At 44.9% G+C, this 57,671-nt stretch carries 54 protein-coding genes (1 of these 54 only partly in view); 11 read left to right on the top strand and 43 right to left on the bottom strand.

Annotated features, from left to right (window positions below):
* Positions 1–307 precede the first annotated feature (307 nt).
* Positions 308–2,302 (top strand): sodium-translocating pyrophosphatase, encoded by a 1,995-nt coding sequence (locus ACHUFQ_RS05300; protein WP_394173656.1) that lies wholly within the window; start codon positions 308–310, stop codon positions 2,300–2,302.
* A 228-nt stretch (positions 2,303–2,530) separates the two neighbouring features.
* Here the strand turns inward: ACHUFQ_RS05300 and ACHUFQ_RS05295 are convergent, their stop codons facing one another.
* The 18 genes from ACHUFQ_RS05295 to ACHUFQ_RS05210 form a co-directional block, all read right to left on the bottom strand.
* The gene (locus ACHUFQ_RS05295; RefSeq protein ID WP_455342385.1) at positions 2,531–3,271 is read right to left on the bottom strand and encodes a phosphoadenylyl-sulfate reductase; all 741 of its coding nucleotides are present in this window, start codon (positions 3,269–3,271) and stop codon (positions 2,531–2,533) included.
* Positions 3,272–3,276: 5 nt separating this feature from the next.
* Complete coding sequence (cysI, locus tag ACHUFQ_RS05290; RefSeq protein WP_394173653.1) at positions 3,277–4,998, bottom strand: assimilatory sulfite reductase (NADPH) hemoprotein subunit; 1,722 nt, start codon at positions 4,996–4,998, stop codon at positions 3,277–3,279.
* On the bottom strand, positions 4,998–6,806 hold the full coding sequence (locus ACHUFQ_RS05285; protein ID WP_394173651.1) for an assimilatory sulfite reductase (NADPH) flavoprotein subunit: 1,809 nt from the start codon (positions 6,804–6,806) through the stop codon (positions 4,998–5,000). Before ACHUFQ_RS05285 ends, cysI begins: the two co-directional genes overlap by 1 nt.
* A gap of 447 nt (positions 6,807–7,253) precedes the next feature.
* Positions 7,254–8,414: an IS30 family transposase gene (locus ACHUFQ_RS05280; RefSeq protein WP_394173650.1), complete on the bottom strand. Its 1,161-nt coding sequence runs from the start codon at positions 8,412–8,414 to the stop codon at positions 7,254–7,256.
* Positions 8,415–8,497: 83 nt separating this feature from the next.
* A complete protein-coding gene (locus ACHUFQ_RS05275; RefSeq protein WP_394173648.1) occupies positions 8,498–8,905 on the bottom strand; it encodes a hypothetical protein in 408 nt (135 codons plus the stop codon).
* A 50-nt stretch (positions 8,906–8,955) separates the two neighbouring features.
* Complete coding sequence (locus ACHUFQ_RS05270; protein WP_394173647.1) at positions 8,956–9,531, bottom strand: hypothetical protein; 576 nt, start codon at positions 9,529–9,531, stop codon at positions 8,956–8,958.
* Between the two features lie 101 nt (positions 9,532–9,632).
* Positions 9,633–10,010 carry a hypothetical protein gene (locus tag ACHUFQ_RS05265; RefSeq protein WP_394173646.1) on the bottom strand — a complete coding sequence of 126 codons (378 nt, stop codon included), beginning with the start codon at positions 10,008–10,010 and terminating at the stop codon, positions 9,633–9,635.
* Positions 10,011–10,577: 567 nt separating this feature from the next.
* Entirely contained in the window at positions 10,578–12,314 is a 1,737-nt protein-coding gene (locus ACHUFQ_RS05260; RefSeq protein ID WP_394173644.1) for a Na(+)/H(+) antiporter subunit D, read from the bottom strand.
* On the bottom strand, positions 12,304–12,558 hold the full coding sequence (locus ACHUFQ_RS05255) for a hypothetical protein (protein WP_394173643.1): 255 nt from the start codon (positions 12,556–12,558) through the stop codon (positions 12,304–12,306). The genes ACHUFQ_RS05260 and ACHUFQ_RS05255 overlap by 11 nt, the downstream gene beginning before the upstream one ends.
* Entirely contained in the window at positions 12,559–14,073 is a 1,515-nt protein-coding gene (locus ACHUFQ_RS05250; protein WP_394173641.1) for a proton-conducting transporter transmembrane domain-containing protein, read from the bottom strand. It abuts the gene before it with no gap.
* Complete coding sequence (locus ACHUFQ_RS05245) at positions 14,070–15,623, bottom strand: monovalent cation/H+ antiporter subunit D family protein (RefSeq protein WP_394173639.1); 1,554 nt, start codon at positions 15,621–15,623, stop codon at positions 14,070–14,072. Before ACHUFQ_RS05245 ends, ACHUFQ_RS05250 begins: the two co-directional genes overlap by 4 nt.
* On the bottom strand, positions 15,623–15,979 hold the full coding sequence (locus tag ACHUFQ_RS05240; RefSeq protein WP_138320338.1) for a cation:proton antiporter subunit C: 357 nt from the start codon (positions 15,977–15,979) through the stop codon (positions 15,623–15,625). The genes ACHUFQ_RS05245 and ACHUFQ_RS05240 overlap by 1 nt, the downstream gene beginning before the upstream one ends.
* Positions 15,976–16,953, bottom strand: coding sequence for a DUF4040 domain-containing protein (locus ACHUFQ_RS05235; protein ID WP_394173637.1), 978 nt, complete (start codon positions 16,951–16,953; stop codon positions 15,976–15,978). The genes ACHUFQ_RS05240 and ACHUFQ_RS05235 overlap by 4 nt, the downstream gene beginning before the upstream one ends.
* A complete protein-coding gene (gene mnhG / locus ACHUFQ_RS05230) occupies positions 16,953–17,279 on the bottom strand; it encodes a monovalent cation/H(+) antiporter subunit G (RefSeq protein WP_394173635.1) in 327 nt (108 codons plus the stop codon). The genes ACHUFQ_RS05235 and mnhG overlap by 1 nt, the downstream gene beginning before the upstream one ends.
* On the bottom strand, positions 17,276–17,566 hold the full coding sequence (locus tag ACHUFQ_RS05225) for a monovalent cation/H+ antiporter complex subunit F (protein WP_138320335.1): 291 nt from the start codon (positions 17,564–17,566) through the stop codon (positions 17,276–17,278). The genes mnhG and ACHUFQ_RS05225 overlap by 4 nt, the downstream gene beginning before the upstream one ends.
* Positions 17,566–18,060 (bottom strand): Na+/H+ antiporter subunit E, encoded by a 495-nt coding sequence (locus tag ACHUFQ_RS05220; protein ID WP_394173633.1) that lies wholly within the window; start codon positions 18,058–18,060, stop codon positions 17,566–17,568. Before ACHUFQ_RS05220 ends, ACHUFQ_RS05225 begins: the two co-directional genes overlap by 1 nt.
* A 227-nt stretch (positions 18,061–18,287) precedes the next feature.
* Positions 18,288–19,151, bottom strand: a complete 864-nt coding sequence (locus ACHUFQ_RS05215) for a universal stress protein (RefSeq protein WP_394173632.1) — start codon at positions 19,149–19,151, stop codon at positions 18,288–18,290.
* Positions 19,152–19,712: 561 nt separating this feature from the next.
* Positions 19,713–19,853 (bottom strand): hypothetical protein, encoded by a 141-nt coding sequence (locus ACHUFQ_RS05210; RefSeq protein ID WP_394173630.1) that lies wholly within the window; start codon positions 19,851–19,853, stop codon positions 19,713–19,715.
* Between the two features lie 218 nt (positions 19,854–20,071).
* On the opposite strand from ACHUFQ_RS05210, the gene efpL reads away from it, so the two are divergent.
* On the top strand, positions 20,072–20,644 hold the full coding sequence (gene efpL, locus ACHUFQ_RS05205) for an elongation factor P-like protein EfpL (protein ID WP_394173628.1): 573 nt from the start codon (positions 20,072–20,074) through the stop codon (positions 20,642–20,644).
* 360 nt (positions 20,645–21,004) lie between these two features.
* Positions 21,005–22,039 carry a glycoside hydrolase family 5 protein gene (locus ACHUFQ_RS05200; protein ID WP_394173626.1) on the top strand — a complete coding sequence of 345 codons (1,035 nt, stop codon included), beginning with the start codon at positions 21,005–21,007 and terminating at the stop codon, positions 22,037–22,039.
* A gap of 214 nt (positions 22,040–22,253) precedes the next feature.
* Here ACHUFQ_RS05200 and ACHUFQ_RS05195 read toward each other — a convergent pair whose 3' ends face one another.
* The 9 genes from ACHUFQ_RS05195 to dusA form a co-directional block, all read right to left on the bottom strand.
* Positions 22,254–24,836: a glycoside hydrolase family 3 C-terminal domain-containing protein gene (locus tag ACHUFQ_RS05195; RefSeq protein WP_394173624.1), complete on the bottom strand. Its 2,583-nt coding sequence runs from the start codon at positions 24,834–24,836 to the stop codon at positions 22,254–22,256.
* Between the two features lie 21 nt (positions 24,837–24,857).
* Entirely contained in the window at positions 24,858–26,705 is a 1,848-nt protein-coding gene (locus tag ACHUFQ_RS05190; RefSeq protein WP_394173622.1) for a sodium:solute symporter family protein, read from the bottom strand.
* A 316-nt stretch (positions 26,706–27,021) separates the two neighbouring features.
* On the bottom strand, positions 27,022–28,014 hold the full coding sequence (locus ACHUFQ_RS05185; protein WP_394173621.1) for a DUF2333 family protein: 993 nt from the start codon (positions 28,012–28,014) through the stop codon (positions 27,022–27,024).
* 23 nt (positions 28,015–28,037) lie between these two features.
* Complete coding sequence (locus ACHUFQ_RS05180; protein ID WP_394173619.1) at positions 28,038–28,475, bottom strand: copper chaperone PCu(A)C; 438 nt, start codon at positions 28,473–28,475, stop codon at positions 28,038–28,040.
* Between the two features lie 130 nt (positions 28,476–28,605).
* Positions 28,606–28,938, bottom strand: coding sequence for a hypothetical protein (locus tag ACHUFQ_RS05175; protein ID WP_394173617.1), 333 nt, complete (start codon positions 28,936–28,938; stop codon positions 28,606–28,608).
* An 80-nt stretch (positions 28,939–29,018) separates the two neighbouring features.
* Positions 29,019–29,231, bottom strand: coding sequence for a PspC domain-containing protein (locus ACHUFQ_RS05170; RefSeq protein WP_138320325.1), 213 nt, complete (start codon positions 29,229–29,231; stop codon positions 29,019–29,021).
* A gap of 212 nt (positions 29,232–29,443) precedes the next feature.
* A complete protein-coding gene (gene pspA, locus ACHUFQ_RS05165) occupies positions 29,444–30,106 on the bottom strand; it encodes a phage shock protein PspA (protein WP_394173615.1) in 663 nt (220 codons plus the stop codon).
* Positions 30,107–30,108: 2 nt separating this feature from the next.
* Positions 30,109–30,429, bottom strand: a complete 321-nt coding sequence (locus ACHUFQ_RS05160) for a hypothetical protein (protein ID WP_394173613.1) — start codon at positions 30,427–30,429, stop codon at positions 30,109–30,111.
* A 1,301-nt stretch (positions 30,430–31,730) separates the two neighbouring features.
* Positions 31,731–32,720, bottom strand: a complete 990-nt coding sequence (gene dusA, locus ACHUFQ_RS05155) for a tRNA dihydrouridine(20/20a) synthase DusA (protein WP_394173611.1) — start codon at positions 32,718–32,720, stop codon at positions 31,731–31,733.
* A 334-nt stretch (positions 32,721–33,054) separates the two neighbouring features.
* Between dusA and ACHUFQ_RS05150 the strand changes: the two genes are divergently transcribed.
* Positions 33,055–33,216 carry a hypothetical protein gene (locus tag ACHUFQ_RS05150; RefSeq protein WP_394173610.1) on the top strand — a complete coding sequence of 54 codons (162 nt, stop codon included), beginning with the start codon at positions 33,055–33,057 and terminating at the stop codon, positions 33,214–33,216.
* 122 nt (positions 33,217–33,338) lie between these two features.
* On the opposite strand, the gene arsH is transcribed toward ACHUFQ_RS05150, so the two are convergent.
* From arsH to ACHUFQ_RS05125, 5 genes are all read right to left on the bottom strand, one after another.
* A complete protein-coding gene (gene arsH, locus ACHUFQ_RS05145; RefSeq protein ID WP_394173608.1) occupies positions 33,339–34,118 on the bottom strand; it encodes an arsenical resistance protein ArsH in 780 nt (259 codons plus the stop codon).
* Positions 34,119–34,272: 154 nt separating this feature from the next.
* A complete protein-coding gene (locus ACHUFQ_RS05140) occupies positions 34,273–35,019 on the bottom strand; it encodes a hypothetical protein (RefSeq protein ID WP_394173606.1) in 747 nt (248 codons plus the stop codon).
* Between the two features lie 46 nt (positions 35,020–35,065).
* Entirely contained in the window at positions 35,066–36,547 is a 1,482-nt protein-coding gene (locus tag ACHUFQ_RS05135) for a DUF7133 domain-containing protein (protein WP_394173604.1), read from the bottom strand.
* Positions 36,548–36,616: 69 nt separating this feature from the next.
* On the bottom strand, positions 36,617–38,032 hold the full coding sequence (locus tag ACHUFQ_RS05130) for a c-type cytochrome (protein ID WP_394173602.1): 1,416 nt from the start codon (positions 38,030–38,032) through the stop codon (positions 36,617–36,619).
* Positions 38,033–38,131: 99 nt separating this feature from the next.
* Complete coding sequence (locus tag ACHUFQ_RS05125; RefSeq protein WP_394173600.1) at positions 38,132–39,406, bottom strand: MFS transporter; 1,275 nt, start codon at positions 39,404–39,406, stop codon at positions 38,132–38,134.
* A gap of 276 nt (positions 39,407–39,682) precedes the next feature.
* Here ACHUFQ_RS05125 and ACHUFQ_RS05120 point away from each other — a divergent pair, with 276 nt between their 5' ends.
* A complete protein-coding gene (locus tag ACHUFQ_RS05120) occupies positions 39,683–40,636 on the top strand; it encodes a zinc transporter ZntB (protein WP_394173598.1) in 954 nt (317 codons plus the stop codon).
* Between the two features lie 64 nt (positions 40,637–40,700).
* On the opposite strand, the gene ACHUFQ_RS05115 is transcribed toward ACHUFQ_RS05120, so the two are convergent.
* Positions 40,701–41,543, bottom strand: coding sequence for a LysR family transcriptional regulator (locus ACHUFQ_RS05115; RefSeq protein ID WP_394173596.1), 843 nt, complete (start codon positions 41,541–41,543; stop codon positions 40,701–40,703).
* A gap of 131 nt (positions 41,544–41,674) precedes the next feature.
* On the opposite strand from ACHUFQ_RS05115, the gene rimK reads away from it, so the two are divergent.
* From rimK to ACHUFQ_RS05095, 4 genes are read left to right on the top strand one after another with little or no spacing between them, the layout of a single operon-like run.
* Positions 41,675–42,580 carry a 30S ribosomal protein S6--L-glutamate ligase gene (gene rimK / locus ACHUFQ_RS05110; protein ID WP_394173595.1) on the top strand — a complete coding sequence of 302 codons (906 nt, stop codon included), beginning with the start codon at positions 41,675–41,677 and terminating at the stop codon, positions 42,578–42,580.
* A complete protein-coding gene (locus ACHUFQ_RS05105) occupies positions 42,581–43,615 on the top strand; it encodes a succinylglutamate desuccinylase/aspartoacylase family protein (protein ID WP_394173594.1) in 1,035 nt (344 codons plus the stop codon).
* On the top strand, positions 43,615–44,049 hold the full coding sequence (locus tag ACHUFQ_RS05100; protein WP_394173592.1) for an ATP-dependent zinc protease family protein: 435 nt from the start codon (positions 43,615–43,617) through the stop codon (positions 44,047–44,049). Before ACHUFQ_RS05105 ends, ACHUFQ_RS05100 begins: the two co-directional genes overlap by 1 nt.
* Positions 44,050–44,065: 16 nt before the next feature.
* Entirely contained in the window at positions 44,066–44,935 is an 870-nt protein-coding gene (locus tag ACHUFQ_RS05095) for a mechanosensitive ion channel family protein (protein WP_394173590.1), read from the top strand.
* A gap of 62 nt (positions 44,936–44,997) precedes the next feature.
* On the opposite strand, the gene ACHUFQ_RS05090 is transcribed toward ACHUFQ_RS05095, so the two are convergent.
* The 6 genes from ACHUFQ_RS05090 to ACHUFQ_RS05065 form a co-directional block, all read right to left on the bottom strand.
* Positions 44,998–45,891: a sugar phosphate isomerase/epimerase family protein gene (locus ACHUFQ_RS05090; RefSeq protein WP_394173588.1), complete on the bottom strand. Its 894-nt coding sequence runs from the start codon at positions 45,889–45,891 to the stop codon at positions 44,998–45,000.
* Positions 45,892–45,901: 10 nt separating this feature from the next.
* Complete coding sequence (locus ACHUFQ_RS05085) at positions 45,902–47,635, bottom strand: GMC oxidoreductase (RefSeq protein ID WP_394173587.1); 1,734 nt, start codon at positions 47,633–47,635, stop codon at positions 45,902–45,904.
* Positions 47,636–47,701: 66 nt separating this feature from the next.
* Positions 47,702–48,295: a gluconate 2-dehydrogenase subunit 3 family protein gene (locus tag ACHUFQ_RS05080; RefSeq protein WP_394173585.1), complete on the bottom strand. Its 594-nt coding sequence runs from the start codon at positions 48,293–48,295 to the stop codon at positions 47,702–47,704.
* Between the two features lie 11 nt (positions 48,296–48,306).
* Entirely contained in the window at positions 48,307–49,533 is a 1,227-nt protein-coding gene (locus ACHUFQ_RS05075) for an MFS transporter (protein WP_394173669.1), read from the bottom strand.
* Positions 49,534–49,573: 40 nt separating this feature from the next.
* Positions 49,574–50,626, bottom strand: a complete 1,053-nt coding sequence (locus ACHUFQ_RS05070) for a sugar phosphate isomerase/epimerase family protein (protein ID WP_394173668.1) — start codon at positions 50,624–50,626, stop codon at positions 49,574–49,576.
* 28 nt (positions 50,627–50,654) lie between these two features.
* Positions 50,655–51,845: a Gfo/Idh/MocA family protein gene (locus ACHUFQ_RS05065; protein ID WP_394173583.1), complete on the bottom strand. Its 1,191-nt coding sequence runs from the start codon at positions 51,843–51,845 to the stop codon at positions 50,655–50,657.
* 229 nt (positions 51,846–52,074) lie between these two features.
* Between ACHUFQ_RS05065 and ACHUFQ_RS05060 the strand changes: the two genes are divergently transcribed.
* Positions 52,075–52,791: an AraC family transcriptional regulator gene (locus tag ACHUFQ_RS05060; protein ID WP_394173582.1), complete on the top strand. Its 717-nt coding sequence runs from the start codon at positions 52,075–52,077 to the stop codon at positions 52,789–52,791.
* Between the two features lie 98 nt (positions 52,792–52,889).
* On the opposite strand, the gene ACHUFQ_RS05055 is transcribed toward ACHUFQ_RS05060, so the two are convergent.
* On the bottom strand, positions 52,890–54,188 hold the full coding sequence (locus tag ACHUFQ_RS05055; protein WP_394173580.1) for an amidohydrolase family protein: 1,299 nt from the start codon (positions 54,186–54,188) through the stop codon (positions 52,890–52,892).
* Positions 54,189–54,424: 236 nt separating this feature from the next.
* Here ACHUFQ_RS05055 and zur point away from each other — a divergent pair, with 236 nt between their 5' ends.
* Positions 54,425–54,859 carry a zinc uptake transcriptional repressor Zur gene (gene zur, locus ACHUFQ_RS05050; protein ID WP_394173578.1) on the top strand — a complete coding sequence of 145 codons (435 nt, stop codon included), beginning with the start codon at positions 54,425–54,427 and terminating at the stop codon, positions 54,857–54,859.
* Between the two features lie 30 nt (positions 54,860–54,889).
* Here the strand turns inward: zur and ACHUFQ_RS05045 are convergent, their stop codons facing one another.
* From ACHUFQ_RS05045 to dnaB, 3 genes are all read right to left on the bottom strand, one after another.
* Positions 54,890–55,102, bottom strand: a complete 213-nt coding sequence (locus ACHUFQ_RS05045) for a DUF2375 family protein (RefSeq protein ID WP_394173576.1) — start codon at positions 55,100–55,102, stop codon at positions 54,890–54,892.
* A gap of 103 nt (positions 55,103–55,205) precedes the next feature.
* Positions 55,206–56,297 (bottom strand): alanine racemase, encoded by a 1,092-nt coding sequence (alr, locus tag ACHUFQ_RS05040; protein WP_394173574.1) that lies wholly within the window; start codon positions 56,295–56,297, stop codon positions 55,206–55,208.
* 21 nt (positions 56,298–56,318) lie between these two features.
* Positions 56,319–57,671, bottom strand: partial view of a replicative DNA helicase gene (dnaB, locus tag ACHUFQ_RS05035; protein ID WP_394173572.1) — the 3' portion only. The gene runs 60 nt beyond the window's last position; 1,353 of the gene's 1,413 nt are visible here — the last part of the coding sequence; the start codon falls outside the window, past its right edge — the gene reads right to left on this strand; the stop codon is at positions 56,319–56,321.

Raw genomic sequence — 57,671 nt, 5'->3', positions numbered from 1 at the left:
AGAAAACAAGCAATATTTTCAGGAAATTTTGTTTAAAACTCTCAACAATGGCGAAGATTGACTACACTTTTTGCTGAACTAAGAGTAATGTAATAATTGATCGTCCGCGATCAAGGTAGTTAAAACCGAGGTTTGCAGTCTTTGTATTGCCCTGCATTTTGGGGATACATCCAAGGTTAGCTGTTTACTATCGGGGTTCCACCGACTGTCCATGTTGTCTTATCGGTAACTCAATAGAGATCTAAATACCAACTAATATAAGAATAGGTTACAACAAACCTGTGATAACAAGAACAATGGGGATTCTATGGATAATCTACTTTATCTACCACCTGTCCTGGGCCTGGTCGGCCTGATATTCGCGTTTATTCTCTACACCATAATCAAGTCCTACAAACCTGGCGGCGAAAAATTAGAGAAAATCGCCAATCAAATTCATCTTGGCGCCATGGTTTTTATGCATCGAGAATATAAGATGCTTGCGATATTTTCCTTGGTGCTTATTGTACTTCTTTATTTTTTCGTTAGTCCAAATACAGCGTTGGCCTTTTTTGTGGGTGCGATTTCATCGGCTTTGGCCGGGTATATCGGAATGTTTACAGCCACCAAAGCCAATGTCAGAACCACCAATGCCGCTCATGAACAGGGCGCAGGTCCGGCACTAACTGTCGCTTTTTTTGGCGGCTCCGTAATGGGACTTTGCGTTGCCTCACTAGGTTTAATTGGTCTGGGAACCCTGTATTGGTATTTTGGTGGTGATCCAGAAACCACTCACTATATTCACGGTTTTGGCATGGGCGCTTCCACTGTTGCGTTATTCTCTCGTGTTGGAGGCGGCATATTTACAAAAAGTGCGGACGTTGGTGCGGATTTAGTCGGCAAGATTGAAGCGGGTATTCCAGAAGATGATCCGAGAAATCCGGGGGTAATTGCCGACAATGTTGGTGATAATGTCGGCGATGTTGCTGGCATGGGTTCAGATATTTTCGAATCTTACTGTGGTTCGATGATTGCATCTATAGCTATTGCCTCAACCATGGCCGTCGACTTACTCGGTGATCGCAATGCATTAATGGCATTGCCGTTAATGCTGGCATCTCTTGGCCTGGTCTGCTCCATTGTTGGAATTATAATTGTCAAAATCATGTCGGGGAGCAAAGCCGAACTGGCGCTGCGAGCCGGTACAATTTCCGCTGCGCTCATCTTCATCGCTGCATCGTATTTTATGGTTGCATGGTTCGGGATCAATTCCGCTGTGTGGGGAGCTGTATTGATTGGGGCTATCGGCGGTATCATTATCGGCCTGGTCACGGAATTTTACACCTCGAGCTCGCCCGTTAGAAAAATTGCCCGGGCCGGAGAAACTGGTCCAGCAACGGTAATGATCACCGGCCTTTCTGTTGGTATGGAATCCGTTGTGGTGCCGATCCTCACTATTTGCGCCATTATTTTTACATCGACTCATCTGGCAGGACTTTATGGTGTAGGTATCGCCGCCGTTGGTATGCTGGCCACAGTGGGGATCACCATGGCGATAGATGCTTATGGGCCTGTTGCCGATAATGCCGGTGGCATTGCGGAAATGGCAGGACTTGGTGAAGAAACCCGAAAAATTACCGATTCATTGGACGAATTAGGCAATACTACTGCGGCCATTGGTAAAGGTTTTGCGATAGGCGCAGCAGCTCTGGCTGCACTTGCCATTATTGCCGCTTACGTCGAAACAATGGGACAAAAGCTTGGCGATTTCAGCCTGCACTTAGGCGATCCACAAGTGTTAATTGGCTTGTTTATTGGCGGTATGGTGCCATTTTTTATCGCCTCAATTACCATGACCGCTGTGGGTGATGCTGCATTTACGATGATTCATGAGATTCGTCGTCAATTCAAAGAGATTGATGGTTTACTGGAAGGCAAAGCGGAGCCTGATACCGCCCGTTGCGTTGATATTGCAACGACTGCCGCCCTGAAGAAAATGATCCTTCCTGGCATCGTGGCAGTAGCCGTTCCGGTAATCGTCGGATTTGGATTAAGCCCACAAGCCTTAGGCGGCACATTAGGCGGTGCTTTATTAGGCTGTGTTCTTATGGCGTTGATGATGGCGAATGCCGGTGGTGCCTGGGATAACGCGAAGAAGTACGTTGAAAAAGGTAATTTAGGCGGTAAAGGTTCAGAGACCCATGCAGCAACCGTAGTCGGTGACACCGTTGGTGACCCGTTTAAAGATACCTCTGGTCCGTCAATGAATATCCTGATTAATGTTATGGCAATTGTATCTCTGGTAATCGCCCCAGTTTTATAGCCTTAGCGGGATCGTTTATTCTTTAAAAAGGGAGCTTAACAGCTCCTTTTTTGTTTTAGTCACCTCCACGTCTTGTATATCAGCAATTGCTAACAACCGATTCCTAGCACATAGCCGCCGTTCAACCGGTGACCACAGATTCCCTGTTTTGGCAGAGAATGACGAAAAATTGAGGTGCTTATCCTGAAACCCGCGACCTGTATATACTCGCGGGCGCTTCAGCTCCCGCTAGATCCCATCGCCATCGGTATGCAAACCACATTCGCGTTGCATGCCGTTAAAGCGAGTGTCCTGCTCGTCCATTTGCTCAGACAAAGGTAAGCTTGAATGTCTGTCACCAACAGAGACATAGCCTTGCTCCCAAAGTGGATGGTAAGGCAAGTTGTTGGTGGTCAGATATTCATGAATCTGTTTATTGCTCCAGTCTATGATGGGATGCACTTTAAAGCGACCGCGGATCACCTGTAACACAGACAAGCTCTTACGATGATCGGTTTGACTGCGACGTACCCCGGAAAACCAGGTATTCACATTCAGTTGTTCAAGGCCGCGCTCTAATGGTTCCACTTTATTGCGCTGGTTATAGTCTTTTAGGGCTTCATCATCCTGCTGCCATTGTTCGCCATAGCGAGCGCGCTGCCAGGCTGGAGAAATATCAGCTCGAACAACATGCAAGTTCAAATTAAACCGCTGGGTTAATTCATCAATAAAGCGATACGTTTCATCAAACAGATAGCCCGTATCGGTAAGGATGACCGGAATGTTCGGTTGAATTTGTGTCATCATATGCAACATGACCGCAGACTGAATGCCAAAGCTTGAGGTCAGAGCAAAGTGAGTGGGCAGGTTTTCTAATGCCCACGCAACTCTCTCAACAGCCGACTTTTGTTCGAGTTGCTGATTCCATTGCAGCAACAAAGAGTCCGGTAAAGAAGCAGGAAAGCGATTATTTACAGCGAGATTCGTCATTATCATTACCCATAAAAATCAGTCGCACTGACTTTCACTTCTTTCACTATCCCTTCACGAATAACAAAGTCACCAAATGCTTCTTCAGCATTACGCTTGGCAACCCATAATCCAATTAGTTCATCAATGAGACCGAGGATTTCCGTTGAGCTAATATTGTCTTTGTACAACTTAGGTACGCGGGTACCAGCAATATTGCCGCCCAAATACAGGTTATATTTATCCGGCCCACGACCAACCAGGCCAATTTCCGCCAGCATGGCGCGGCCACAACCGTTAGGGCACCCGGTAACACGGAAAATAATGTGCTCATCGGCAATACCGTGTTTGGCGAGCAAACCTTCAATCTTAGTCACATAACCGGGGAGAAAACGCTCTGCTTCTGCCATCGCCAGCGGACAGGTTGGAAACGCCACACAAGCCATGGAATTTTTACGTTGATTACTCACCGTAGCATCCATTAAGCCGTGAGTTACGGCGATGTCTTCAATGCGCGCTTTATCTGCTTCATCAACACCGGCGACAATCAAGTTCTGGTTGGCGGTCATGCGAAAATCACCGTTATGGATCTCAGCGATTTTGCGCACACCGGTTTTTAGCGGTGCCAGCTCGTTATCTTTGATTCGACCATTTTCAATAAACAAGGTTAAATGATGCTTGTTATCTACACCTTCAACCCAGCCGATACGATCACCTCGTTCGGTAAATTCATAAGGCTTTGATGCCGCGAATTTAATACCAGCGCGGTTTTCCACTTCATCTTTGAAACGGTCACTACCTACACGATCAAGGGTGTATTTGGTTTTCGCGTTTTTACGATTAACCCGATTCCCCCAATCACGCTGTGTGGTTACAACCGCGGCAGCTACGTCCAGCGTTTTCTCTAGCGGAATAAAACCGAAATCATCGGCGCGACGAGGATATGTAGACTCATCACCGAAGGTCATCGCCAGACCGCCACCGACCAGAACGTTAAATCCGATAAGCTTGTCACCATCGCCAATAGCAACAAAGTTCAGGTCGTTAGCGTGCACATCCACATCATTTTGCGGCGGGATCACAACCGTGGTTTTAAACTTACGCGGCAGATAGGTTTTGCCTAAAATAGGTTCTACATCATCGCCAGTCTGCTCAACTTTTTCACCATCCAGCCAGATTTCTGCATAGGCTTTGGTTTTAGGCAGTAAATGCTCGCTAATCTTTATCGCCCATTGATAAGCTTCTTGATGCAATTTAGACTCAACCGGATTTGAGGTACAAAGTACATTTCGATTCACATCGCCAGCGGTAGCAATAGAGTCGATACCGATTTTGTTCAGCGTCTGGTGCATCAATTTAATTTTCGGCTTTAACACCCCGTGAAACTGAAACGTCTGACGAGTAGTTAAGCGGATACTACCGTAACTGGTGTGATCGTCGGCAAAAGTATCGATAGCTAACCACTGCTCAGGGGTAATCACACCACCTGGCATACGAGCACGCAGCATCACATTATGCAGTGGTTCTAATTTTTGCTTGGTACGCTCAGCACGAATATCACGGTCGTCTTGCTGGTACATGCCGTGAAAACGTATTAACTGAAAGTTATCAGACGTAAAACCACCGGTGATTTCATCGGTTAGATCGTTGGCTATGGTACCGCGCAGATGATTACTCTCGGTTTTTATCCGTTCGTTTTCAGCCAAGGTACCCTGGACAATAACGTCTTCTGGAATATTGCCTTTCATTAATAAACGTCCTTTTGATAGCGTTTTTCAATTCGCATTTGTTTCAAATAGTCTTCTGCTTGCTGTTCGCTTTTGCTACCTTGTTCGGCAATGATCTCAACCAATGCCTGGTGAACATCTTTCGCCATACGTGACATATCACCACAAATATATAAATGTGCGCCTCGCTCTAGCCACTGATACACTGCTTGTGCATTTTGCTTTAGCTTGTGCTGAACGTAGACTTTTTGTTCCTGATCACGTGAAAAAGCGACATCTAGACGACTCAGCTCACCGGATTTCAAATAAGCCTGCCATTCGGTTTGATAAAGAAAGTCCTGAGTAAAGGTTTGATCACCGAAGAATAACCAGCTTTTACCATCGGCATCGCGCGCACTGCGCTCCTGTACAAAAGCACGGAAGGGTGCGACTCCCGTACCCGGACCAATCATAATGACATCGGTGCTGTCATTTTCGGGTAAACGAAAGTTATTGTTGTGCTCAATAAACACGTCAATTTCATCATCCGCCTGCAATTGCTCAATCAAATATGAAGAAGCTGTACCCGCACGTAACTCGCCGTCGATGTCAAATTGCATCAGTCCCACGGTTAAGTGCACTTCTTCATCCACCTCTTGCTGCGAGGATGCAATTGAATATAGACGAGGCGTCAACGCCGGAAGTAATTCTACCAAGGCTTGTGCTGATACACTGCCAGGGTAAAGCTTCACAACATCAATAAACTGCTTTTGATTGATAAGTACACGGGCTTTGTTGCCATCGGCTAGCAACTGCGCAAGCTCGTCACTATTCGATACCTGTTGCCAACGAATTAGCGTAGCTTTGGCTAGAGGGCCAATTTCACGCTTGCTGGAAAGTGCTTCTGCCAATGACAGCTCTACACCATCAATGGCAACGGGTTCATCATGCGATAGGGATAGAGTTTCGATAAGCGCAGCTACTGCCGCTTTTGAATTCTTCGGCCAGATCCCAAGGGCATCACCCGGTTGATATTGAATGCCACTTTCACCTAAATCAATTTCCAGGTGTTGTACCACCTTGTTAGAATCGCGACCGGTAATTTTCTGATTTTCAAGAATAACCGCAGTGTATGGGCTTTCCTTGGTATAAGGGCTAGCGTGTATTGAGCTTGCTGCTTCATTACCGGCAACCGGAAGTTGCACAACCTGAGCGGTATTGGCGGCAAATAGCTCTTTTACTTTTTCAAGCTGAGCGGTTTGCCAGACATCAGAGTCAGATTGATAATCTACATCACAATCAACACGTTCAGATAATCGACTAGCGCCTAGCTTTTCCAGATACTGGTCAAAGTCTTTACCTGTCTGACAATAAAATTCATAGCTTGAATCGCCAAGTGCCAGTACAGAATACTGCAAGCTTTCGAGCTTAGGCGCTCGTTTGGAAGATAAGAAGTCATGTAAAGCCATGGCATCATCAGGTGGCTCACCCTCACCATTGGTACTGGTGATGATCAATAAATGGGTTTCATTCTTGATATTTTTTGGCTTGTAATCGCCCATGTTAACCAGTGTGGCGGCAATCCCCAACGACTCGGCATTTTGCAGCACCTTTTCAGCAACCCCTTTGGCGTTACCGGTTTGTGAACCATATAAAATGGTAAGACGCGACTGAGCTTGAGCGGCAGCAGCCGGAAGCGCAGCGCCCCCCTCGCCTTCACTTTTGGCAGCCAGATAACCACTGGCCCACGCCAGTTGCAATGGCGAATATTGATGGATAACCTGCTGTAACTGCTTGAGCTGATCGGCACTCAAACTGGCAGCGTTATCATTGTTTGCTTTAACCAACATGTATTGCCCATAAATAGAGATGGAAGAATAATGGCTAAAGGATAAACATTGCTCAGTAAAACTTAAAAGAATAGATAACCATTTTTTATTCCAAAAAGGCATACTTACTGGCTGCTAAAGAAATTTTGTGTCAAAATCAGTCGATTTCAGGAATATTACATGGTTTTAGGAATTTCTCGCCTAAATTTACCCCGTAACAGTCTCCCCATAATGAAGAGGTGCGATTCGCGCTTCTTTAAAAAAAGATAGAAGTTTTTAAAAAAGACAGAAGCTTTTTTAATCAACACGAGGTCTTCCGTGCTTTAAGTAAGTAATCCCTCACCAAGCAAATTACTATCTGTCTGAATTTAAAATGGCACAGCAATCGTTTGTCGGTTACTAAATTGAATTAATACGACTGAGGAAGGATTTCAGAGTGGGCTCGAATGACCGTTTTGTGCTGTGAGTTCAACCGATGGACGCAACACACTCATTAAATCGTTCAGCAGGTGTTTCATATTCTAGCGTCTTTCTCGGTCTTTCATTAAGTTGTCTTGCGACCTGATTCAATCGTAACTGAGAATGTACGCTCAAGTCAGTACCTTTTGGGAAATATTGTCGCAACAATCTGTTGGTGTTCTCATTCGAACCACGTTGCCATGGACACTTAGGGTCGCAGAAATAGACCTGTATATCGGTCGCTAGCGTGAATTGTTTATGGTTTGATAGCTCCGCACCTCTATCCCAGGTAAGTGATTTATAAAGCTCTGTGGGTAGCTTTTTCGATTGTTTGATTAGTGCTTTTATTACGGTTTTGGTCTTATTGTTAGGCACTTTGGCCAGCATGACATACCGTGTTTTGCGCTCTACTAGCGTGACGATATAACTGTTGTTTGAACCTTGTATTAAGTCACCCTCCCAGTGCCCAGGGACGGCTCTATCTTCGACCGAAGCAGGTCTTTCGCTGATAGGCACAGCATCGATGATTTTGCCTAGCCCTCTGCCTTTATTGGTTGCTTGGCGAGAGCGGCGAACAGCTCGTTTAGTTCGCAGGTGCTTTTGAAGCTCCTTTTTCAGCGCCCCTCGGGTTTGAACATAAAGCGTTTTGTATATCGTTTCATGCGACACTTGGAAGCCCTCATTATTCGGGTGTTTCCGCTTAAGCCAACCAGCAATTTGCTGTGGTGACCACGCAGCTTTCATTTTTTGAGCAATGATTAAACATAATGCTTTGTTACCCGCGAGCTTACAAGGTTTTGGACGTTTTGCGTTTTCCCAGGCGGCGTCATCGGCTTTATTAGCACGGTATCCTTTTTTCCCGCCGTTACGTTTGATTTCTCTGGAAATGGTTGATGGAGAGCGAGACAGCTTTTTCGCAATCTCTCGCATAGACTCTTGAGAGGCTAGGCCTCGTGATATTTCTTCGCGTTCTGAAAGTGTAAGAGATATTGGGTTACGTATTCGCTCAGGTGGGCGATAGCCACCAGTACGATAGATAGTTGGCATTACCGACGTATGGTAACGGTTAAACATTCTGGCGATATCATGCAAAGAATCGCCTTGCTTATATCTATCCCAAATTAAACGTCTTTGTTCGGCATTGTAGTAAATGCGTTTTCTCTGTTTCATGTCAACGCTCCTTAAGTTAATCTAAGGATAGTGTTGCATTGACCAGTTGAACTCACAGCTCATTATAGTCATCCCAACCTGGATCACATATTAAAATAATCACGAACTTTTTTATTTAAAAATAAGTAGCTTGTCAACACACCGACTACTATCAATGGAAAAAGCAGATAAGCTGGTTTTTGTATCAATGACGTCATGTTTAAGAGAAAGAAAACCCCAAACAATGCGACAGCATAAATTTGCCTGCTGTACTTCCAGCGGTTGAGAAACAATAATCCAATTATGGGCAGAGCCAATCCAGTTGCAACGAGTGGGATGCCCCAATCCTTCTCCCAAATACCCTGTGACTCCATTCTAACGCCATTTATTTCAACCGGAATACCAGGGACAATCGCGACTAAAGCAAAACACGAGCAAATCAAAGCATGTGCCGTAATAAACTTAAGCACGATTGGCATATCTTTGAATGCGTTCAACATATCTCTAGTCATTACTTGAATGTCTCTAGTTCGCTCTAAGCAGCCCCATTCGTTTCTAGTCGTTAAGCTTTATTGCACTTAACAATTGTTGCTAACACATCACGCCAAGCCATTTCTGAATCAAAGTCTTCAACCAAACCTTTATTCTCATTATCACCAGTAAATGCTCCCATACCATGTTGGATCATATAAGTTGGCACATACGCGGGAGCGCCCAGATTAGATAAGCTTTCACAAATTGCCTTATTGTCAGATGTAATATCTGTTACAGCGTCTTGAAGCTTATTCGTTACATCTGTTCCTTTGTCACTAAATAAATTCATGCGCAACACACTAATCGCCTGATGTGCTGTTTTATCTGATACGCGTTTAGTATCAAAGAAGCCATATGACATACCTGCAAAGTACAACTCAGCAGCATTCGGGTAATTCTCCTCAACCAAACAAATATTTACTCCAGTAAATATATCTACAGGGTTTTGCATATTCGAAAGGTCATTTACGGCAACGCATCCGGAAGGGCTTAGCGATTCAAGGTTACCTGGAGCTTCATGATTTACGACAGTTTCCTGTGCGAGGGAGTTATTCAACGACAATATCAAAGCAGTAGATATGCCTAATATTACTTTTCTATCCATGATCTAATTAATTCCTTCAATGCTTTTTGTTTATTATTTTACCAACTTGAAATATGCGACTGCTCATTAAGTATAAATGACTCTTAATCGCTCTATGCAGACTAAATAACGTCTGGTCTAAGCGTGTTTAAGTTGAACACTTGGGTTCGACATTCTTCAAAAGGTGGCAACATAACTGACGCCATCCAAGATTTGTTGTTGAGCAGCAATACCGATTCCATCCTTTCTCTAAACTCGGAAAAACCCTTAAGTTCTTCATGAAGCTTTATCTGAATCCCTGAAATCAATGTAATATCGAGGCATATTAAATCTACAGTGAATAGGTCTTCTTTATAAGCCTCGATAAGCTTGACCTCATTCCATTTAAATAATTGCTTATCGCCTAAGTAGACACCGTTTAAATCCGAACGAAGTTTCCGATATTTAATATCGTTTTTAGCCAATTTAAACTGAGATTTTAGAAACTTTAAAATACTCACTAAGACTCCATCCCACCGTCTGCTGCTCGCTCACACCAGCCACTCACGGCTATCGATTATTCAATAAGTTACGTTATTTTTAGCGACGTCGCAAATGTGCTGTCAAAATTTCTGATTTCGGGAATTTCAGGAATTTTATACCGTTGATTAAATCGGTAAAGGCAGGATGGCATGAAGCAGGATAATACCTGTTGTGATAAATACCTCTGGTGTGGTGAGTTTTATACCAATCCCATTAAGTTTGTGCACAACTCAGAGTTAGGGCAGAGGTTCAGTTACAACATAGATTTCGTTGATATAGTCATTCTATATTTATGAAATATAGGGCAGTAAATGGGCCTCTCACTAACTCCCTACGGGTGAGTTTTAAAGGCATTTATCCTGCGTTACTGATTTTGGCTGATTTTGGCTGTTTTTGAGAGCGGAATAACCATTCTCTGCAATCAAAGCCTTGTCTAAAAACCTTTAAATTCTCACTGAGTGAGCAATAATTTAATGGGATTGGTATTATTTGCTCCACAGAACCTATGTGGAGCAAATATCATCGCTCTTACTAGACTGAATTGTCTACACGTAATAAAGAATCAAAATCCCCGCCAACAGGAAAGCGACCCAGAGTACCATGGTTTCAATCGGCCAGAGTTTGGCAAAGTAACCTTTGGGCTGGTTTTTATCGTCATCGTAAGACATTCTGATTAATCGTCGGATGACTATATTTGCCAGTCTTTCCAGCTTATTCATCATTTGCATGACGGAATAGTAAATGGGCACTACAAACCCAGGCGCTAGTTTGCGATAAAACCAGTCGGTATCGAGGTTGGTCGAAGGTAATTCTGGCGGATACATATTCCTTAAATTTAACCAGGCAAAGGCAAGTGCGGAGAAGAATAGCAATTGCAATTGGGTTAACACATGGGTTATGTCATAAGGTTGGTAATCAACTTCCCATGGCAGTAACGCATAAACGGTTTGTGCCGGGAAAGTACCTATGATGATACATAGCGTCGCGGCAATCGCCATCGCCGCTAACATGTTCTTTGGCGGCTCCGTAGTACGAATACCAGAATCATGGGCGAAGAAGGCAAAATATGGAATTTTAATACCTGCATGGTGGAATACACCGGCTGCTGCGAATAATAACGCCAACCAGACATAGTCATAACCCTCGGCAACCGCAGCGCTCATGATCATCGATTTCGATACAAAGCCACTAAACAGTGGGAACGCCGATATCGATGCGGCGCCAACAATACAGAGTATCGTGGTTTTCGGCATGCTTTTATACAGCCCGCCAAGCTCCGAACCGTTAATGCGCCCCGTCATGTGCAGCACCGCTCCCATGCTCATCATCAACAAGCCTTTAAAGATGACATCGTTAAAGGCGTGGGCAACGGCACCGTTTAGGGCTAATGAAGTACCGATACCAACACCAACGACCATAAAGCCGACTTGGTTAATCATGCTGTATGCCAATACCCGACGCAAATCGTTTTCGATTACCGCGTAGAAAATTGGGAAACAGGCCATAGTTACCCCAATCCAAACGAGTAGTTCGGTTCCGGGAAAGCCTCGGGCAAGTGAATAGACGGCAACTTTAGTGGTAAAAGATGCCAGGAAGATAGCGCCGGTAGGAGTCGACTCTGGATAGGCATCGGTTAGCCAGTTATGGAAAAACGGGAACGCACATTTGATCCCAAATGCAATAAAGATTAACCAGGAACCCAGCTTTAAGATGCCATCATGTTCAAGACCGATTTCTTCAAACCGGACGCTACCGGTTTGGGTAATAAAAATTACCGCGCCGGTCAGCAGTAAAACCCCTGAAAGCACTTTCATCACGATATAGCGCATTCCGGCGCCATAGGCACGATCAGTGCGGCGGGCCCAGATCAAAAATACTGAGGTTAATGCTAACATTTCCCAAAAGATAAACAGGGTAATTAAATCACCGGCAAATACAGCGCCGACAGCACTGGCCGCATAACTTAAGCCCGCAACATGCTGCATGGTATCTTTTAAATGCAGGGCATACACCACGGCGATAAACGCGGCTAAATGGAACAGGTAGCCAAACATCAGGCTGAGTTTATCAACTCTTACTGGCTCAAGTTCAAGTCCCAGTAATTGAAAAGTCCAGTAAACCCCGGGATCTATTGCTGCGAGTTGCAATGCGCCCCAAACGGGCGCCAATAACATGATGACGCTACGCAGATGACCACGCAAAAATATCGCTGCGAGTGAGCCGATTAACAGTGGTAGAAATGGCGGTAACTGTGGCAATAACTCTAGCAGGCTACTTATCATAGTAGGTTTCCTCCCGCATCAGGATTTTTCGCATCACTTTGGCAATCAATACCAAAATTACACAGCCTACAAAACCATATATGGCGTAAAACGCCGGAATGTTTTCCCAGTCATGATAAATGTGGCGATGGACGATAAAATCGGCGGCCACCAACAACACACAAATTACATAGAACACTTTAAGGATCATGCTGATATTTTCTGGCTTCTCGAAAAAGCCCGGCTTGTTATGCTCGTCACTCATCTATGACTGTCCTCTAAACTCGGTAGACACGTCAGGTATCAAATTAATCAAATCAATAATCGGCTGTGGATAGAAGAACAGTGCCACGCAAGCCGTTGATGTTATGCCGATAGCAATAAGGCTAGGTAATGGCGTTTTTATCGTTTCAGCTCTGCTCCATGGCTGTTGATTTTCATCCGGCGGGGTTAAGAACGCTTTTATCGGGATAGGTAAAAGGTAAGCAACATTTAACAGCGTACTTATGGTTAACACCACCACAATAATTAACTTATCCGCCTCTAATGCGCCTGCAACCAAATACCATTTACTCCAGGTTCCGGCCATTGGCGGTAAACCGATGATGCTAAGCGTGCCAATCGCAAAAGCGACCATAGTTAACGGCATTTTTCTGCCCAGACCTACCATTTCACTAATGTTCTTTTTGTGAGAGGCCACCATGATGGCGCCGGCACAAAAGAATAAGGTAATTTTGCCGACCGCATGAGTAACGATGTGCAGGCTAGCACCTGCCGCCGCAATGGAAGATGCAAGTAAGGCACCAACAACAATATAGCTCAGCTGACTAACCGTAGAATAGGCTAACCGCGCTTTTAAGTTGTCCTTGGTCATGGCAACACAGGATGAAAGTAGAACCGTTGCCGCAGCGATATAAAGCATCAAATCTGTGGTCATTATCTGACTCAGGTTTTCGATACCAAAGATATAAATAACCACTTTTAGAATGGTAAATACACCGGCTTTTACCACGGCAACCGCGTGCAATAACGCACTTACCGGGGTAGGTGCAACCATCGCCGCAGGTAACCAACGGTGAAAAGGCATCAATGCAGCTTTACCAATGCCGTAACAAAATAGCACAAGCAGCAGCGCAATCAGGGCATCTGACTGTACATCGGTGAAAATACCGCCAGGGGTAAAATCAAGTGTACCGGCGCTAACCCAGGTACCTAAAATGGCAAACAATAAAAATGCGATGGAGGTACCCAGTAAAATCCCCAGATAAACTCGACCGCCACGTTTGGCATCATCGGTACCGGCATGGGTAACCAGAGGGTACGTCGACAGCGTCAGTAATTCGTAAAAGATAAATAAGGTTAATAGGTTGGCGGAAAAACAAATTGCCATAACCGTACTGATTGCCAGAGCGAAGCAGACATAAAAGCGAGTCTGGTTTTGTTCATTATGACCACGCATATAACCAATGGCGTATATGGTGGTAATGATCCACAAAAAGCTGGCGACTAACGCAAACAACACACCTAAAGGTTCGACGGAAAATGCAATTTCCAACCCGGACAATAAGCTTACCCAGGTTGTCGCCATCGCTATCTGATTAAAGGTGTTATCAGTAATAGCTAATACTAAGGTAAATAGAATAATGGCAGTTGCAATCGACACAGTCTCGCGAAGATTTGGGTATTTACCGGTTAATACAACAAGTACAGCGCCAATCAGCGGGACAATGATCGTAAGGTTTATCAGTAAAGAAGGTTCCAGAGCAGACCAGATATTCATCGCGCGGCTCCCAATTCAGAAGCCGACTGAGTAGTCGACTGGGACACCGATTGAGAAACTGCTTGAGCACTAGGTTCAAACAACCAGTTTGCTGCGGCATCGGCAGCGGTAACGCTAAGTGAGGTATCAATACCAAAGTAGATATTAGCGACAGCCAGGATCCACATCGGCACTAGCATCATTAATGGTGCTTCTTTTATGGTTTTGTCAGAACCGCTCTGTACAGGATCTTTAAAATATGCCGCTTCAAGAATTCGGCCAATATAGACAATCGCTAGTAATGAGCCAATCAGCACTAAAAATGCAATCACCCAATGTTGCTGCTCTAGCGCTGCCGTCACTAAATACCACTTACTGACAAAGCCCGCGGTAAGTGGCACGCCAATAATACTTAAACCCGCTATGGTGAACGCAGCCATGGTCCATGGCATTGTTTTACCGAGACCTCTAAACGCCTTAATATCGGCCGAGCCGGTTCGCATAAATACCGCGCCAACTGCCATAAACAGTGCGCCTTTCATTAATGCGTGATTAAAGATATGCAGTAAACCGGCCATCAGGCCAGCTGTCGTAACCAAGCTAATACCGAGGATCATGTAGCCAATCTGGGCCACACTACTGTAGGCGAGCATGGTTTTAACATTGCTTTGCACTGTGGCGACAAAAGAACAGTTGAAGATAGCGACAATCGCCAGAACGAGGAGAATAACATCCATCCCCATGGAATAGAAAACGTATTCAGCGCCATAGATGGTAAAGATAAAGCGAATCATGACGTATACCGCAACTTTGGTCGCGGTACTCGCTAAAAACGCACTTACTGCCGATGGTGCGTGAGTATACGCCGGCGGTAACCACATATGCAGAGGGAATAAGGCTAGCTTGATACTCACACCGACAAGAATAAAGGCAAGGCCAGTATTCAGGGTGCGATTGTATTCGAATTCTCCGATTCGAGCGGCCAAATCCAGCATATTCAATGTACCGGTTTTCATATACATCATGCCGACACCAATGAGTATGAATGTGGCACCAATGGTTCCCATTACCAAGTATCGGAATGCCGCAGTCAGCGCTCTTCTGTCAGATGCTAAGCTCACCAGGGTATAAGTGGCGAGTGAAGAGATCTCCAAAAATACGAACAGATTAAAAGCATCACTGGTTGTTAAGATCCCAGATAACCCAGTAAGGCACAACAGATGCGCGGTATAAAACAAGGTGTGTTGGCTTTGAGGGATTTCTGTCGCAATGCTGTCTTTTGCATACACAAGAACCAGCGTTGAAATACCGGTAACAACACTTAAAATCAAAGCGTTGGCAACATCGAGGCGCATTTCAATGCCCCAGGGCGGCTCCCAGCCACCTAAGGCATAACTCAAAACGCCCTGATCTAATGTCACCATCAATAACGAAACGGCAATACAAAAACTAATACCACTGACAATGGTTGCCAGTAACCAGGCAAGCTGACTTCGGCCTAAAAGCATACACAAAGGTGCCGCAATCAACGGCAGCACTATGGGTAAAACAGGAAAGTGCTGTTCAAACATCAGATTAGCGCGTCCTTGTCTTCAAATTCATTTTCTTCAACGGTACCGTAGGCGCGTTTTATTCTTACCACTAACGCAAGACCAACGGCCGTGGTAGCGACGCCAACGACGATGGCAGTAAGAATAAGCACATGGGGTAACGGGTTTGAATAACTGGTTATACCATCAGCAACGATTGGGGCGCTGCCGCCCTGTACTTTACCAATTGAGATATACATCATAAACACGGACGTCTGAAAAATGTTTAGCCCAACAATTTTCTTCACCAGGTTATTTGCAGAGATAACAATGTAAAATCCTGCCATCATTAAAAATACAACTATCCAGTAGTTGTAATAATCCACTATAAAACTCATTGAATGTTCGTCCTTTCTGCTTGCGCAGCGAATCCATAAAAAATACCGAGCATGGCTGCGAAAACCGTTATACCGATACCGAATTCGATAACAATAATGCCGATATGCTGACCCACAACCGGATCGCTGGCCAGAACGTTGTAATCGAGGAAATTACCGCCTAGGAAGAAACTTGTCACGCCAGTCCCGGCGTATATCAGTACACCGAATGCGGCCAGAACCTTCAGGAAATTGGGTCGAACGACATGGGTGGCCAGCGGTAAACCAAACACCAGGGCATAAAGAATAACGGCGGCAGCCGCAATAACCCCGGCCTGGAAGCCCCCGCCAGGGCCATAGTCACCATGAAATTGTACGTATAACGCGAACAATATCGTCATCGGGATCACTAACTTAGCGACCACTCTCAATACAAGGTGCGACTTTAAACCAGAATCAATTGCCACACCACCCGGCTTGGGCATTCCTAACAGGCTCAGCACCCCAATTGCCGCAGCAAAGACCACGGCGGTTTCACCTAAGGTATCAAACGCTCGGTAACTGGCTAATACCGAAGTCACCATATTCGGTAAACCGATTTCTTTAGGAGACTCTTCGATGTAGCGAGGCGCCACGTGTTGATGAGCAGGGTTATCAGGATGACCAAAAGGTGGCATATCCAAAGTGCCGTATATTAACGCCGCACCCGTTATGATAACCACCAGCAGTGGTAGTAACGCGGTATGGTTATTGGCTTTTTCTTTTCGACCGGTTAACGCTAATGTGCCAAGCATAAGAACGGTCGATATCCCGGCACCAACGGCGGCTTCAGTAAAAGCCACATCAACGGCATCAAGGTTTACGAAAATCAGGGCCGAAAGAAAACTGTACAAACCAAACAGCATAACTACCGCGAACAGATCTTTTAAGAAGATAACCCGCAAAGCCGTTATCGCCAGCATGCCGAGCAAGACCAGGTCTATTAACTCAACCATTAGTCATTATCCTCTTTTTTACTCTCGCGGATTTCTGCCAAGGTTAACAGCCCACCGTGTCTGGCAGATTTAGCCAAGGCATGCGATGCGGTAGGACTGGTTAGCAACAGGAAAATTAGAATAAACAGAAGCTTAACAGCTACCAAATCAAAATCAGTACGTAGAATCAAACCCGTAATGATTAGAATGGTCGCAATCGAGTCGGTAACACTAGCGGCATGTACCCGAGTAAAAAAATCTGGAAATCTGAATAAGCCAATGGCACCTGTGAGACTAAAAAAAGCTCCTAATATCAACAAGATTGTGCTGATAACTTCCAATATCATTTGGACTTCTCCTGTGTGTCCTCATCCGGTTCTGATGCTGTATATTCGAAAAAACGCAGTACAGCGATCATGCCGATAAAATTAATTAGCGCATAAACAATGGCAATATCGAGGAAATCGGGACGCCCATTAAGGAAACCCATTATGGCGATAAACAAAGCGGTTTTGGTACCGACCATATTCACACCCAGGATTCGATCGTAAACGGTATCAGCTTTCAAAGCTCGGGCCAATGCCAGTGCCATTACCGAAAGTATTGCAACCGAAGTTGCTGCCAGCGCTAACATCAGTTTTTCTCTCCTGTTGCCTTTGCAATTTTGCTCGCCATTTCACCTTGTTGTAGCGACTTGATGGATTTTTCATCGAGCGCATGAACCGTTACATAATCATCGTCAATATCAACGCTTAGTGTACCGGGAGTCATAGTGATCGAGTTAGCATAGAGCACTCGGGAATGTTCAGGAATATCAGCGACAGGTAATTTAGCCGTAGCAGGAGACAACTTTTTAGAGCTACCCCAGACTAGCTTTGTAACTTCCAGACTAGATAACACCACCTGGCCGATAAGCCAGACGATATAACGGAAAAAACGAAGACTGAAAGACGGCTGTTGCGGCTCTTTATCTGTTTTATCCATTCGCCAGATTAAAAGCACCACCAAAGCAACAGATACCAGACCAAATGCCAGTAACAGAGGCTTAAAATATCCTGACAACAAGAGCCAGAATATTGCGAGTATAAATGTCCAGGTTGTTAAGTAAATTATTGTTTTTCTATCCATAAGTAACTTTGAATACGTTTTGACAAGCTACCAAGGTAGCAAAATCATTTTTTATCAATTAGTAATGTTTTTACTGAATCGTATTTATATTATTTGGAAGTAAGGATGCGTGACGTTATCTTACAGCAGATTGGTTCACTACCATAAGCGGAGCGTAATCGCCTGACTTCATTAACCAACCTGTTAACAAGGTTTTCTAATTCTTTTTTGCATTCTACTTAATTAAACTACTTGTTACTTGCGATGACCAAAGAATCAGTGCGTAAATGGTGTATCACTTTCTCAGCGACATTGCCTATCAACATACCTTGCAATCCTCGTCTGCCCAAACTACCCATAATGACCAGTTCCGCTTTAAGCTCATTGGCACAATGAGGAATCGCTCTCTCCGGAGCCCCAGCTGTAACGTGCAGTTTTACATTGGGAATGTCATACCCACTAAGTAATTCAGTGAGTTGCTCTTCCCCTTCAATGCGGTGCTCCCGTGCATACTCCTCGACATCAATGATGTCCAGTTCTCTTAAAACATTAGAAACTGGTAAGCTATACACAAGATGTATGGAGCAATCAAATTTCTGCCCCCATTTTTTTGTCCATTCCAGAATAGCATGATTTAATTCGCGATGAACGTCATCTTTTGCCGCTGGGTCGATAGCCGCAAGAATCACATGCTTCTTACGCCAACCTTGTTGGCTGGCAATAAGCACAGGTGCCTGTAAGCTACGAATCAACGCCCAGTCGCAAGGCGTATGAAATAACGTTTCTGAACGATGGCCAGCCTTCACAACTAAATCGAAGTCTTTCTCATTGGTGTAATCGACAACCCAATTAACAATATCGTCGGTTACCACAACCTGACTTTTAATTGAGCCTTGTGGTTGATGGTTAGCAAAAATTTCCGTTACAGAATTTGCTAAAATTTTGCTTTGCTTATCAACACTGACTTCATCAGCTTGTTCAGGAGCAATGGTTTTGATAAAACGTACTACATCGATTTCAGTCCCCAATGGACCAGCAATATCACGAGCTTTCTTTAACGAGCAATTATTAGTTTCATTAAGATCGGTGATCACTAAAATCGATTTAGGCATAGCTGTCCTGCAAAACTTAAAACAACGATTAATCTATAGAGTAAATTCTACCTCGTCAAGACAGCTGTATGCTTTACATACAGAGTAAAATGCCTGCATGCATGTTGCATGTTATTCATAACATTAACATATTTAGTCGGCGAACAAAGAGGTTTCCACTTATCCCTAGCTAAAAACAAAGAAATGTAAATAAATGTGAATAGCCCTGCAATAGCACACATTTTGGGCTGATAAGCTGGCGTATATGTTAACAAACCGCCACGTTGAACTTGAATTTGACTGTTTGCAGGGCGTTGTAGTGGCATATTGATTTCCATTGCACAAGGGAATGGTGTCCCTACAGGACCATAATCATGAGCGCTTACGATCAAAGATAAAGCTCTAAGGTTTAGACGTGCAATCTCATCTCATTAGAAATGATGGTAGTGTTTAGATAACGGATTACCATCGAACAAACCCAGTTAAGTGCTAATGACGGCCTCACACATCAGAATGATGCAAGACACACTATCTCTGATAAAATCGCTAAATAGATAACGACCAGCATTCATTACCCGTAGGTTATACCCCATAGGCATTGGATAACTGAGGGTTGGCGCCTAATAACACCGCAAGAGCAAACCGCTCTGCTGAGGCTCTCAACTGCTGGGCAACCGAAATCGCGATTGGCGTACCGATAAATGCAATGGATGATTCGAACAAAGAATACATGCATAATTGGTAGTGAACGTAAATTATCAAGCATTACCCCGGCCTCGGGAACAATCAAGGCAACATTTCCAATTCAATTGGCGTTAAAAACCGTCATTTTTGTTGAGTTACCGGTAACCTTTGCATAGACATCGTAGTACTGCAGACTTGAGAGTACCCTAAGAACTTTGCTATCTTTCCCCTAACCTTTTCAATAAAGAGCTTTAGTTATGCCAAAGGCAAGTGAAATTAAGAAAAATGCAGCTATCGAATACAATGATGGCGTTTACATCATCAAAGATATCGAGCGTTCCGTACCACAAGGTCGTGCGGGCGGAAGTTTGTACAGAATGCGTATGTACAATGTCGTAACAGGTCATAAGATTGACGAGACGTTTAAAGATTCAGAAATGCTGAATTTTGCGGATTTAGTGCGTCGTCCAGCCACATTTTCCTATATCGATGGCGAAGAGTATGTGTTTATGGATGATGAAGACTACACGCCATATAACATCAACAAAGAAAATATCAGCGATCAGGTACCATTTATCACCGAAAGTACTCAGGGCATCTATGCAATTATCGTTGACGAATCGCCGGTCGGTATCGATTTACCGGCAAGTGTAGAGTTGGAAGTCACCGAAACTGAGCCGTCCATTAAAGGCGCTTCTGCAACTTCCCGCAATAAGCCGGCAACGTTATCAACCGGGCTGACGATTCAGGTGCCAGAACACATATCCACTGGCGATATGATTAAAGTGAATACGGAAGAACGCAAGTTTATGGGACGTGGTGACAAATAAACGCGCGCTAATCCCACCAATTAACGAACCGGCAAACATGCCGGTTTTTTATTGCCAAAAGATTTTCTGAGATTGTTTTATCATCAAACCGTCGTAATTCAGGCCATACTCATATCTTATATATTATTGAAAGCGGGTTATTGAATGGCCGTTATAGAATGCTAATTGCTGAGTATTGGCATTTACACAATACAGCGTATCACTTGAACATCAAGGGCAGATAAATGCCAACTTACGTAGCTATCAATGACCAACATCGCGATCGAATCGCCTAATAAATAACGCAATAAATAACGCAGCCGAGCAGGCTAACCTAGCCACCCAGATGACATTACTATGTAAGGTTAAGGATAAAAGATTATGGCTTCGCCGATTCCCACCCATCCGGTATTTTCAACTCGCGCAACTATCGCAAGCTGGTTTATCGTAATTTTGCTGTTCGTGCTGTTCGCACCAACCGCTTTGGCAGCTAGCAAACCGTCCCCCGTTTCGAAACACGGCGCATTATCCGTCTCTAAAAACCAGATCGTCAATCAGCAAGGTCAGCCTGTGTCTTTGGCGGGACCGAGCCTGTTCTGGAGTTGGGACGGGGCACAGGGCGAAGCGTTTTATACCGCCGATGTTGTTAAATATGTGGCAAGACAATGGCAGGCAGGGCTTATTCGAGCAGCAATGGCCGCCCAAGGCAAAGGCAGTTACCTTGACTCACCGAAAAGCAATGAAGGCAAAGTCGATGTGGTTGTCAAAGCCGCCATCGAGGAAGGCCTGTATGTGATTATCGACTGGCATTCTCATCAAGCAGAACAAGACGTTGAGAAGGCAAAAACATTTTTTCGCAACATGGCCACGCGTTATGGTGACCAGGATAACGTTATCTATGAAATTTATAATGAGCCGCTCAATACTACGGACTGGGACACCGTCATTAAGCCTTATTCGCAAGCCCTTATCGCCGCTATTAGGGAAATCGATCCGGACAACCTGATACTGGTTGGCACCCAAACCTGGTCTCAGGATGTGGATAAGGTGATTGCCAACCCCATCACAGATGCGACTAATATCGCCTATAGCCTGCATTTTTATGCCGGCACCCATAAACAAGCGCTTAGAGATAAAGCGAAACAAGCCTTATTGGCAGGTATTCCGTTATTCGTTTCAGAATGGGGAACGGTTAACGCCAATGGCGATGGCGCTATCGCCCATGAAGAAGTCGAGCAGTGGTTAGCGTTTATTCGCGATAATCAATTATCGTTTGCGACCTGGTCAATGACCAATAAGAAAGAAGGGTCGGCAATTTTCAAACCCGCAACGGATCCTTTAAAACCGTTATCCGATAAAGATTTAACCGAGAATGGAATTTATTTAAAATCCATTATTAAGCAGTGGGGTTATTAATACCAATTCCACTAATTTAGAATGACTATATCAATGAAATCTCTGTTGCAAATGAACCTCTGCCCTAACTCTGAGTCGCGCAAAAACTTAATGGAATTGCTACAAGGCTATGGTTAAGGCTAAGGTTGAGCTTAAAGCTAAAATAAAAAGCCCGCACTGCCATTTAGGTTTGCGGGCTTTAATTCAGTTCACACAAGGATTATTAACCCTAACGCTAGTCAAGCTTAAAGGATCCCTGTAGCAGGATATTATCGCTGGCGTTACCAATGAGCACCTTAAATTCTCCAGATTCCGCAAGCCAGTCGTTACTTTCTACGTCCCAGAACGACATATCACGCTTATCAATTGCGATTGTTATGTCTTTACTTTCGCCCGGTTTAAGAAACACTTTGGCAAAGCCCTTAAGTTCTTTATAAGGACGTTCTACTTTTGCGTTTACATCGTGAAGATACAACTGCACTACTTCCGCACCGGCTCGGTCTCCGGTATTTTGCACATTGACCTTAACTTCGAAACTGCCTTCACCAGCAAACGTATCCGATGCCAGGCGTAAATCACTAAGCTTAAATTCCGTGTAGGATAAGCCATGGCCGAAGGCGAATAAGGGCTCTATGTTTTGCTGTTCGAACCAACGATGACCGATAAATACGCCTTCTTTGTATAGCGATTCAACTTCATTGTAATCATCCAAAGCAATCGCCGGAGAATCTTCAAGGCGTTTTGGCAATACCATTGGCATCTTAGCGCCAGGGTTCACATCACCGAAGATAACATCGGCAAAGGCATTGCCGGCTTCTTGCCCGCCGTACCAGCCCCAGACAATCGCTTTGGCGTCCTGCTCCCATGGCATTTCAACTGCAGAACCTGCAACTAAAAATACTAGCGTATCCGGGTTTGCGGATAACAACTTGCGGATGATTTCATCCTGGGAATTAGGTAGTTTCATATCGGGACGGTCTATCGCTTCACGATCATCACCATGGCTCAATCCACCGAAATAAATTACCGCATCGGCATTTTTCGCCGCGGCAAGATATTCCTCTTCCGACGCAAACAAGCTACCCGGCGCATCCCAACCAAGCACATATTCGCCACTACCACTGTAATTGATAGTGAATTCGTATTCCGTGCCGGCGATTAGCTCGGCTTCAGCGGTAAAACTCTGTTTATCGGCGCCTGTCGACTCAGTAATCACGGAGTCACCATTGATAGCAATATCGATGTCGCCAGCAACTTCCAGGTTCAAGTTATGTATCCCGGATTGCAAAGGCTTAACCTGAGCCTTCATGGTTACATAAGTCTGTTCCGCATTTTTCGCTTTGTATTCAGAGTTAACAATCCAGTTTTCGCTCACCAGCTCATTTCGTTCTGCATCCTTATAATACGCGACCGTCCATGCTGGTGTGCCGGTCCAGTGACGGCTGGCAATGTAATCGGCAGCTATTGGCGCTAAAGCACTGGAGCGCGCTCGCATCACCTGGATATTCACACCTTCCCCTAACGCATTTTTCAGCCCTTCTAGCGGTGTTACTTCGTATAAAGATTTAACTTCGGATGAGCCACCACCCTGGCCATGTTTTTTATCGGTATTGGGACCAAGTACCAAAACATTGTTCAGCTTACTTTTATCAAGAGGCAGGATGTTGTCCTGGTTTTTCAACAGCACCACACCATTCGCGCCAATGGTTCTGGCGGCTTGCTGATGCTCTTTGGTATTGCGACTGCCAGCAAGTCGATTGTCATCGAATAAACCAACACGCTGCATTAGACGAAGTACCCGACGAACTTTATCGTCAAGAACAGACTCGTCAATCTTGCCCTCTTCAATCATGTTCTGAAACGGCTTGGCAAGAAAGTAGTCGTCGTAACTGTCGACATTAGTTCCCATTTCCAAATCCAGACCATTAACCGCGGCGTCATAGGTATTGATGTCAACGTTCCAGTCCGTTAACAGCACCCCATCAAAGCCCCACTCACCTTTTAAAATATCCATCACCAGGTGTTTCGACTGATTAGCATTGGTACCACGAAATTCGTTATACGCGCCCATAATGGAATAAACGCCACCTTCTTTTACGGCGGCTTCAAACGCCGGCAGATAGACTTCCCTTAATGTTCTTTCATCCGGTTTGGCATTAACGCCAATACGATTGAGCTCTTGAGTATTTAGCGCATAGTGTTTGGCATTGGCCGCCACATCATGGCTTTGAATGGCTTTCACTTCTGGCACAACCAAACTGGCGGCCAAAAATGGGTCTTCGCCCATATATTCAAAATTACGACCATACAAAGGCAGGCGAGCCAGGTTAATTCCGGGGCCTAAAATAATGTCTTTGCCCCGCTCTCTGGCTTCTGCACCCAGCACATTACCATGCAAGGTCGCCATGGCTGGATCCCAGCTGGCGGCAACCGAGGTTAAATGCGGTAGATACGTTGAGTGATCATTATCCCAGCCAGCTGAGTCCCAACTGTAGCGTTCGATTTGATGACGAACGCCATGGGGGCCATCAGATAACCACAACTCTGGAATGTGAAGTCGTTCGATAGCGTCAATATGAAATTTGCCACTGGCATGTACCAGAGAAATTTTCTCTTCCAGAGTTAATTGCTGCAAAAGCGTTTCTACGTTACTTTCAACATCTGCGAGTCTGGCCTGTTTATTCGGGTAGCTTGTTATCGCCTCACGATTGTCCGCACCTTTAGAAGATGCAGAACTATTATCATCCGATGATGGCGCTGGGCTACAGGATGCAAGCGTGATTGCCACCGTAACTGTCAGTAATTTCACCTTATTCATAATCAATCCTAAATCCAACCGTTATTCTGTTGCTAATACTTTTTGCCCTTGCGGCGCAGATTCATCTTCATCCGAAAGTTTATCCCACCACATCCGTTTTAAGTAGGCAGAAGTCAGCGCGGCAACACCAAGAGCAATATATAGCTCGGTCCACGACTGAATCACCAAAAATATCGCAGTCGCGGTTAGTGATGTATGCCAGACAATACCCACGACAACGTTGCTAATGTCACGAACAAACTGTCGGTTTGGCTCAAAATCCGGTTCATTGCTTTGGATTTCAGCAATGACCGGTTGCCACAAGCCCCATGGACGGGTTTTTTTATAAAATTTCATTAACGTTTGCATATCTTCAGCCGGCGTTAAATACGTAGCAACAATACAGCCGATAAACGACGTAACAAATAGTATTGGGAAACCTTCTAAAGGAGAAAGATCAACGAACGCTAACGGTACTGTTGTCACCAACCCGGTTAACATACCGAAGAAGTAACCATAGCCATTGAATCGCCACCAATACCACTTCAGCATGTTCGCAGCGGTGTAACCACCCCACAACGCCGACACTAACCACATAATGATTTCATTTAACGATGGCACAAACAAACCAATGGCAGTGCCGATAACTACGAATATTAACGAAACCAGATAACTGACTTTGACATAGGTTTTATCATCCGCGTTCGGATTCATGTATTTTTTGTAGATATCGTTGACCACATACGCAGGAGCGGCATTGGTAGTGGCAGCGAATGTCGACATAAAGCTGGCTAATAAACCGGCGACCACAACACCTAATAATCCGGTCGGAATGTAATTGCTCAATGCGAACGGTAGAATTTGTTCAAAGTCTACATCCGGTCCCATTGCGGTTAAATCCGGAATGAAAAACGCCAGAGCCAAAACCGCGAGGCCGGTGATCATCATATAACGAGGAATAATCAAGACAACGTTAACAAACCAACTCATTTTCGCCGCTTCGACCGGGGTTCTCGCCGAAAGTATACGCTGCATGTCATAGTTTGGCGCAGGCCCTGCCATACTCGACAAAATGCCTTTAAATAACACCAACATCATAAAAATGGTGAACAATGAATAGCCATCATCGATGATGCGTTGATTAGCAGAATCGAGAATACCACGCCAGTCCATATCAAGTTGCCAGCCAAAGCTAAGGTCATACCATCCCGCTGGTGTTACCGCCGCCAGCATCTCTGGCGAAACCTGCATCATTGCGATGACACCAATGGCGATACTCGCAATGGTCATAATAAAGAACTGTAACACTTCGGTAATAACGACCGAGAACATCCCACCTTTAACAACATAGACGGTGGTTATTGCGGTAAAGATAAGTCCATAGGCAATTTCATTATGACGAGGATCGACGGCAAGCTGCCAGGGCAAAAACGCGGCCGCAAATTTGCCAATGCCGACAAAGCCATAGGCAAGAAAACCCAACACCGAAAACAGCGCAAATATCACAACAATCAAATGACTTAATTTGGCCCCCTTACCCTCACCAAAGCGAAAAGTAATCCACTCAGCACCGGTCATCACCCCGGATCGGCGCAACCAGACAGATAAAAATATCATTAAAAATATTTGGTTAAAGGTAGGCCACAACCACGGAATATATATGCTTTTCAGACCATAAATAAACAACAGATAGACCAGCCACATGGTACCGCTGATATCAAACATCCCGGAAGCGTTGGATAAACCCAGGTAATACCAGGGGAGGGATTTCCCCCCTAAAAAGTAGCCTTCAATATTTTTCGAGGCGCGCTTGGAGATCCAAAACCCCACCGCTAAGGTGGCGAATAAATATAAGGCAATAATGCCTAAATCGAGGGATGTGAGATTCATTTTTATACTTTTACTCAATAGTTTTAATGTACATTTAACCAATAGATACGAAAAATGTAACCGCTTACAACGCAATTTATAACGAATAGCCTCAAATTACAAACCCGTTATTTATGGAATATCTGAAGCCGACAACAATTAATACCCTCAAAATGAAGCCAGGCGTATCCTTCATGCAAATAAATCAATGCACAAAAACAAAGCAATAAAAGTGGGTCGAGAGTTAGTCTATTAAATGAGGCGACTGAGGTGACAAGGATAGAAAAAGGAAGGACCTGAGAGCTAGCTTGCCCTCAGGAAAAATTAGCACAGCCGATTAGCCTTTGCTGAGCAATTCGCGCAAATCAATCAACGCAGCATTAGCACGAGATATATAATTGGCCATCACCAAAGAGTGGTTGGCCGACAGCCCAAAACCGCCGCCATTTAATACCATCGGACTCCATACCGTTGCCTGGCTGGCTTCTAATTCACGGATAATTTGTTGCAGACTGACATTGGCATTTTTATCTTTTAGCACCTCGGCAAAGTCGACTTCTACCGCTTTTAAAAAATGCAGCAATGCCCAGCAAGCGCCTCTGGCTTCATAAAACTCATCGTCAATTTTCCACCAACTGGTTTTTACCATCCACTCTGCACTGCCCTGTGTTGACTGACGGGCATTGCGATCACCCGCAAGATCCGTATTTAGCTGGCTGCGACCAACACTGGCACTGAGACGCTGAGAGTAGCTTCCTAAACGTTTTTCTACTTCTCGTAACCAATCATGAAGATTGTCGGCGCGAGCGTAAAATTGTGCACCTTGCTGCTCCGGGTCGGCTAATACATTGCGGTATTTGTATAAATCCTCAACGCCTTTTTTGTACATACTTTCCGAGCTTGGAAACCACCATTTATGGGCGTCATTGTTAAATTTCGGTTGAGCGCTTTTTAAAAATTTATTTTCCGACGACTGTGATTGCGAGCGGGAAAAAGACTGACGCATCGCCAGAGATAAATCCCGTGTCATTTCCAATGCACCGTATTCCCAGGAAGGGATATTGTCGAGGAACACCGATGGAGGCATTATGTCATTGGCTAAATAGCCGCCGGGTTTATCCCAGAGTTTTTCGGCGACTTTGATCAAGGTTGTGGTTGTTGTATAACCGACAACGGGATCAACATTATTCGCCTGTGCTTCTTTTACGGCAACTTCTTTGACATTAAACGTATCTGGTTCAAAGCTCCAGAAAACGCCTAACAGATAGAACAGGAACACAATCACCGCACCCGCGATGGCGAGTGTTCGAAAAGACGTAAAAAAAGCCATAATAATTTCCTTTGCGATAGTAACTAGTGATTATGCGCCGGTTTCAAACCTTTAACTGGCATTGTCACTGTCGTTTGTTGTTCATTGTCAAAATGCAATACAACATCAACCTGTTGTCCCGCTTTCACAGGCATGGTCGGGTTGAAGACCATCAAATGCAAACCGTGAGGTTGCAAGGTGACATCTTCGCCCGCCTTAATAATAATAGAATCTAGCTTCCCCATTTGCATCATGCCATCTTTCATGGTGTGTTCATGTATCTCAATTTTCTCGCTGACGGCGCTGGTCACGCTGGTAAATGTTATATCTTTATCACCAGAGTTTTTTATCGTCATATACGCAGAAGTGACTTGGGTACCCGGAATAAGTTCACGCATGTAGGGATCGGTTACTTCAATGTCCAGGGCAAATGCAGATGGAATTAACAACAGTAAACTGATTAGAGAAATGATTTTGTTCATGGAATAGTACCTCAACGACTCATGCTTTTTATTAGTGAGTGACAATAATCTCTTATTTATCAATACTCAGCAAGTTGCTTTTACTCGTCGTTGCCGTGTTTATCTTGTATGGCAATAGCGATGACACAGATTACTCGGTTGACGGTTCTTTGCATAACAGCCAAATAACAAAACCAAGCAGTAACATTGGCCAAAATACACTTAATCCGACAAATGCTAACCCCGTCAATGCGGCCAAAAATACCAGAATCAGGGTGCCAAACACGCTGATAAATAGGGTAAGGCCAACAATAAAAAATATCACCCCAATCAGGGCAGCTATGGCAATGGCTTCTATCGGTTCAACAGCGTGGTCATCAATCACAATATCCACACCCAACCAGGAAAACATCGTGTTGCCAAACAGATAGGTTAGCAACAAGGTAGCAATAATGGCCAGAAACAGAGACTTGGTGAATGACATAATAGCTCCTTTGAATACGCCGTGAAGAAAAACTCAATGCGCAGGTTTTACGCAGAAATTGCGCAGGTGTTAGCCTGCGCTTACAGGTAACGATTTGGCATAATTAAGGCTGCGACACCGTAAGCGACCAAGGTCACCGTTGGCATCATAATCAGTGCCAGAATTGCCAGCACTCTCACTACGATGCGCGGCATTGAAAAGTGGCGAGCCAAACCTGCGCAAACACCACACAATTTCTTATGAACCTGATCTTTGGCGATCGACCGTTCAATTTTATATTTAACTTTACTCATACATCCTCCGTTAATACGCTTCTGTCGACGAGCTTAACCGCTGATATAGCGACTTAAGCCAAATACGCCTGCACCGATAAAAAAGGTGATTACAGGCACTAACCAAAGTGTCATCATAATTGAAAACGGGAACATAACTTTCTCCTTAATCATCCAGTCAATTCAGTCAATTGAATCGTTACTGAACGCTTGCTAAAACCTATGGTTGCCAACTATGCGTTGACAACATTCTTCTTCATCGCCTGCAATTCTTGCTCTATCGACTCTTCAGCCTCTAACGCCTGAAACTGACTTTCCAGGGTTTTCGCCTCGGTCAAATCGTATGCTTCAACCTGAGCTTCCAGACCATCGACTTTTTGCTGAAATTTTTCGAATCGCAAAATAGCATCATCGATTTGCTCAAACTTAACCGTTTCACGCACTTTCAAACGCACTTCTGCAGTTTGCTGACGCTTTACACACGCTTCCTGGCGCTGTTTTGCTTCATTGAGTTTTTCCTGAAGACGGTTGCTGTCGGTTTGAATCGATTCCAATAACTCTTCTACTTGCAGCAATTGCGCTTCAATATCAGTGATAACCGGCTGACATTGTTGTTTGGCAAGCAATGCCTGACGGGCCAGATCATCTCGACCTTTATTAATGGCTAGCTCGGCTTTTTCCTGCCATTGCGCCGCTTTATCGGTTTGCGCTCGTAATTGACGAGTCAGTGTTTTCTTCTCGGCAATTTGCTTGGCGGCCGAGGTGCGAACCTCGACCAGCGTTTCTTCCATCTCCTGAATGATCAAACGGATCATTTTTTCAGGGTTTTCCGCCTTATCCAGCAAGCTGTTAATGTTGGCGTTAATGATGTCGGTTAAACGAGAAAAGGTACCCATTGTTATTCTCCTGATTTATCTTGTGTTTTATCTGAATCCGCATCGTCTTTATCGAAATTGCTGATGTCACGGATGGTGACAGTTGGTACACCTTTATCCGTTACATACTGAGCATCGATTTTGAAGTTATGCACTTCTTGAGCAATGCTGTTTTTAACTTGTTGCTGGAGTTGGTTCGCAACCATGCGACCTTGATTTTCTACCATCATGTCCAGGGCCGTTTGCAAAGACACTAACTGCTCAGCCTTTGCACCCGTGGTAAATAAAGTACTGGTTACTAGTACTAAAGAGGCGATACCGATTTGTTTGCTTAACGTGTTCATTTTCAACCCTTACCATACTGATTCGTATGTTTTGCTAATTAATGACTTAATCTTGTATAAGTACTTACAAGTGCTGTGCCAATTTGTTATTTTTTGTTAACCCTTTGTTTTTAAAGGGCTGTAGTGAATGACTATTTTTTATCAGGGAAAAGTGGCCCGATATATTTGTTCGCAAAATGGTAAATTTAACCAACTGATTGGTGAATTTGACTAATGAGAATTAAGAGGTGGAAGAATAAGGTGGGAGGAAAAGCGAAAAGCTGAGGTGGAAGATAAGAGCACACTGCGTTCCTAGCCCGTTCCACTCCTGGCACGCTGATAAAGGTCATTTGTTGCGAGTACACCGAAAGTAATTTCGGTTCCGGGTACACAAAATCAAGATTTTGTGTACCCGGAGTGTCGCATGCGACATGTCCCCTTCCTTCAAAGCATGCAATCGAAGATTGCGCCTGGCACTAGAGGGGTGAAGGGGAAAATGTAAGGTGGAGGGTGAAGTAGAAGGTGGAAGTAAAAGCGGCTTATCTTCCACCGATAATTGAATCGGAAATATGTTCCAGACATTTCCGACATACCAGCGTCCATGCCGGCATCCATGCATTTTCGGCATACCGGCCAATCCATGGCCAGGACCAGCACCCGTTACTTCAAAAGCAAATGAAGCTTGTATATGAGTCATGCTCTGACACTACAGGGAATCAAAGTTTAATAATGAAATTGGGTGTTGGAGAAACGTGTTGCAGGCAACGAGTGAAGCGGAGACTAAATACGGAGTTAGTCTGGGGCCGAGACTAGTTATGTTTCGCTGAGCGCAACGGCGCCTTTGGGGCAGAATCCAGATTATCCCTTTCCAGAAGCGATGCAATGATCGAACTTCCCAGCAAACATACTGCCGGAACCATTAAAATAGCAAAAAACACAATTAAATTGGGCATATCAGCCTCATCCTAATCTTTGTTGGGGCGCAAACCTGAAGGCTTTGCACATTTATCCGGATTAACAGGGAACACACGGTGTTCGTATTTAAACCTGTCCCGGTTTGGATTTACTCTTTAGTCGCAGCAAGTTACAAAAAGGTTCAGTTTGTGGCAAATTAATTTCTGTTAATTTTCGAATCCTTTACGAGCCAATCGGCTATACGGTTCATTTTGCCGTATCAACAGACCAAATTTCCGTAAAAAGGAATTTACGTTCCTATATCAGAATTCCGTAGGGTTGAGGATAATGGCAGGGAAGATATACAAACAAATACGGGACAGCCGTTGTGTCCCGTTATTAACAAAAGATTTCGAAAGCGATAGCGCTTATTCGGTATCCGGCTGACCTGTCAGGGCATATGCCTCACGAAGCACATAAGAATTAGCCCCTTCTTTACCAGCGTTTTCCGATAAATAACGACGGAATCTACGGGCACCAGGTAAGCCATTACACAAGCCCAACATATGACGAACGATATGCCAGACACGCGGCGTGTGCTGACCCGGTGCCGCAGGCGCTATCTGGTTATCAATATAGGAGCACATGCGATCGATAATCTCTTCGCGGGTTAATATCGGGGTATCCTCACCATATATCACCTGATCGGCACTCGCCATCAAATAGGGGTTTTGGTAAAACTCGCGGCCAATCATCACCCCATCAATATGTTGCAAATGCTCTAACGATTGCTCGTAAGTAGTGATACCACCATTGATAGATATTTTGAGTTGCTCAAAATCCTGTTTAATTTGATACACACGGGAATAATCCAGCGGTGGAACTTCACGGTTCTGTTTTGGGCTTAAACCACTGAGCCAGGCTTTACGGGCGTGAACAATAAAGTGTTCACAACCTGCTGCTGATACAGTTTCAATAAACTTGTGCAGAAACTCGTAGCTATCCTGATCGTCAATACCGATACGAGACTTTACCGTAACAGGTACCGAAACCGCCGCCTGCATATCACTGACACATTGCGCCACCAGCTCAGGCTCTGCCATTAAACAAGCGCCAAAACGCCCGTTTTGCACTCTGTCCGACGGACATCCTACATTGATGTTGATTGCGTCATAGCCGCGCTGCTCGGCAATTTTGGCGCATTCCGTCATTGCTTTGGGATCACTACCACCAAGTTGCAACACCACAGGATGCTCTTCGTCATTAAAAGCGAGGTAATCGCCCTTGCCAAACAGAATCGCCCCGGTTGTCACCATTTCGGTATACAACACCGTGTGTTTACTCATTACCCGGTAGAAATAACGACAATGGCGATCAGTCCAATCCAGCATTGGCGCCACAGAAAGTCTATCGTTCACACAAATTTACTCAAAAACTAAAGTGCTGCAATTATAACGCAGGCACGTGTAGGGCAACAAGTTACAGGGGCATAGATACAAGGGCATTGATACTAGGGGAATAGATACAAATTTAAACAAATAAATTTCTTGCACTTTAACGTAACGAATCGAGCACCAGCACTTCACCTAACTTATTGATTACGTTACGACAAAAAACAAACACCCTGTTATCATCGATTGGTATTGCTAGCCTAGGTGGGCGACATTGCGGATAAATGTCTGGAAAAGGGCGAGCAATTTTTTGAGGTTTTAGTACACTAAAAATTAGGTCTGCTGTTTTTGAGGGCGTATTATGCAAGAAACGAATGCTAATAAAGTATCATCTGACTCCGAAGAAACTGAGGAGTTGAGAAATCAACACCGCCAGGAGAGCGTGAACACTGGTTCTACAAAACGCGATGAGCGTCGTCAGGTAGAGAAAGACGAAACGTGTTTTGTCTTAGGCTATAACTAATCGCCATCTACCTTCAGAAAAACGCTCTATTGTGTTTTGAAGCGTAGCAATAGCTGCGCCCATTTGCCCTGAACTCCCAGCCCCGGAAGCAAGCTTTGGAGCTAGATTTCTCTAAGTCCATTTTAACAGCAAGATGCTTTCACTCGCGGTTTCTCAGGGTTGCAGCATGATGCTGTAGCTTTTGACATATTAGCTTCTGACGATTCTATAACATCGGCCTGAGCTACCCGTTTTTCCACACACGCTTTTGTCTGCGGATTTCTCTCACTGTAGCGGTCAACCAGCATGTCTTTGTTGTCACGTGTTAATAGCGTAAACTTCATTAGCTCTTCCATCACATCAACAATACGCTCTCGATATGCCGATGCTTTCATCGAACCATCATCGTTAAATTCCTGCCAGGCTTTGGCCACTGAAGATTGATTAGGGATGGTTAACATTCGCATCCAACGGCCTAGAATTCGCATATTATTCACCGCATTAAAGCTCTGCGAACCGCCACTTACCTGCATGACCGCCAGAGTTTTTCCTTGGGTTGGGCGCACCGCGCCATCGCTTAACGGGATCCAGTCAATCTGGTTTTTCATTACCCCAGACATATTGCCGTGGATTTCCGGCGATGACCAAACCTGAGCTTCTGACCATTTCACCAGCTCGCGAAGTTCCTGTACTTTCGGGTGCTGCACAGATTCGCCATTATCAAATAGAGGCAGGTCTTTTGGGTTAAAAAACTTTACCTCGGCGCCAAAATGCTCAAGCATTTTTCCGGCTTCGATGGCCGCATACCGGCTCATAGATTTTTTTCGTAGTGAGCCATAAAGCACGAGTATGCGTGGCTTGTGGGTACTTGTCGTCAAAGTTTTGGGCGTGAAGTTAAAGGTTTCGTTTTGCAAATAGTCCATAATTTTCTCCTGGTTTCTGGACATTTTGCTTATAAGACGAAGGTAATTTGAAAAAGACGAAATTATTTTAATAAATTATTGTATTCGCAAGACTCTTCCTGATTAACAGACAAAAATATAACCAAAAAGTTAGACTATTTAAGAAATGCTATGTTTACTGGCGCTTAAGTTTTGCCATCATTAAGCTACGCCTAGTACTTAATAATAGCCGTAAGCCCAAGCGCCCCAATAAAAAACTCGCACCGCCTATACCCGCAAAAAGTACAATGTTAGTGCCATAGTATTCATACATCAGCTCGTTAACAAAAGCCCCCGGAAATATGTACTCAGGATCAACCGCTAGTTCTTCGAAGATGATGCTGGATTGCACGACGTTTATGACCAAAAAGTAACACGATTCCATAACCAACATAAATAAAGTGACAAATATGAGATAAAGGATTAATCCGGTTATATTCACCAATATCCCGGTCTTGCCACTCGAGTATTTCTCTAACCCAGCATAGTAAATACCTACCAACAACAGCGGCAGTAGATAAACCAGTTCACTTTTGTTAAGTGAAAAAAAGCCAGTAACAAACATAACCAACAAGACTAATCCGAAGCCTGCGCTAAACCTGAAAAAGCTTCTGTTAATTTGGGCCATAAAACTGGGCACTTTTTTGCCAGCTAACAGTCCACCTAAGCTAAGTGAAAGTAGAGTGATTAGAGCTATTGATATGTAGTGTATTATCGAAAAATAGTTCTCTGGAAAATTTTTCAAAATTAATACGTGCATGCGCTGTGAATAGGAAGCATCTGAAAAGATAAAATCCGGAAAATAAATTACCAATAATCCAAATAGGACAAATAACGCGAACGAGAGCCCGCCTAATACATCCAGTGCTTTGTATTTACTCATTTTATTCCAAAGTACACTCAGCAGAAAAATTCACCATAGCAATCCATTATTTCTCAGGCAACTGATTCAAGGTGTAATAAACCTTATCAACACTTACCTGACGGCCTTTTGTATCGCGAAGGCCAGTAAAGTCTATCTGCACCACTCTGTCGGCGGTTAACGGCAACAAAACATCAATGGATTTACCGTCATCAGCTAGGGTTACTTTAGAGATATTTAGCGATTCGAGATTCTTTTTCGGCGAGCCATAATTGCTGGAATAATGATAGTTCCAGTGCTGAGCGGTAAAGCTTGCAAGCGTTACCGAGCCTTTATCGAGCTTGTCGGTGAAAGTCAGGGTAAAACCCTGAGCATTCAGTTTGATATCAAGCAACTCAAATGGATTGGTGCCATCCCACACCACTTTTTGCAGACCAAAAGGCTTGCCACCAACAGCGCCCCAACCGCCAGCTGTCTGACCGATCCAGAGCTGGCCCTGGCTATCAAATTCGGCGCGGATATTGCCACTTTGAAACTTATTCATAAAGTTGATAACCGCCCCCTGATACTGACCATTAACCTTATCCAGCAACACCCGAAATACATTCGACTGAGTTTGATCGCCGATAAAGATCTGCCCGGCAAATGGTCCGAACTTACCTTGTGATTGATCCCATTCCGGATTTCCCGGCGAGTTAGACACTTCAATATGCGGGATCCAAACCACCGGTTTTTCGCTCATTGCCGCCAGTTCCTCGAGCGACATTTTCGCGACGCTGTCGCGGGAAAAACCCTCGATATCAATAAGCGATACCGGGTGGCCGTAAAACTTGTCCTTGCGCAATAAATGCATTTTCGAGGTTGGAACCCAATCGCCTTGGTTATCGGTAAAGAACACCTCCCCTTGTGGGCTTGCGCCTATACCCGCCGGAGAGCGAAGCCCCCAGGCGTAGGGTGAGTACTCACCTTGTGGGCTAACCTGATAAGCGAAACCGCGATGCCCGCCAGCACTACCCATGGCACCTAAGGTAAAAGCATCAGGATTGTTATGAGAAAGATTTAACGTGCCGTAGTAATTGCCATCTAAGTCTTTCGCTGGGCCAAAGTTATATTCATGGTAATTATCATGAAAATCCCACTCACCGGCGAAGAACTGATAGCTGTCGGCAACACCATCGTTGTCGGTATCGGTTATTCGCGTTAATTCTGGCTTTTGCGCCACCACAATAGAACCATCATCATCCACCAATAGGCCAGTAGGTTCATGCAAACCTCTGGCAAACTGTTTCCAGGTTTCGTTCTTATAGGTCCAAACTTCACCAAGGCGGGTAGCGACATAAATGGTGCCATTTTTATCACTGTCGAGGCCGGTAATGTGAAACTGCACATCTTTTGGAGTAGTGATGGTTTCAATGTGATAACCATCAGGTTTGTATTGGTGCTTTGGCGCCTGATCGGCGTTTGCTGAAAACGCCGATAGCATTACCGCAAACGTAGCGAATGAGGTGATAGGTGCAAACGGACGAGGTGTCGATAAATATCTGGTCATAATGATGTCTTTGTTATTATTTAATCGGTAGCGCTTTTAGCTTTAGCGCTTTGAATTAACGCTTTTTATTTACATGGGATGTATTTGTGCGCTGACCAGAAAACTGGCAGAACCTTTATCATTGAGCTTAACGCGCTGCATTGTGTAATCTTTTTCGTCACTCGTTTCAGGCATATTTTCACCCGGTACATTCCAGGTTAATTTCGGCGATTTCGGCAGACGAATCGTTAACTCTTCGCCAGCAGTACCTGTCACCTGATAGTGAATATCCAGTTGCTTTGATGTAACCGCCTTCGCACTTACCTGTACCTGATGACTTCCCTGTGTATAGCGAAACACGGGTTCACCATGTTGCATTTGATACCCTTTAAAGCGACAGTTTTCCTGAGTATCGAACGTAAGAGCCTGAGGTGAATGAAACACCCAATCACCAAGAGGAATACTGGCATCTTCACCACGACCGCCAATATTAGGGCCTATATTGAGAAACTCTCCCTGCCACAAGCCAACAATGTCACAGCTACGGGTGTTAAAGGCATGATTGATTTGTTTCGGCGTGGCTACAGAAATGGAATAGGCTGGCAGATTCGTGACTTTGATGCGCTGCACCAGGGTTTCCCCTTCAGCATTTAAATTAAACTTTTTGTTCAACATGATTTTTTGAGCACGGGTGGAAAGTGCAAACTTTTTAATGCTCATATCATCATTGGTGGCAATCAATACCAGATTGCGTTGCCCGGGTTTACTGTCCGCCGAACGATAGGTGATTTTGAGTGTCTGCTTCCCCCTTGCAACGACCCAGGTTGGAAACCATTCGCCAAAGCGGTTATCCCGGGCAACGGGCTTACCATCGACTTCGAAATCGATATCCGCTTTTGCGCCCCACTGTATCCAGATGCGCGTATCTTCATCACCACTGGTATAAAAATCTCCTGAAAATTCAATAATGTAATGTTGGATTTCTGGCAACTGAAAGTCGGCGAGATTTTTACTTAATGTTCCGGATTTCACCAATTTATCATCGGTTATGGTTCGGTCATCCTTGCTTTGCATCTGATAAAGCTTATAAGTCAGACCATCAAAGCCCCGACGCTGAGAGAGGATATAGGCAACGATGGATTGCAGTTGCTCGGCATTAAATACGTCTTTAAACCCTGGCATCCCGGCTTTCATAAAACCGGTCTCGATGTTAGCGAGGATTGCAGAAGGCTGACTGCCGTGCACCCACTCTCCATCTTTTAAATTAAAGCCAGAACCACCGCTTAAGTCTTTGCCATGGCAAGAAGCGCAAACCTGTTCAAATAAAGTTTGCCCTTGCGCGGTCACCGTTGGATTTTGCGATAGGGTCGTTAACAACCGATTCTGACGTGTATCTTCGGACTGATTTTCGACATTATTGGCAAGTGTTAAGCCGCTGAACAGAAATAAACTAGCCGCAGTCATTCGGGTAAAAGCCCCGTATAATGCGATTCCTTGGCGATTCATGATGATTGTACAACCCGGGCAAACTTGCCTATGCAATTAATAATGTTAGATAAAAACTATCTACCCGCCCGGTAATTGTCAACAATTTACACGTCATTTCTATGACGGATTTTGCCTGATGTGCGCTAACAGGCGCCAGCTCGCTAACGCTCCGAAAACCGAAATTACTGCCAGCAATAAAAACAAGTGATGGAAACCGGCAACGCCGGGAGCACTGTCCAATAAACGTCCCGCGATAGGGGCAAAGAAAAAATCAGGGGTAAAACCCATGACCGAGATGATGCCGACAGCAATCCCTGTTCGATTCGTCGCAACCTGGCTTTCTTCCAGCAAGGCAAAGTAAATTGCTCTGATCGCAAATACCAACAAGAAAGTGGCAACGATATTCACGTTGATCCAAAAAGGTTCGGCATTAGCAAATGGCAGATAGATAACAAAGCTGGCGATTAACAGAAGAAAAATAGCTGTAACGGTTTTTCCTATTCCTATTTTATCGGCAACTACTCCGGCCACTAATGCTGCACCTAATCGTACAAAAGACACATTGGCGACAAATTGCGACGATTCGATTGAGGTATAAGAAAATACGGTGGTTAAATACAAGCCAAAATAATCCAGCCCTTTGTAACCACAATAAGCGGTTAATACGATTACCCCTTGCAGCCAGATAACCGGCTGCTTGAGAACATATTTCATATCTTCCAATAAGGTATGTCGTGAATGAGTACTTTGCCCGGACGGTTTAACTGCGGTTTGCATATCAACGTTATCCGGATTATTTTCCGACGGGATGACAATAAGCACCAGTACACCGGCACAAAATGTCGCGATACCATAGAAACTGATAACCGCTTGTAGGCCATATCGTTGTTGTTCAGCACTGCCCGATATTTCTGGGCCGACCATTGTCATTAACATAACACCTAGGGTTGCCGCGCTGGCAGCGACAAAGCCACGACCGCCGTCTAACACAGCAAACGCTTTCCCTTGTGAGTTTTCGCCGCCCCATAACCGAGTCAGCTTAATCATTGCCGCCCAGAATAAAAGAATGGTGGTTACCCCCCAGTATGCGAACAACCAGGTAAGTCCGGTCAACGACGGTATTTGTACCAGATACAAACCTCCGGCGGCGGTCAGGATTAATGATGTACTCATTAACCGTGTCGCAGAAAAACGATCGGCTAACGGACCGCCTGCGAAATAAGCAAGCATCGACATGATGCCATATAGGCCAAAGACATCACCTAACTCGGTATTGGTAAGTTGAAACACTTCTAAAAAGCTGGGGCGAAAAAATCTTGCCACATGAAATGGCAAACTAAAAATGATCTCTCCGGCAAATACCAGAGTGAAGATGATCAATATGCGGCGCAATGGAGAAATACTTTGAATGAAATCGACCCCTTTAAACGTTCACCGGTTAAAGCTTGAGCCATTTTCGTGAATAACACAACATGGCTTGTTAAGGCCTGTTTATATTCGTTCTAACCATGAGTTGCCCTATCTTTGGCAACGATGACCAAACGCCATGCACCGAACCACACTTCTTGCTGACATTGAATAATAAAAAACTAAGTTTCAATCAGTTACATTCCTAGGTAAAGTAGCATTAACAGTATTTATGCGACGCACAATATAAAGGATTGCACTATGACAACGGTGCCAATAGAAGAATACGATTTCGATTTAAGCGCTCAGAAACGGCGTGATCCTGAGCATTGCGATGCCCAGCTAAAGCGTCGCTGGTTACATTTAAATTATGCGAACCTTACCAACGTTGAGCAACTGCAAAATTTTCCATTAGATAGTGTGGTTGCCGATGCTCTGCTATCGGAAGAAACTCGGCCGCGGGCACAGTTGCTCGAAGATGGCATTCTGTTGTCTCTGCGTGGTATTAATTTAGCGAAAAATTCTAAACCCGAAGACATGGTTTCGGTTCGGGTTTTCATAACTAAGGATTCCGTATTATCTACTGGCAGACGAAAACTTGTCGCACTAGATAATATCGCGATTACCCTTGATTCACATACGGGACCAACTGAACCATCTGCATGGCTGTGCACGCTGATTGCTAACCTGACAGACAATATGGCCGGTACGGTTCATTTTATCGAAGAGACGCTGTCGGGGTATGAAGATTTAGCCATTGAAAATAAAGAAACGGCGTTTCAATCTGAGCTTGCCAATCTACGTCGGCAAATCATCGCGATTCGCCGCTACTTAGGGCCTCAACGCGACGCTTTGCTGACTCTGCTCAGTGATAAAAACAAATTTATCGATGCCGAACACAAAATCGAAATCCGCGAATCGCTAAACCACCTGCAATTGTATATTGAAGAGCTGGATTTATGTAAAGAGCGGGCAAATGTATTGCAAGAAGAGATCAACGTAAACCTGGGCCAGACCATGAATAACCGCATGTATGTTTTGTCTATCGTTGCGGCGATTTTTTTACCTCTGGGATTTTTAACCGGCTTACTCGGCATTAATGTCGGCGGTATGCCTGGCGCGGAAAATTCCAGCGCTTTCTATCTGGTATGCCTTTTTCTGCTGATAATCGCCCTGCTTTTAACAATAATGTTGAAAAAAAATCGCTGGCTTTAACGGGTAAAGCTGCAATCAATAAATATTATTTATCAAAAACCCGGAAGTTGATAAATAATGCTTATCAACTCCGTATGTATGGGAATATCTGCAAGGCATCTTTTATGGTAGAAATTTTCTGATTTTGCACCAGGTATACGGCAAAGATTTCTCGTTCATAAATGGGTGTCTCATCGACAACAAACAATTTTTTCTTTCTTATATATTCAAAACACAACTGTCTTGGTAAGTACGCAGAACCGCCGACGTCGAGAATAAAATTTAGTGCGACTCGGGGCTGGCTCATATGATGACGAGGCGCGATTAATTCGTTGAAATGCCTTTGAAACTGCGAGTTTACCGATTCACCGTAATCGACCGTGATAAAATTTTCAATTTCACTAACTTGTTGATTTTCTATGGAAGAAACGAGCTGTAACGGTACCGTGGCAACTTTTTCAGTGATCACATCTTCGCTGTAAGTTGGCTCGAATAAAAAGGCAATATCCAGTAAGCGGGTTTGAATTTGTTTGCGCAGCTCAAGCGAAGAATAGGTATTGGTATATAAACAAACATCATCCAAATTGCGATGGATTTTTATCAACCAGTCTTGTAAAACAACATCCCAGATAGAAGTGATTGAGCCAACAAAAAGCTGCGTCGAGTTATGCTGCGCAATCCCTACGTCCAACTTTGTTTTTTGCCATAAGGTAAGCATTTCCCGGGCATGCTTATTGAGGCGATGGCCCTCAGCGGTCAGTTTCAAACGCTTTTGCGAGCGATCAAAAAGCAGTACGCCTAATTCCGTTTCCAGTTGTTTAATGCGGGCGCTAACTGCTGCCTGGGTTAGAAACAAATTTTCCGCCGCTATCCGCACATGTAAGGTGTGACTGACTTCCAAAAAAGTCGATAAGAGTTCTATTTTCATCGCGCCAACTAACAAATATTTTTTATCAATATACCATAGTTTATTTAGTTTTTGCTTTCACTAAATTACAACTAAAGTTACCGCAACTTAATATTCCGCTGCCGATGCAGCAACTTTTTGGAACTAAACACATGAAAATAGCGATTCTTTCCCGTGAGCCTAAATCTTACTCTACCCGACGTCTGGTTGCGGCAGGTCAGGCAAAAGGCCATGAAGTCGATGTCATTGATACATTGCATTGCTATATGGATATCACCAGTAGTCGACCTACGGTTCGTTACCATGGGGAAGAGCTACCACGATATGATGCCATTATCCCTAGAATCGGCGCTTCGATTACCTTCTATGGTACCGCAGTGGCTCGACAGTTTGAGATGATGGGAACGTTTAATGTCAATGAATCCGTGGCCATAAGCCGCTCACGTGACAAATTACGCTCATTACAGCTGTTATCACGCAAGGGCATTGGCTTGCCACGTACGGGTTTTGCCAGCAAATCAGACAACATTAAAGATCTGATCAAGAATGTTGGTGGCGCGCCTTTGGTGATCAAATTGCTCGAAGGCACACAAGGCATTGGCGTGGTATTGGCCGATACCGCAAAAGCGGCAGAAAGTATTATCGAAGCATTTATGGATTTGAAAGCCAATATTTTGGTACAGGAATTCATCAAAGAAGCGGGCGGCGCCGATATTCGTTGTTTAGTCGTCGGTAATCGAGTCGTGGCCGCAATGAAGCGTCAGGGGGCAGAAGGAGAATTTCGTTCCAACCTGCACCGCGGCGGTTCTGCTGAGATAGTGAAGTTGTCCAAAGAAGAGCGGGAAACTGCGGTTAATGCTGCCAAAGCCATGGGCTTAAACGTGTGCGGCGTCGATCTGCTGCGTTCTCAATCAGGCCCTATGGTAATGGAAGTGAATTCTTCTCCGGGGTTGGAAGGTATTGAATCGGCGACAAATTTAGATGTTGCGGCAAAAATCATTGAGTTTATTGAAAAAAATGCCAAACAAAACAGCAATCGCACACGAGGTAAAGGATAAATGAACGAATTTGTTATCGGCGGACAAACCATCCTACCCGGTGAAAGTAAGAAGATCGCGCTACCTGTTGCGCGACTTTATACCGACGCGGAAGTCGATTTGCCATTATATATTGTTCGTGGCAAACGCCAGGGGCCTACGGTATTTATCAGTGCAGCGGTGCATGGTGACGAGCTAAACGGTATTGAAATCATTCGTCGTCTGGTTAATTTAAAAAGCTTTAAAATAACCCGGGGGACGGTTATCGCGGTTCCTATGGTCAATGTCTATGGCGTCGTGAACCAAAGTCGTTATATGCCCGATAGACGCGATTTGAACCGTAGCTTTCCTGGCAGCTCTAAAGGCTCGTTGGCTGCGCGGGTCGCGAATACATTTTTGCAGGAAGTGGTTACCCATTGCGATTACGGCATTGATTTGCATACGGGGGCGATTCACCGTTCCAATTTGCCACAGATCCGCGCCGATTTAAACGATGAAGAAACTCGGTTGTTGGCAAACGTATTTGCCGCACCCGTTGTGTTGCACTCGAACGTACTTGATGGTTCGTTAAGAGAAGCAGCAGTAACCATGAATACCAAAGTGTTGCTCTATGAAGCGGGAGAAGCATTGCGTTTTGATGAACTGTCGATCCGTATCGGCCTAAAAGGTATCATCAATATTCTCAGGCATTTAGGTATGGTGGCTAAAGGCAAACCAAGTAAATCCATGCGTGAACCTTTTGTTGCTGAAAATAGCGGCTGGGTTAGAGCCAGTGTTAGTGGCATCGTCACACATAATTTTGGTCTGGGTGATAGCGTCGAGAAAGGCGATGTTCTCGCCGAAATTGGTAGCCCTTACGGCGAGGTTTTAGGCAAAGTACTGGCCAATAATCGCGGGGTTATTATCGGAAAACAGAATATTCCTTTAATTCAAGAGGGAGAAGCGATGTATCATATTGCCTACTTTAAAGAAGACGAAGACAAAGTTGCCGAGCATATTGAATCGGTGACCGACGATTTTGTTGGCGAAGAACCCATCAAAGAGGTTTTGCTGTAATGGAAAAACTGGTTATCGGCAGGCTTGAGGAAATTGGCTTGTCGGATTTAGGCATTACGCAATTAAGCGCCAGAATTGACTCTGGCGCACAAACATCCTCATTGCACGTGGACAATATCAAAAAAATAAAAATTGATGGCAAACAAGGCGTTGAATTCGATCTTCATCCTGATTTTTATGATATTGATCACGTAACCCGTTGTCGGGCGGCAATTTTTGATATCCGTCAGGTTAAGTCTTCAAATGGTGTCAGTGAGCAACGTTTTGTGATCCAGACAATGGCGACCTTAGGCAAATTAACCTGGCCTATTGAAATCACCTTAACGGATCGTTCCGATATGACCTATTTGATGTTATTAGGCAGACAAGGGTTGGGAGACAAGTTTTATATTGACCCATCCCGGGCATTTATTATCAGTAACAGCGAAGAATAAAGAGTGGATTAGCACTATGATGGAAAAACTAGACGCTATCTTAAACTATACCCTACTGACCTTTAACGAAGAGCCTTTAACGCTGGGCGAAGTGCTTATTATTCCTTTGTGGCTGGGGTTAAGCTTTTGGGGGGTGCGGTTGCTCATAAACCTGTTAACCAACGCACTCACCCGACGCGAAAAAGATCCAAACATTATTCAGCTGACGCAACGAGTAATCGCCATTATCGCCATTGCCATTGTGTTTATGACCACCTTGTCGATGCTTAATGTGCCCATTGCGGCTTTTGCCTTTTTATCCGGCGCGGTCGCCATTGGTTTTGGTTTTGGTGCTCAGAACATCATCAATAACTTTATCAGTGGTTGGATACTGATAGGCGAAAAGCCGATACGAATCGGAGATTTTCTCGAGGTCGAGGGCGTCAAAGGCGTGGTTGAGGAAATTAATACTCGCTCAACCCGTATTCGGCGCACAGACGGCGTGCATTTGCTTATTCCCAATAGCAAATTGATTGAAAATACCGTGGTAAACTGGACCCTGCGCGATAGTTTGGTGCGCGGAACCGTAACCATCGGCGTGCAATATGGTAGTGATTGCCAACAGGTCAAAGACCTGATTCTAGCTTCAGCCATTGCCCACAAAGATGTGTTAGAGACACCAGCTCCAGCGGTATTTTTCCAGGATTTTGGTGATAATGCGCTTATTTTTGAAGTGTTTTTTTGGATTAATTCAAAAGTCGATGGCGGTCTTAGAGCCGTTTCCAGCGACATCCGCTTTGACATTGATCGTGCATTCAACGCGCAAAACATCGTTATCGCTTTCCCGCAGCGCGATATTCATATCGATGGCACATTAGCGCTGACAAGATCCCCCACCAGGCTCTGAAATTCATAAGCCTTAGCTCGCGAGATGTTATTACTTTCTAAGTCAATGACACTCGCGGTGAATTATTTACTCAACGATTGGTTACGGTAAATATTGAGGTATTGGTTAAGCGCATGTAGCGATTTTTCCACTGCTTGCATGCGCGTCATTCCTTTTGGTGTTTCTTCCTGTTCCACCACCAGCCACCGCGTATCACCCACCTTTATATTCGCCTGAACCAATGCCGGCCAATCTGTTTCCCCTTTGCCAATCAAAGGAATTAAATCCGGGTATTTGTCCAGTGCTAAGACTTTATAGTGCGTGGTCTGGGTGCGCCCTGGGTAACGTTTTACATAATCGACTGGGTCTTTACCGGCATAAGTGGTCCATCCCACATCCTGCTGCAAGATAACAGCTGCGTCCGTATTGATAGCAATATAGTCCCAAAACGTCGAATTTTGATAATCGTCAAACTCATGATCATGGTTGTGAAATCCGACCTGCAACCCGAATTTTTTAAGCTGCTCCGCTGCCTGATTTAACAACTGCACCACTTCATCAATGCGTTGCGAGTCCCAGGCACGTTCATCCCAACCGATAATTAAGTAGTTAACGTCCAGCGCCTGATAAAAAGCGACGGTTTTTTCCAGATTCTGAGCATTCAATTGCTCAAAACTGACATGCGCGCCACTACCTTTGAGTCCCAGATTATCCATTGTCTGTTTAAGCGCTTTCGGGTTATCTGCATAATGTCCAAATTCTCCGGCAAACTCGACGCTCGCAAACCCCATATTCGCAAGTTTCGTTAACGTGCCATCAAAATCCTTGCTTAAGTCTTCTTTTACCGACCAAAGCTGAATACTCACCCCGGGTAACGTTACCTCGCTGTTCGCACTGACCATGCCTGTCCCTCCAGCCAACAAAAAACCAACCATTAACAACATGGCTATCGGCGTCTGTTTGTTGCATCGTTTCATAATCTGCTCTCTATATCCGTTTATTTTTCATTTCATTGGCACAATAAGCTACCGCGCGAGCAGTAAATGCCATAAACGTCAGTGAAGGGTTTACCACCGCAGAAGAGCAAAACGCACTGCCGTCGGTGACGAATAAATTGGGAATATCGTGGCTCTGGTTATAACCATTTAATACCGACTGTTTGGGATCAATTCCCATTCTAGCGGTACCAACCTCATGAATCGCCAGCCCAGGATGATTGGTATCATACGATGTCCAGGACTCTACATTGGTCAGCCCCACATCGGTTAACATCTTTTCTGCCTGCTCAGCAGCGTCATCCATCATCAGGCGTTCATTCTCAGACCAGGTACAATTGATATGCAATTGGGGGATGCCCCATTTATCTTTTTTCGTCGCATGCAACGCCACCTCATTCTCGTACCTGGGTAACATTTCGCCTTGGGCATATAGCCCGAAAAACCAACTGCCAGGTGTTATTAATGAGGCTTTATATTCGGCGCCGATACCATCCGCCTGGCTATTATGACGCCAGTCACTGCGCCCGGCCGCGCCAGCCAATGCATAGCCGCGAACAAAACCTTTTCCATAGCGCTTAGGTTCGTACCTGAAATTAGGAATATAGGGTCCCGTAGGACGACGACCTGAATAAAACTCATTTTCAAATCCTTCGACACGGCCGCTGGCACCGGCATTATAGTTATGATCCATAAGATAATGACCAAGCACACCTGAGCGGTTGGCCAAACCATTCGGGAAAGTTTTTGAAGTGGAATTTAATAAAATCTGGGTAGAGCCTAAGGTCGAAGCACATAAAAATACGACGTTGGCAAAATATTCTCGGGTGCTGAGATCCTCGTTATCAATTACCCGGACCCCTTTAACTCGGTTGCTACTTTCATCGTAAATCAAACTGTGAACAACACTATTGGGAGCGATATACAAATTACCGGTTTTTGCCGCCGCTGGTAAGGTGGAGCTTTGCGACGAAAAATACGCCCCAAACGAACAGCCTTTTTGACATTCATCCCGAGCCATGCAACGCATTCGTCCCTGCTCGATATGATACTGGGTCGGCTCGGTTAAATGCGCGCAACGCCCCATTAACAAAGGCCTGTCCGGATAGAGACTAGCGAGTTTATGCTGGATCATTTTCTCTGGCGAATTCATTTCAAATGCCGGCAGAAATTCACTGTTGGGGAGTTGCGATAAATTGTCGTAGTTACCCGAAATACCCGCATGACGTTCCACATGCGCATACCAGGCTTCAAGGTCTTTTAGTCGCACGGGCCAGTCTATGCCATGACCATCAGCCTTATTGGCATTAAAATCATAATCACTCCAACGATAGCTTTGCCGATGCCACAATAGCGACTTTCCACCAAGTTGATTCGCGCGGATCCACTCAAATCCGGTGCCTTGCTCTGTTGAGTAAGGTAAATCTCGATCGTTACCAAAAAACTGTTTGGTGGCATCATTAAATGCATAACACTTTCGCTGTACCTTATGTTGCTGTTCCGCCAGCAAGTTATCGACTTTAGTTCGGTTAGGAAACTGCCAAGGCCCCTTCCCCTCGGATGTATAATCTTGGCGATGCTTAACAACACGGCCCCGTTCTATCATCAAAGTTTTATAACCGCGCTCACAAAACTCCTTTGCTGCCCAGCCACCAGTGACGCCAGAGCCGACGATTAACACGTCAAACGTTTCTTTGCTTTCATTGATATAGCGATATTCTGACATTTCATCCAAACCTGATTTTAGTTATTGTTTTTGGACTATCCTTTAGCAACCACGCCATTGGCGTCATTAATAACGAGCATGAGAACCGTAGTTTCTGGTCTCATTGGTAAATGGTATTGAACCGCGATATCCGCCTGGGACAGGCTGATAATTCAAGACCTTTGTCGCGCCAATTTCAGAAGTGAAGTAACCAAAAGCAGTTAATGACTTTAAAAATTTAAAGTTTTCGATAAGTTTGGTATCGCCCCACTTTCCCCGTTCAATATTTTCGAGACACTGCTGCTTTTGGGTGTCGTTGAGACCGGTAAATGAGAGCTTAAACTGAGCGTTGCTAATGGTGTGAATGCTGCGTAGCACCGCGATAACGGCGCGCTGTTGCGCCGCGGTATGTACAACAGATAATTGATGATCGATAAATCCATGACAATCAAGATCTGCGGCACCGGGCGTATCCGTTTTCGGGATAATCGTCTGGCAAACATCATGCAGGATTTGCATTTGCTCAAGGTTCAACAATGCGCCCGCTCTTAGGCTTGAATTCAGCGACCTCTGATAAGCAAGAGCAGCACTGACATGGGTTGCATTGATCGTTATTAATGCTGCCCCGGAACCTAATATCCGAGTCAAATTGGCAATAAACCTGCGTCTTTCCTGCTCCATATTACTCCATCCTAATTTGAACTTGCGATCTGAGCGTTGCTTGTTTGTTTTTTAACCAGCACATACAGAATGACAAAAGCGATAATCAGAATCAAAGGAAACATCAATAAGTTTTGCAATACCGTTTGCCCGGCAAAAATATTCGCCTCTACATCGCTCAGGTTCATTTGTTGTGCCTGTTCTGACGCGGTATCAATCCAACCACCAATCACTGGATTCCACATACTTACTGCAAACATGCCTACCCCACCGATAAGTGACATGCCTAATGCGCCGGTTTTTGGCGTGTATTCAGCAACACAGCCGAGCATGGTTGGCCAAAAGTACGTACAACCAATGGCAAATAAAATGGCTGCCACATAAATGAGATTTCCTGATGCAATACTCATCATGTAGATACCGGCACTGGCAAAGAGAGCCGAACCAATCAGGACGCCTGTCGGATTAAAGGTTTTAATAATAGGACCGGCGAAGTAACGTCCTACCGCCATTAATCCAGTGATCAATGCCAGCACCAGCATTGGTGAGGCACCGCTGGCACCAAGGATTTTCTCAATCCACTGTTGAGTTCCCAGTTCGGTAGTTGCCGTTAAGGTCATACAGATAACTAAAAACAGATACAGAGGATTGAACAGATTACGTAGGTTGTCTGTGGTGGAGTGCAATTTATCATCGTAAGTCGGAAACACCGTTTTCAACATCATCATCCCGTACCACAGCGTTGGAATAACAATAATACCGACCTGCCATTGCCAGTTAAGACCATAGCCCGTCATCAGGTTCGACAACAAGGCACCGATGACTATGCCGCCAGGGAACCAGACGTGAAAACGATTTAACATGGTGGTTTTTCGGTCGGGATAAGTTTCCGCGATTAATGGGTTGCAGCCAGCTTCAACCGCACCATTGGCAAAGCCAATTAAAAATGTCGAGATAAGCAAGCCCCAGAAACCGCCAGCAGTAATGGTTAGAATCAATCCCAACAAATGGCAGATAAAGGCCAGCGCAATTAACTTGCGTGCACCAATCTCGTTGTAAATAATGCCACCAACCATAGTTGCGACTGGGAAGCCAAGAAATGCCATGGCATTTACCCAGCCAAGCTCTTCGCCGTTTAACCCAAAGTCAGCGCCAAGCTGGCCAAGGATACCCGCCCGTATGGCAAAGGTCATCGAGGTAACGGTTAAGGCAATACAACATAAATTAAAGATTTTTTGGTTATTATTATCACTCATTATGTGTTCCTTCAGGTACGTAAACGCAATAAGACGGGTTGCCTTATAGCCCTAAAATACGGTTGTTTAATTCGATATCCGGCTCACCACCGGCGAAATCATCAAAAGCTTTCTCCGTAGGGTTAATCAAATGATCAGCTATAAATTTTGCCCCCTCCGTAGCACCATCGACGGGATTTTTAATACAACACTCCCATTCAAGTACGGCCCAGCCATCGAAGCCATACTGGGTAAGCTTGCTAAAAATTTGTTTAAAATCGATTTGTCCGTCGCCAAGCGAACGAAAACGTCCGGCTCTGTCGGTCCAATCGGCATAACCACCATAAACACCGCATTTACCAGATGGGTTAAATTCCGCATCTTTAACGTGAAATGCCTTAATGCGTTCATGATAAATATCGATGAAAGCCAGATAGTCGAGCTGCTGCAACACAAAGTGACTAGGATCGTAAAGAATATTGGCGCGCGGATGGTTGTTCGTCGCCTCTAAAAAGCGCTCAAACGTTAATCCATCATGCAAGTCTTCACCGGGGTGAAGTTCATAGCAGACATCAACGCCGGCTTGGTCAAACTGGTTTAAAATCGGTAACCAACGCTCAGCCAAGGCTTCAAAGCCCTGCTCTACTAGCCCCTGTGGCCGTTGTGGCCAAGGGTAAACGGTATGCCACAAGTATGCGCCAGAAAAGGTCGCATGGGATTTTAACCCCAGATATCCACTGGCTTGGGCCGCTAGTCGCATTTGCTCTGTTGCCCAGATTTGTCGTTGTTTAGGATTATTGCGAAACTCAGGCGGCGCAAAATTATCAAACATCGCATCATAGGCGGGATTTACCGCCACCAATTGCCCTTGAAGATGTGTGGACAACTCACTAATCGCCAAGCCATGCTCAGCTGCGATGCCTTTGATCTCATCACAATAGGTTTTCGACTCCCCTGCCAGCTCCAGATCAAATAAGCGTTTATCCCAGGTTGGGATCTGAATCGCCTTATAGCCTAAACTTGATACCCACTGACAAATGGCAGGTAAACTATTGAACGGCGCAACGTCGTCTGCGAATTGCGCGAGAAATATTGCCGGTCCCTTTATTGCTTTCATTGCGGTCATTATTTGGCTTCCTTGTAAATTAACGTTTCGATGGTGCTGGTGTTGGTGTTAGTGACAACGGATGCCATTTTTGTTCTGAGCTACTTGCTGAAACCGTATTTTCGATAAATGCCATGCCGCGAATCGCCTCTTCAATTCCTGGGACATCAAAGGTTTGATTGTCACAGGTATGTTGGTTATTGAAGGCATGAAGTTGCGCGGCAAAATTACCATAGATATTGGCAAAAGCTTCAAGGTATCCTTCCGGGTGTCCTGCTGGTGTGCGAGTTGCAGCCTGCGCCCCTGGATAGAGGTCGCCAACACCGGTACGGTATAACTTGGCAGGTTTGTCATTGAATACCTGCCAAAGACTATTCGGTTCCTGCTGCGACCATTTCAACCCCGCATGCTCACCATAAATACGAATATTTAACGCATTCTCTTCTCCGACGGATATCTGGCTTGCCATCAACACGCCTTTTGCGCCCTTGGCAAATTTCAATAACACCACGCCGTCATCGTCCAGCTCTCTGCCAGCAACGATGGAATTTAAATCGGCACAAATTTGATCAATATGATCGCCACAGATGTATTCGGCTAGGTTCGCGGCATGAACCCCAATATCCCCCATACAACAACTGATCCCACTTTGTGCGGGATCCAGGCGCCAGGCAGCTTGTTTGTTATCACTATCCGGTTCGGCGGCCAACCACCCTTGAGGATACTCCACCACCACTTTGCGAACCTTGCCAAGCTCACCATTGGCAACCATGGCTTTCGCCTGTTTCACCATGGGATAACCGTTGTAGGTATGGGTGAGTGCGTATAATCGTTGATGCTGATTAATTAATTGCTTTAGGTCGAGAGCCTCTTGCAGGTTAAAGGTTGCAGGTTTGTCAGATAAGACATGAAAGCCATGCTCAAGAGCAAGTTTGGCAATGTCAAAGTGGGAATTATTAGGAGTGACTATCGCCACGAAATCCATGCGTTGCTCGGCAGGAAGTTCCGCCTCCATCGCAAACATTTGCTGATAGCTGGTATAACTTCGGTTCGGGTCGAGGCACAAAGCTTTTCCGGTACTGGCGCAATTTTCAGGATTGCGACTGAATGCCCCACAAACGAGTTCAATCTTACCATCCAGCGCTGCCGCCATGCGATGCACTTCACCAATAAATGCACCTTGGCCACCGCCGACCATCCCCATACGAATTTTTCTTGTTTTTGAATCCATACTGCCCTTCTTTTGATTATTAATAGGTAAAACAAGCAGATACTGGTACGCTAACTTTTCTCCGATTATTGTTAGGGAAAACGGAGAAACAGACAGGTACTATTTGAGTCTATCGTTTGTTTAACAATAGCGTTAACACAAAATCGGACACAATTTGTACAAAATCGGCGTTTAAAAAAATTCATTCATAGCGTACTATGAATGAAAATAACTCATGGCGTGCAGGCTAATGGACTATTTACGACAGCTGAAAAATTTTAATTCGGAACAACTCATAACAATTTTTGAGTTCATTCCGGACATTTTGTTCTGGGTGAAAGACACTCAATCACAAATCTTATATGCCAATCAGGCGTTTCTCGATAACCTGGGGATTAACCAATTGGACAAGATATTGGGACAATCCGATTATGCCTTTTCCCCACATCATATTGCCAAGCAATTTATCCGCGACGATCAGCGCATTCTCGCCGGTGAACTGGTGACCAACCGCATCGAGATGAATGTACTGGAAGGGGAAGATATTGGCTGGTTTACGACCACTAAGCGCCCCATTAAAGATGAGCAGGGGCAGATTATTGGCTCCTACGGTTATACCCGGTCGCTTGGCAAAACACCGCAACTATTTAAATCCCTTGATGCGATCCATATTCCACTGGAATACATCAAGCAACATTATCAACAGCAAATAGCCATCGAAACCCTGGCGCAAATCACCTGTTTATCGATTAGCGCGCTTGAACGTCGCTTTAAAAAACATTTGGGTAAGACGCCAAAACAGTTCATCAATGAATTTCGATTAGAAAAAGCTCGAAAACTCTTATTAGAAACCCAGTTACCCATTGCCGAGGTGGCATACAAAACAGGCTTTACCGATCACAGTTACTTTTGTCGTCAATATAAAAGTATGTTTGCAGAGCAACCTTCTGAAATTCGACAACGCTAGTGCCGATAGCTCCAGACGTTGACGATCCGGCAAGGATAAATGGAGGTTATGTTATGTTTAGGTTCGATAAACATGATGGCTAAAGGAAAGGCTGCTGATTATTTGCGACGAAACCTTGGACGCAGTACTTTTGATGGCGCCACGATTTGCTGCCCCTGTTTCATTGAATACTCGATGCGGTTGAGCGTCTCCAACCCTTCTCCAGGGTCTTTTGCCAGAACCAGAAAGCTGGCATCACAACCGACATCAAAACAACCAATTTTCCGTTTTGGGAAAAGGTGACGTGATGTAGAAAAAATCGTGTTTAAGGTTTCCTGACGAGAAAAGGCACCGATTAAGTAATAGTGTTTGGCCTCGTCAAACACCCTGGCATACCCACCGCTCCCCATTAAAATTGGAATACTGTACGCCTGCAGCATTTGTAAGTTATTGCGCTGCAATTGATAATGTTGCTGTAATCCAGAGTTATTGTCTACGTTTTTGCCGCTTTGCCGGGCTACGGTGCGGGCAAGATGATAAACCGGGATCACTTTCACCTGGTTTTTCTGTATCGCCTGAATGGTTTTCATCGACAGCTTAGCGCTTTGCTGAATCGAGTCGTCATTGCTAAGGCTATGCCCTGGTAACTGGGTGATAAAATCGACCCCTGCTTCTGCCGCAATACGAGTGTCAAAGTCAGTTTCTACCTGAGCCATTACCTTAATGCCGTAGTGATGGAAGGTTTCCACGACATTGGCCATTAGCTCAGGATCTACGCCATAAGTAGTGTCAACATCCAACCGGTTTTTTCGGGAGTGATGTCGCTCTGAATGATAGAGAAACACTTTAACCAACTGACTTCCCTGTTCACTGAGTTGTTTCGCGGTTTTGGGAATATCGAATTTGTCCTTGATGCGATAAACCTGATTAGAACCGCTTTTGTTCAGTTCGTATGGCGTTGGCGCAAGGCCCGCCAGGCTATTATCAATCTCTTTAAAATCGGAGGTGATGGCACCTTGCATTAAGGCCATATCATAGGTTGTAGGACTGCTGAAAAAACTCTTAAAGCGCGGTAAGTCGGTGCTGGAAGCGTTGGCATTCATAGTGTAAAAAACGCCGCTGCGAAGTAGTGCATCACTTCGGGTTTTATCGACGGCGGCGACATAGTGTTGCGCGTCAGCCAGGGGGGGAACGAGAAAATAATCGACCAGAGAGACCTTTTTTTGCGAGCGAAAGCACTTGCTCAGGACCACAAATTTTTGTCTGAGTACACATAAATCTTTTTTTACAAAACCCAGTGCAGGATCCCAAACCTTACCATCCATAAATAAGGTTGGTTGGTTTTGAGCCTTACAGACAAACACTGGAGAGGCGAACACCAATATCAATAAAATTGACAATGGAAAGCGAAAGTTCATAAACAAATCTCAATGTCAGCATTTTGAACTGCTTAATCAAATCGCTTGGACGTCATACGGTTATTCTCAATTATCTCTGTTTATATGTTAGTACAGCTTTGCTTGTGGAGAAAATTTAATCTCCTAATTAGGGCAATTAATCCCCGACTCTTTGTAAACATGTCACGTTTCACTCTGGTTTAAGGAAAACCAATGACTGTGTTACACTGAATGAAAAGTCATAGTCCAACACCATTATGAAGGCACAAGAGCTCCTACAACAAGCCCAGAAAACCTGCAAACAACGCGGTGCCAGGTTAACCAATGCACGTGAACAAGTGTTTATGTTAATGGCCGAAAATGAACAGGCCATCGGTGCCTATGATCTGCTGGAAAAATTACAAGCGGTAGATCCCGGAGCTAAACCGGCCACCGTCTATCGAGCCTTAGATTTTTTATCGAAACAGGGCTTTGTCCATAAAATAGAGTCCATCAACGCCTTTGTCCTGTGCCACCACTTTAGTGATTGCTCACATCCGGTTCAATTATTGATTTGCGATACTTGCGGGCACGTTGAGGAAATCCAATCGGGGCACCTGGATTTGGCGATGAGAGCAATGGCAGATGCCAGTGGGTTCACCATTAATCATCAAATCGTCGAGGCACATGGTACCTGTCAGACCTGCCAATAATTCATTAATTATTGCGGCCCGTACAACGGTTCAGGAATAGACCTGGCGGTCACCTAAAGAGTTACGGACATGGCAGTCGCCATCTAAGATCGCAACGATGATTTTATCGTCCCGATATCCTTGCGGCAAAATTACCCGTTGATTTTTTTCAACGTCAAGATTGGTGAGCACTTCGGCGCAAATCGACGTCATATCTGTTTGGTCATAATACAGCACTGTAATTGCTTCGTTATTGGTATCCATGGTGAAGACCTTTTATCAATTTAATTGTTAAGCGTTGATGCTTACTCACTTCCCGCCATCTGCTGCCGACTGCGGGAAAACAGGGAATATAAACAATATAGTCCTAGTTTGATAAAACGTCTATTTTCACCCTAGCGGTGATATTACATAACAATTCATAGGCAATGGTTTCGGCGTTTTCGGCAACTTCTTCAATCGCCAGGTTCTTGCCCCAAAGCTCAACATAATCACCAATTTTCGCCTGACTGTCGGCGCCTAAATCCACCGTGATCATATCCATAGAAACCCGACCAACTAACGGGACTTTTCGCCCGTTAACCAATACCGGCGTGCCGGCCTTTGCATGACGGGGATAACCATCACCATAGCCAATCGCCACGACACCAATGTTGGTATCTTCTTTGGCAGTATAAGTGGCACCATAGCCAACACTGTCGCCAGCATGAATCGGTTTTATCGCTATCAACGACGAACGCAAGGTCATCACCGGCCGTAACTGAGCCCCGTCAATACTTACCGGGTACAAAGGATTTACACCATACAGCATAACCCCAGGGCGAACCCATTGATAATGGCTCTCTGGCCAGGCCATGATGGCACCTGAATTGGCCAGTGAACGTTCAAAATCACCATTGCCACAACAGTCATTAAACAAAGCGATTTGTTGCGGTGTTACATCACTTTGCAACTCGTCAGAGCTACTCAGATGACTAATTACGATGATGTTTTCCTGCACGCTCTGGCAGGCCTTAAGACGCTGGTAAAAGGATGAAAACAGTTCGGGTTCTATGCCTAAACGATGCATCCCGGTGTCGACTTTTAACCAGACTTTTAGTGCATTTAAGTGCTCAGATGCTAGTGCTTCAAGCGCTTGTAACTGATACTCACAGTGAACCACAAGCTGTAAATTATGTTCGATAATCAGGGGCAATTCTGTTGCCGAAAAAAAACCTTCCATCAAGACCAACGGGGTATTGATGCCTGCTTCGCGCAGCGCAATAGCCTCATCAATACGAGCAACGCCATAGGCGTCAGCAGAACCGTTTAAATGGCGTGCAACCGTCAACGCACCATGTCCGTAGGCATTTGCCTTTAACAACGCCAAAACCTTGGTTTCTGGCGCCAGGTGTTTTACCAGGGCAAGGTTGTGGTCAAGAGCACTTAAGTGAATATCCGCGGTGGCAATTGCCTGCATATCAGTCCTGCAAACTCGTTATTAGTCTTCTTCAAACGCCTGACCGGCGTAATTATCAAAGCGGGAGAATTGTCCCTGGAAGGTCAAACGCACCCGGCCGATCGGACCGTTACGCTGTTTACCGATAATGATTTCTGCGGTGCCTTTGTCCGGTGAATCATCGTGATAAACCTCATCTCGATAGATAAACATAATCAAATCCGCATCCTGCTCGATTGAGCCTGATTCACGTAAGTCTGAGTTTACCGGACGTTTATCCGCTCGTTGCTCCAAACTACGGTTTAGCTGAGACAAGGCAATAACCGGTACTTGCAGTTCTTTAGCGAGGGCTTTTAATGAACGGGAAATTTCCGCAATTTCCAAGGTACGGTTATCACTAAAGGACGGAACCCGCATCAATTGCAGATAATCGATCATTATCATCGACAAGCCACCGTGATCACGGTGGATACGACGGGCACGAGAGCGCACTTCTGTTGGTGTCAGACCAGAAGCATCGTCGACAAACATTTTGCCTTTTTCGATCAACAACCCCATAGTCGATGATAAACGAGCCCAATCTTCATCGCCTAACTGACCGGTACGTATCTTGGTTTGATCTATGCGGCCTAAAGACGCGAGCATCCTCATCATGATTTGCTCGGAAGGCATCTCTAGTGAGAATATTAATGCGGGTTTATCCTGCATCATGGCGGCATTTTCGGCGAGGTTCATCGCAAATGTGGTTTTACCCATAGACGGACGAGCTGCAACAATGATCAGATCAGAGGGCTGTAAACCCGCAGTCATTTTATCCAGATCCTGGAAACCGGTACTGACACCGGTCACACCATCATGGGGCTGGCCATATAATTTTTCGATTTTATCGACGGTCTTTTCCAATACCGAGTGAATGTTTTCCGGACCTTCGGATTTATTTGCCCGTTGTTCGGCAATCTGGAATACCCGGGATTCAGCGAAATCGAGTAATTCACTACTTTCCCGACCTTGGGGATCATAACCCGCATCGGCGATTTCATTCGCAACGGAAATTAGCTCACGGGTAACGGCACGTTCTCGGACAATCGCCGCATAAGCATAAATATTGGATGCACTTGGCGTGTTTTTCATCATCTCAGCGAGATAAACAAATCCACCGACATCATCGATTTGTTGCTGATTTTCAAGCGCTTCTGACAAGGTGATTAAATCGACCGGGTTGCCTTTCTCAATCAAATCACCAATGGTGTTGAAAATAATACGATGCGAACGGGAATAAAAATCCTGAGCTACCACGCGTTCAGCCACATTGTCCCAAGCTTCATTATCTAACAGTAAGCCACCCAGAACCGATTGCTCAGCCTCCATGGAATGGGGGGCAACTTTCAGTTGTTC

This window comes from Thalassotalea litorea, assembly GCF_043642205.1.
In the GTDB taxonomy this organism is placed as follows: domain Bacteria; phylum Pseudomonadota; class Gammaproteobacteria; order Enterobacterales; family Alteromonadaceae; genus Thalassotalea_A; species Thalassotalea_A litorea.
Note: the sequence above shows the minus strand (reverse complement) of the source record. Positions and strands in the feature narration are given on the sequence as shown.

Bases quoted from the DNA above. Each gene is read 5' to 3' on its own strand.
- ACHUFQ_RS05300 (WP_394173656.1), top strand. From the start codon at position 308: ATGGATAATCTACTTTATCTACCACCTGTCCTGGGCCTGGTCGGCCTG.
- ACHUFQ_RS05295 (WP_455342385.1), bottom strand. From the start codon at position 3,271: ATGACGAATCTCGCTGTAAATAATCGCTTTCCTGCTTCTTTACCGGAC.
- cysI (WP_394173653.1), bottom strand. From the start codon at position 4,998: ATGAAAGGCAATATTCCAGAAGACGTTATTGTCCAGGGTACCTTGGCT.
- ACHUFQ_RS05285 (WP_394173651.1), bottom strand. From the start codon at position 6,806: ATGTTGGTTAAAGCAAACAATGATAACGCTGCCAGTTTGAGTGCCGAT.
- ACHUFQ_RS05280 (WP_394173650.1), bottom strand. From the start codon at position 8,414: ATGAAACAGAGAAAACGCATTTACTACAATGCCGAACAAAGACGTTTA.
- ACHUFQ_RS05275 (WP_394173648.1), bottom strand. From the start codon at position 8,905: ATGACTAGAGATATGTTGAACGCATTCAAAGATATGCCAATCGTGCTT.
- ACHUFQ_RS05270 (WP_394173647.1), bottom strand. From the start codon at position 9,531: ATGGATAGAAAAGTAATATTAGGCATATCTACTGCTTTGATATTGTCG.
- ACHUFQ_RS05260 (WP_394173644.1), bottom strand. From the start codon at position 12,314: ATGATAAGTAGCCTGCTAGAGTTATTGCCACAGTTACCGCCATTTCTA.
- ACHUFQ_RS05255 (WP_394173643.1), bottom strand. From the start codon at position 12,558: ATGAGTGACGAGCATAACAAGCCGGGCTTTTTCGAGAAGCCAGAAAAT.
- ACHUFQ_RS05250 (WP_394173641.1), bottom strand. From the start codon at position 14,073: ATGAATATCTGGTCTGCTCTGGAACCTTCTTTACTGATAAACCTTACG.
- ACHUFQ_RS05245 (WP_394173639.1), bottom strand. From the start codon at position 15,623: ATGTTTGAACAGCACTTTCCTGTTTTACCCATAGTGCTGCCGTTGATT.
- ACHUFQ_RS05240 (WP_138320338.1), bottom strand. From the start codon at position 15,979: ATGAGTTTTATAGTGGATTATTACAACTACTGGATAGTTGTATTTTTA.
- ACHUFQ_RS05235 (WP_394173637.1), bottom strand. From the start codon at position 16,953: ATGGTTGAGTTAATAGACCTGGTCTTGCTCGGCATGCTGGCGATAACG.
- mnhG (WP_394173635.1), bottom strand. From the start codon at position 17,279: ATGATATTGGAAGTTATCAGCACAATCTTGTTGATATTAGGAGCTTTT.
- ACHUFQ_RS05225 (WP_138320335.1), bottom strand. From the start codon at position 17,566: ATGTTAGCGCTGGCAGCAACTTCGGTTGCAATACTTTCGGTAATGGCA.
- ACHUFQ_RS05220 (WP_394173633.1), bottom strand. From the start codon at position 18,060: ATGGATAGAAAAACAATAATTTACTTAACAACCTGGACATTTATACTC.
- ACHUFQ_RS05215 (WP_394173632.1), bottom strand. From the start codon at position 19,151: ATGCCTAAATCGATTTTAGTGATCACCGATCTTAATGAAACTAATAAT.
- efpL (WP_394173628.1), top strand. From the start codon at position 20,072: ATGCCAAAGGCAAGTGAAATTAAGAAAAATGCAGCTATCGAATACAAT.
- ACHUFQ_RS05200 (WP_394173626.1), top strand. From the start codon at position 21,005: ATGGCTTCGCCGATTCCCACCCATCCGGTATTTTCAACTCGCGCAACT.
- ACHUFQ_RS05195 (WP_394173624.1), bottom strand. From the start codon at position 24,836: ATGAATAAGGTGAAATTACTGACAGTTACGGTGGCAATCACGCTTGCA.
- ACHUFQ_RS05190 (WP_394173622.1), bottom strand. From the start codon at position 26,705: ATGAATCTCACATCCCTCGATTTAGGCATTATTGCCTTATATTTATTC.
- ACHUFQ_RS05185 (WP_394173621.1), bottom strand. From the start codon at position 28,014: ATGGCTTTTTTTACGTCTTTTCGAACACTCGCCATCGCGGGTGCGGTG.
- ACHUFQ_RS05180 (WP_394173619.1), bottom strand. From the start codon at position 28,475: ATGAACAAAATCATTTCTCTAATCAGTTTACTGTTGTTAATTCCATCT.
- ACHUFQ_RS05175 (WP_394173617.1), bottom strand. From the start codon at position 28,938: ATGTCATTCACCAAGTCTCTGTTTCTGGCCATTATTGCTACCTTGTTG.
- ACHUFQ_RS05170 (WP_138320325.1), bottom strand. From the start codon at position 29,231: ATGAGTAAAGTTAAATATAAAATTGAACGGTCGATCGCCAAAGATCAG.
- pspA (WP_394173615.1), bottom strand. From the start codon at position 30,106: ATGGGTACCTTTTCTCGTTTAACCGACATCATTAACGCCAACATTAAC.
- ACHUFQ_RS05160 (WP_394173613.1), bottom strand. From the start codon at position 30,429: ATGAACACGTTAAGCAAACAAATCGGTATCGCCTCTTTAGTACTAGTA.
- ACHUFQ_RS05150 (WP_394173610.1), top strand. From the start codon at position 33,055: ATGCAAGAAACGAATGCTAATAAAGTATCATCTGACTCCGAAGAAACT.
- arsH (WP_394173608.1), bottom strand. From the start codon at position 34,118: ATGGACTATTTGCAAAACGAAACCTTTAACTTCACGCCCAAAACTTTG.
- ACHUFQ_RS05140 (WP_394173606.1), bottom strand. From the start codon at position 35,019: ATGAGTAAATACAAAGCACTGGATGTATTAGGCGGGCTCTCGTTCGCG.
- ACHUFQ_RS05135 (WP_394173604.1), bottom strand. From the start codon at position 36,547: ATGACCAGATATTTATCGACACCTCGTCCGTTTGCACCTATCACCTCA.
- ACHUFQ_RS05130 (WP_394173602.1), bottom strand. From the start codon at position 38,032: ATGAATCGCCAAGGAATCGCATTATACGGGGCTTTTACCCGAATGACT.
- ACHUFQ_RS05120 (WP_394173598.1), top strand. From the start codon at position 39,683: ATGACAACGGTGCCAATAGAAGAATACGATTTCGATTTAAGCGCTCAG.
- ACHUFQ_RS05115 (WP_394173596.1), bottom strand. From the start codon at position 41,543: ATGAAAATAGAACTCTTATCGACTTTTTTGGAAGTCAGTCACACCTTA.
- rimK (WP_394173595.1), top strand. From the start codon at position 41,675: ATGAAAATAGCGATTCTTTCCCGTGAGCCTAAATCTTACTCTACCCGA.
- ACHUFQ_RS05105 (WP_394173594.1), top strand. From the start codon at position 42,581: ATGAACGAATTTGTTATCGGCGGACAAACCATCCTACCCGGTGAAAGT.
- ACHUFQ_RS05100 (WP_394173592.1), top strand. From the start codon at position 43,615: ATGGAAAAACTGGTTATCGGCAGGCTTGAGGAAATTGGCTTGTCGGAT.
- ACHUFQ_RS05095 (WP_394173590.1), top strand. From the start codon at position 44,066: ATGATGGAAAAACTAGACGCTATCTTAAACTATACCCTACTGACCTTT.
- ACHUFQ_RS05090 (WP_394173588.1), bottom strand. From the start codon at position 45,891: ATGAAACGATGCAACAAACAGACGCCGATAGCCATGTTGTTAATGGTT.
- ACHUFQ_RS05085 (WP_394173587.1), bottom strand. From the start codon at position 47,635: ATGTCAGAATATCGCTATATCAATGAAAGCAAAGAAACGTTTGACGTG.
- ACHUFQ_RS05080 (WP_394173585.1), bottom strand. From the start codon at position 48,295: ATGGAGCAGGAAAGACGCAGGTTTATTGCCAATTTGACTCGGATATTA.
- ACHUFQ_RS05070 (WP_394173668.1), bottom strand. From the start codon at position 50,626: ATGAAAGCAATAAAGGGACCGGCAATATTTCTCGCGCAATTCGCAGAC.
- ACHUFQ_RS05065 (WP_394173583.1), bottom strand. From the start codon at position 51,845: ATGGATTCAAAAACAAGAAAAATTCGTATGGGGATGGTCGGCGGTGGC.
- ACHUFQ_RS05060 (WP_394173582.1), top strand. From the start codon at position 52,075: ATGGACTATTTACGACAGCTGAAAAATTTTAATTCGGAACAACTCATA.
- ACHUFQ_RS05055 (WP_394173580.1), bottom strand. From the start codon at position 54,188: ATGAACTTTCGCTTTCCATTGTCAATTTTATTGATATTGGTGTTCGCC.
- zur (WP_394173578.1), top strand. From the start codon at position 54,425: ATGAAGGCACAAGAGCTCCTACAACAAGCCCAGAAAACCTGCAAACAA.
- ACHUFQ_RS05045 (WP_394173576.1), bottom strand. From the start codon at position 55,102: ATGGATACCAATAACGAAGCAATTACAGTGCTGTATTATGACCAAACA.
- alr (WP_394173574.1), bottom strand. From the start codon at position 56,297: ATGCAGGCAATTGCCACCGCGGATATTCACTTAAGTGCTCTTGACCAC.